The sequence below is a fragment of the Litoreibacter ponti genome, assembly GCF_003054285.1.
In the GTDB taxonomy this organism is placed as follows: Bacteria; Pseudomonadota; Alphaproteobacteria; order Rhodobacterales; family Rhodobacteraceae; genus Litoreibacter; species Litoreibacter ponti.
In genome coordinates this window covers 1,004,601-1,061,393 of the sequence record NZ_QBKS01000001.1, presented here as the reverse complement: position 1 = coordinate 1,061,393, position 56,793 = coordinate 1,004,601, and the positions used below count along the sequence as shown (strand labels likewise).

Sequence of the window (56,793 nt, the reverse complement as noted above, 5' to 3'; positions counted from 1 at the left end):
TCCAACTTGGTCACCTAACGATCCTCTTGGCCGCGGCCTTTGGTGGAAATCCCGGTGGCAAGCTGTCTCATGGCTGCATGAAGGCGATCGAGGGGGCGGAGCCGGTCATCTTCAAGGATAGGTGGATGGACTAGCTTTTTTCAGCCGAGGCCGTGAAGGCATCTGTGAAATCCATCTGTGATTGATGCAAAATGGATGACGTCTCGCGATGGAAGACCGAACCCGCTGGAAACAAAAACAAGCTCAAGAGCTGCTTGATTGGCCCTGCTACGGGATGCGCCCGCAGAGATTCAAGTCGATGGCCAAGGCCCGGTATTGGCCGCCTAACTTCGTCCACCTGAGGCCAGGTTGGCCGAGGTTCGTGTGGTTTTCAAAGTCGGGAATTCGCCCTGAACTGGCCGTCCAAGCTGATCCCAAGTCGAACAAAGAAATTCCGCCCTGACGCGTAGAATGACGATGGCAAAGGATCGCAACTGTCATCACAACACTCCGAGACCACACGAAGTGTCCCGTCAGCGGGGTCGACTGCGACACACCGCTTGCATAGGCTTAATCCATCGCCAAGGTCAGAACCGGTGTCGAAATGGTCAGAGTTGCCGTCCTGGGGGTCCACCTCGAAAGTAATCGGTTCGCCCCGGTCACGACCCGTTCCGATTTCGACCTTCGGACCTGGCTCGAGGGCGAGGCGATCCTGACCGACGCCAAAAGCGCAGCGCCGCGGCAGGGCGCAGAGATCCCCGCATTTCTGGAGGAGATTCAACGCCATCTCGACGCCGAGATACTCCCAATACTCGTGGCGGCGGCGGAACCGGGTGGGCCTTTGGATGAGGCTGTCTTTCAAACCATCCAGGATACCGTGCGAGCCAAGTTGACGGATCACGCTCCCATCGACGCGGTCTATGTCGCCAGCCATGGTGCCATGGTCGGGGTCGAAACACTTGATCCTGACGGCGCGCTGTTGCAGACGGTTCGGGACGTCGTTGGGCCAAAGGTTCCGATTGTCGCGACGCTGGACCTGCATGCCAACCTCTCCGACCGGATGGCGGATGCCGCCGATTGTCTTGTCGGCTATCGCACCAACCCGCATGTCGATCAGGCCGATGTCGCCCGGGAGGCCGCGATCATCCTCGCCCGCATGGTGAAGGGTTCGGAGTTTCACATGGCCCATCTTCGCCTGCCACTTACGCCTGCCAGCGTGACTTTGCTGACCCATGAGCCGGGCGCGTATGCCGATCGCGTGGAGGATGCGGCCCGGCTGACAGACCCTCACGGTGCGCTCGTGAATGCGACCGTGCTTGGCGGTTTTGTCTACAGCGACACGCCAGACAACGGGATCGCTGCGATTGTGACAGCGTCCGATCGCATCGTGGCGGAGCGGGAAGCGGCCCGCCTTGCGGGTACGCTCTGGGCCGATCGCCATCGCTTCGTCCGTACGCTGACGTCGATCGCCGATGCCGTTCGCGCTGTCACGGCAGATGATGGATTGCGGTGGATCCTGTCTGATGCGGGCGACAATCCCGGCGGAGGGGGGCGGGGGACGTCAACTGACCTGTTGCGTGCGCTGATCGACGCAAAAGCCGCGCGCGTTCTTTGCGGTCTATTCATCGATCCCGACCTCGCGGAAGACGCCGCTGCGGCCGGTGTCGGCGCGAAGATCACGGCGCGCTTTCTGCGCCGAGGGTTCGATGGCTTTGGCGAGCCCTTCACCGCGCGGGCAGAGGTTCTTGCACTGAGCGATGGTCACGTGGTGGGGCGGCGCGGACTGGTGGCCGGACGCCGTGTGGACCTTGGAACCACCGCGGCCCTCGGGATCCGAGGGTTGACGGTGATTGTGGCGAGCAATCGCAAGCAATGCGCCGATCCCGTCTACTTCGAGCACCTTGGGCTTGATCCCGGCCAGTATCGGGCAGTGGTGGTGAAAAGCCGGGGTCATTTTCGCGCGGGTTTCGATGAATTCTTCGATCAAGATCAAGTGCTGGAAGTTGATACCAAGGGGCTGACAAGTCCGATCCTGAGCAATTTCGAATTCCGTGGATTGCCGCGACCGGTCTATCCCCTGGACACTGACGCGGTCTGGACACCGCCTGATTGGGCAATCCCGCATCTCAAGGCTTTGAACTTGTTGCCATGACGTATCGAATTGCCCTTGCCGGATTGCACATGGAGTGCGCGACCTTTCTACCGCAACTCACCCTCAGGGACGTCTTCGAGGCAGGAACGGTTCGCGGGGCGGATGTCATCCGCAAGTTCCGGGGCTCCAACACGGTCATGGGCGGTTTTCTGGGCGTCATCGATGATGCAGGGGCCGAAGCCATCCCGCTATTGCATTCCGATGGAGGTGCCGCCGGTCTGGCCGATCAAGCCGCCGTCATGTCCTACAGGCAGGAGATCGTCGAACATCTGACGGAACTGGATGGTGGGATCGACGGGCTGCTTTTGCACTTGCACGGCGCGATGGTGACCCAGGATGATCTGGACCCTGATGCAACGACGCTGGAGGCGATCCGATCCGCTGTCGGGCCGGACCTGCCGATCATGATAGCGCTGGATTATCACGCAAATCTCGATCTCGCTTCGATCGCCGGGGCGACTGCCGCGTTCGGGTATCGGTACTCTCCGCATATCGACATGGGCGCCACCGGCGCACGCGCCGCGCGCTGTCTTCTGAAGACGCTGGCAGGGGACATCCGCCCGGCCATGGCGATTGCGCGCCCGGGTCTTATCCTGCCTTCAATTTTCTCGGCAACCAGTCTTGAGCCGTTGAAGGACCTCGTCGACGAGGCCGCGCGGCTATCTGAGGACAGCGACGCGTATCGCGATGTCTCGCTTTTTGCCGGGTTCGCTTATGCCGACGTGCCCAACTGCGGCGCGTCGGTCGTGGCGGTGGTGGACGGGACACCGGCGCAGGCGGCGGCGTTGTCGACCAGACTGTCTGACAAAATCGCGCGCGCGCGTGCGGCCTTGTCTACGCCAGCGCCGGTGTATGATCTAGAGCAGGGCATTCGTCGCGCGCTCGCCGTCTCTCAAAGCTCCGATCGCCCTGTTGTCATTTTGGAACATGCAGACCGGGCCAATGACAGCACCCACGGCCTGCGCGCGTTATTGCCCTTGGCGGATCGTGCGCGCATTGCGGTGCCGTTTCTCTGGGACCCAGCTGCGGTGGCTATGGCAATGGCGGCGGGGGAGGGGGCTGAGGTCTCGCTTGACCTCGGAGGTCATTCCGCGCCGCGCGCCGGAGGTCCCGTTCCCGTTCTGGCCAAGGTGGATGCCGTGCGGCCGGATTTCACCTATCGCGGAACCGGCGAGATGCGGGCGGGGGCCGAAGTACGGCTTGGCGACACCGCGCTTCTGGACGTCGGCGGCCTGAAGATCAGTGTCACCAGCCGGTCCGAGAGTGCGATTGATTTCGATCCGTTCTTTCAGCTCGATCTGGACCCCGTCGATTACGATATCGTTCTCTTGCGCTCCAAAACGCATTTTCGAGCGGCGTGGGAGGGGTTCGCCGCCGAGATCATCATCGTCGACACGCCGGATTACGGGCCGGCTGACATCTCCACGCTCGCCTACCAGCACGCTCGACCGTGAGCCGCGCGCCTATCGGCTGGCATATTCGATCAACGCGTCGATGAACGCCTCGCAGGCCGCAAGCTCATCGCGGGTGATGAATTCGTTGGCCTTATGCGCCCGGTCGATATCACCGGGCCCGCACACGACGGTCGGTATGTTGCCTGTCTTGCTGAAAAGCCCTCCCTCGGTGCCGTAGGCCACTTTGCGATGATCGTTTCGCCCGGCAAGCCGCTTGGCCACGACAACAATGTCCTCTTCGGGGGCGGTTTCCAGACCGGGATAGGCGATCGTGTTTTCAAGACGAAAATCTGCCTCTGAGCTTACGTCCTTCATGCGTGGCAGCAACTCCGTGTCCACGAAGCGTTGTATATGATCTGCCATGGCGTCGACATCTTCGTTCGGCAAGGCACGCAATTCAAACTCAAGGTGGCAGTGTTCGGGCACGATATTCAGCGCCTCGCCGCCCTCGATCAGGCCGATATGGGTGGTCGTGAAAGGCACATCGAATAGGGGGTCGCGGGGTCCACAGGCCTCGATCTCGCGCCCAAACCGGCGCAGTTCGACCACGAATTCCGCCGCGAAATCAACAGCGTTGACGAAATGCGGCGCGCGGGAGGAATGGCCCGGTGTTCCGGTGACAAAGGCGCGAAAGGCACGTTTGGCCTTGTGGCTGGTCACGATGTCCATCGACGTCGGCTCACCGACGATGCAGCCCCGCGGTGGCACCTTCCATTCACCCAAACGCCCGATAAGGCTGCGAACGCCTAGGCAGCCCACCTCCTCGTCGTAGGAAAAGGCAAGATGCAGCGGTATCTTCAGCGGGGCCGCGGCCATTCTGGGCGCTCTGGTAAGGCAGCAGGCCAGAAAGCCTTTCATATCGGCAGAGCCGCGCGCGTAGAGTTTTCCATCGCGTTCCGTCAGCTCGAACGGATCGGACGCCCAGGCCTGTCCGTCCACCGGCACGACGTCGGTGTGGCCCGACAGGATGTATCCGGGCACGTCGTCGGGCCCGAAGCTTGCGATCAGGTTGGCCTTTTCTCCGGTGTCGTTCGGGATGCGTTCCAGTCGTGCGCCAAGTGGTGCCAGCGTGTCCTCGAGGTAATCGAGCAAGACAAGGTTGGAGCGATCGCTGATCGTGTCGAATCCCACCAACTTTCGAAGATGCTCGACGCTGGTTGGCTGATCTGGCGTCGTCATGGCTGGCTTCTCCGGTGTGGTGGCAGGACGAGTGCGGAATGCGCATATGGCCCGATGATCCTTGCGCCGTGCGGTCTGGCGCACATGTCCAAGCGCGCCGGTCTTCCTTTTGCCGCAGGACACACGCGTAACAAACGAAAAAACGCTTCCCAGATCGACAAGTGTGCGACTAACCTTTTCCTTAGCTGGTGAGTGAAGCCCGAAAGATTGGCTCCTTCCAAGCTATAAAAGGTCTTAATGGGGAGTACATTCAATGTGGAAATCGCTGTCTGCCGCGACATTCGCGGTAGGGTTGGTCATGGGCGCTGCAGCCCAGGCGGAGGACATCACCATCGCGGTGGCCTCCGAAGTCACGGCCATGGACCCGCACTACCATAACACCGGCAACAACAACCAAATCGTCGGCCTGATCTACGACCGGATGCTGCATCAGGACAGCAACCAGCAGCTTCAGCCCGGTCTCGCCGTCGAATGGGGGCCGATTGCGGATGACGTCTGGCAGTTCAAGCTGCGCGAAGGGGTGAAATTCCACGATGGCTCCGATCTGACTGCCGAAGACATCGTGTTCAGCTACGAGCGCGTGCCGAACGTGCCCAACAGCCCGTCCTCTTTTGCAACATACACCGCGGGTATTGCGGAGATTACCGTCGTTGATGACTACACCATGCAGATACGGACGAACGGCCCATACCCGCTGCTGCCGATCGATCTGTCGACGATCCAGATCGTCAGCTCGGAGAACCCCGATGCAACGACCGAGGACTACAATGCAGGCACCGCAAGCATCGGCAGTGGTCCCTACAAGTTCGTAAGCTACACGCCGGGCGAAAGCATCGTTCTCGAGGCCAATCAGGACTACTGGGGCGGTGCGCCGCAGTTCGACACCGTTACCTACCGGCCAATCAGCTCGGATGCCGCACGTGTCGCGGCGCTTCTGGCGGGCGACGTTGACGTGATTTCGGGCGTGCCGACATCCGACATCTCGACGTTGGAGGGCAACCCCGACATCGTCCTGAGCCAAGGTGTCTCCAACCGCGTGATCTACCTTCATGTCGACAGCCGCCGGGTCTATTCGCCCTTCGTGACCGACAATGAAGGCAACGAGATCTTCAACCCCCTGCAGGACGTCAACGTGCGCAAAGCCATCTCGATGGCGATTGACCGTGACACCATCGTGGAAGAGGTGATGGAAGGCATTGCGATCCCGGCCGGCCAGGTGCTGCCCGAAGGCTTCTTCGGCGTCTCCGACAACATCGAAGTGTTGGAATACGATCCCGAGGGCGCAAAACAGTTGCTGGCCGAGGCGGGCTACCCCGACGGCTTCAAGCTGACGATCCACGGCCCCAATGACCGCTACATCAACGATGAACAGATCGCGCAGGCCATCGCGCAGATGCTCACCCGCGTTGGCATCGAGACGGCGGTCGAAACCATGCCGCGGTCGGTCTATTTCGGTCGTGCGACGGGGGACGAGAACGGCTCCGAGTTCTCGCTGATGCTCGTTGGCTGGGGATCGGGCACGGGCGAGGCGTCTTCACCGCTCCGCGCGCTTCTGGCGACGCGCAATGACGAGACGGGCCTTGGCCGGACGAACCGGGGCCGCTACTCCAGCGCACCGTTCGATGCGACACTCCAGATGGCGCTCAACACCGTGGATGACGACATGCGCGCCGCGCTGCTCGCCCGCGCCACGGAAATCGCGATGCGCGAAGTTGGCCTGATCCCGACGCATTTCCAGGTCAACACCTGGGGCACGCGCAAGGGTCTGAGCTATACGCCGCGCACGGATGAGTACACCCGCCCCACCAACGTGGTGATCGAGTAAGCTCGCATGGAGCGGACCGGCCGCATGGGCTGGTCCGCTTCTTTCATTCTGCAGCCGTCCGGGAACATCGTTTTCGGGCGGTCAGTGCGTAAGGCGGGTCCCCGGTCATGACGGTCTTCATCATTCGCAGGCTTCTTCAAAGCGTGATCGTCGTCGCGGTGATGACGGTGCTGGTATTTGCCGGGGTCTACGCCATCGGCAACCCGGTCGAGATCCTGATCAGTCAGGACGCGACCGAGGCGGAACGCGCAGCGGCAATCGCGCGGCTTGGTCTCGACAAGAGTTTGCCGCAGCAATACCTCGCCTTCCTCGGCAATCTTCTCAAGGGCGATCTGGGCACCAGCTTCGTCTTCGGCGAGCCTGCGTTGAAGCTTGTGCTGGACCGCTTCCCGGCGACGATGGAGTTGGCAATCTGCGCCATGATCATCGCGATTTTCATCGGTGTCCCCTTGGGCCTTTACGCTGGTCTGCGTCCCGACAGCTGGGGCGGCCGGACCATCATGACCGGGTCCATTTTCGGCTTTTCACTGCCCAATTTCTGGCAAGGGCTGATGCTGATCATGCTGTTTGCCGTGATCTTGCAATGGTTGCCCGCCGGTGGCCGAGGCGAGCGCGGCGAATTTTTGGGCATCGAAAGCAGTTTCTTTTCTTGGGACGGGCTCAGCCATCTGATCCTGCCCGCAATCAATCTTGCGCTTTTCAAGACCAGTCTCGTGATCCGTCTGACCCGCGCTTCTGTGCGTGAGACGATCAATCTGGACTACGTGAAGTTCGCGCGCGCCAAGGGGCTGAAGCCCAGCCGTGTCATCGGTTTGCACGTCTTGAAAAACATCATGATCCCGTTGGTCACGATCATCGGGCTTGAGTTCGGATCGGTCATCGCCTTTGCCGTCGTGACCGAGACAGTGTTTGCGTGGCCCGGCATGGGCAAGCTCATTATCGACAGCATCTTCCAGCTCGATCGTCCGGTGATCGTCGCCTATCTGATCGTGATTGTGTTTCTGTTCATCACGATCAACCTCATCGTCGACATCCTCTACGCCATTCTGGACCCACGCGTCCGGCTTTCGGATCAAAAGGCATGAGCAGCTTGGATCCCGCATCCCAAAGCATCCCGCTTTCCGAGCCGAAGGCCGCAAAGCCCGTGCCGCCCGCCGTCCGGATTGCGAAGGACTTCATCGAAAGTCCGCTCGCGGTACTGGGTCTGGCGATTTTGTCCTTCATCATTCTGGTCGCGGTTTTCGCACCGTTGATCGCGCCGCAGAACCCCTATGACCTGTCCGAGATACGGCTGGAGGATAGCCGGCAGCCCCCTGGCTCCCAGCGGACTACCGATCCGTGGGAGGCCGATCTGGCCCTTGCCATAGATCCCAATGTCGAGGGCCGTACCGAGATCACCTTTGCTGAGGAAGCGCCGGTCGACAGCGCGGTCCTGTCCTGGACGCCGCTTGCGGATGAGGCGACGGTAGCTATCGGGTTAACATTCGATCCACCCCTTGATGGTATCCCGCTTGAGCCGCTCCGGCTCGATGACCTGCCGCGGGGTGCGGAGCTCAATATCGGCGAGAAACACAGCTTTCGCTCTTTCTGGACCGTTGACGCTGCGGAGCTCGAAGACTTCACGCTGACATCCCGCCGCGCTCTGGATCGCCCGTTCGAACTGGAATTGGTCGTCAAGGCGACCGAGGGCGAGGCGCTGATGACCTATTGGCTGGGCACGGATGGCCAGGGCCGCGACATGCTCTCGGCCATCATGTACGGCCTTCGCACCAGTTTGGCGGTTGGCGTGGTCAGCTGCTTCTTCGCGATGTTGATTGGCCTTAGCCTCGGCATGATTGCAGCCTTCTTCGGCGGGCGGATCGAGACCGTCATCATGCGGATCGTCGACCTGCAACTCAGCTTTCCGACCATTCTGGTGGCGCTGATGCTGCTTGCGATCCTCGGATCGGGCGTCGAGAAGGTGATGCTTGCGCTTATTATCGTGCAATGGGCATATTTTGCCCGAACGGCCCGATCCGTGGCGCTGGTCGAGCGCGGCAAGGAATATATGGAAGCCGCACAATGCCTTGCACTTTCCAAAGCGCGGGTCATCTTCCGTCATCTGCTGCCAAACTGCCTGCCACCGATCATCGTGGTCGCAACGGTTCAGGTGGCAAATGCCATTGCGCTGGAAGCAACGCTGTCCTTTCTGGGCATCGGCCTGCCTGTCACCGAGCCGAGCCTTGGCTTGCTGATCTCGAACGGGTTCGAGTTCATGCTGTCGGGGCGGTATTGGATCAGCATGTATCCGGGCATCGCGCTACTTTTGACCATCATCGCAATCAACCTCGTGGGCGACCGGCTGCGCGATGTTCTGAACCCGAGGCTGAACCGATGAGCCTGCTCAGCATCGAAAACCTTCGGACGCATTTCTTCACCAAGGCGGGGGTGGTGAAGTCGGTCGATGGCGTCTCCTTCGACCTTCAGCGCGGCGAAATTCTTGGAATCGTCGGCGAAAGCGGGTCGGGGAAGTCTGTGACCGGCTTTTCCATCATGGGGTTGATCGATCACCCCGGTCGGATCGTTGAAGGCGCGATCCAGTTCGATGGCCGCGACCTTGTCGGGATGCCCGAGCCCCAGATGCGTGACCTGCGCGGGCGGCGGATTGCGATGATCTTCCAGGACCCGATGATGACGCTGAACCCGGTTTTGCGCGTCGACACGCAGATGATCGAGGCGCTTCGGGCACATGGCAAGTGGACGGACGAAGACGCACGGCAGCGCTGCCGCGATGTGCTGGGCCAGGTGGGCATTCCAAGCCCCGACGAGCGCCTCAAGAGCTATCCCCACCAATTCTCCGGCGGTATGCGACAGCGGGTTGCCATCGCCATCGCGCTTTTGCACCAGCCGGACCTGATCATTGCGGACGAGCCGACCACGGCGCTCGACGTGACGATCCAGGCGCAGATCCTCTTTGAGGTGCAGAAGCTCGTGGCCGAGCACAACACGGCAATGATCTGGGTGACGCACGACCTTGCGGTGGTGGCCGGGCTCGCAGATCGGGTTGCGGTGATGTATGCGGGCCGGATCGTCGAGATGGGCACGACCGATCAGGTTGTGAACAGGCCGTTGCATCCATACACCGCCGGGCTCATCGGGTCCGCCCCGTCGCGCAACGCGCGTGGCACCCGTTTGACCCAGATCCGGGGTATGGCGCCGTTGCCGATGAACCTGCCGACTGGTTGCGCTTTTCAGCCAAGATGTGACCGGGCTGGCCCCGCCTGTGCTGCCGTCCCCGACCCGACAACGCCGGACGCGGGACACTTGGTGCGGTGCCACCATCCCTTGCTCGATGATCACGATCGGGGGACCGCCGCATGACATCCGCGATCATGGAACTCGAAGCCGTCTCCAAACGGTTCACCAAGAAACTCGACATCGCCGAAAAGTTCGCGCGCCGTCTGGGTGCCAATGTCCAGGAGCACACCGTGCACGCAGTCGACAAGGTCGACATGTCCATCGCGCCGGGTGAGGTCGTCGGGCTGGTGGGCGAAAGTGGCTGCGGCAAGAGCACGCTCGGCCGCTGTGTCGCGGGTGTTCACCAACCATCAGAGGGCACAATCCGGTACCGCGGGAAGGATGTGACCAAACTCCGTGGCAAGGACTCGCTCGAGAGCCGCCTGAACGTTCAGATGATCTTTCAGGACCCGATGAGCAGTCTCAATCCCCGCCTGAAAGTGTCCCAGATCATCAGCGAAGCGCCGCTGTTTCATGGGCTGATCGACCGCAACGAGGTCGATGAGTACGTGGCGATGACGATGCAACGGGTGGGGCTCGATCCCTCCTACCACCAGCGGTATCCGCACCAGTTCTCCGGCGGGCAACGGCAGCGCATCGGCATTGCGCGAGCCTTGGCGGTAAAGCCGGATTTCATCGTCTGCGACGAGGCCGTGGCGGCGCTGGATGTCTCCATCCAGGCGCAGGTGTTGAACCTTTTCATGGACCTGCGCGAGGATCTGGGTCTCACGTATCTTTTCATAAGCCATGATTTGGGTGTCGTGGAGCATCTGAGCGACCGGGTGGTGATCATGTATCTCGGGCGGATCGTGGAGACGGCCCCGACCGATGATCTGTTCCGGGACCCAAACCATCCCTACACGCAGGCGCTTCTGGCCGAGGCGCCGCGGCTTGAGACGGATCGCAGGATTTATGCGCCGATCAAGGGAGAGATCCCATCCCCCCTGCATCCACCCATGGGGTGCCATTTTCACCCGCGCTGTCCGCACGCAACGGAGCGATGCCGGACGGAGATACCGAAGCTGAAAGAGATCGCGCCGGGCCGGGTCAGCGCCTGTCATCTCAACGACGGCTGATACGCGAGGTCTCAGGCAATATTTCAGTCGGCCCAGCGGCCAAGGCGCACGGCAGTCGCGCCCGGGGTCAGCCGCCTGCTTGGCATGATCAGAACGCAGCCATCATGCGGCGCGCGGATTTCGGTGCCGCCGTCGATGCCGATCAGCTCCCCCTCTTTGAGGGTCTCCAGGCCGGTAAATGGCTGCGCGAATTCGAACTTGTCGGTCTCGACCGTGACAGCGGCCTCGACCTTTACGACCCGTTGCGCGGGCGGGAGGGGAAGCAGGTGCGGCCCGGCCTCAGCTTCGTCGATCATGTCGTGGATCAGCAGCCAGCGATACACGCTGTCAATGGCGATCGGAGCGGCGGCGGCTTCCCAGTGTTGGCCGCACTCGATCAGAACGGCCGTCTTGTCGCTGCCGGGTTCGCCGAACCCGCCATAGTCGCGCAGACGGCGCCCGGCGGCATGGCCCGTATCGGCGACGATGATCTCAGGTGTGCCAAGCCGCTTTGACAACGCCACGCTTCTCTCCAGTGGCCCGGCGACAATGACGGGGTCGGTCTTGTGCTGCATGGAATGCACGTCGAACAGGAGATCAACGGTGTCGATCAGCGGGCGCATCTGCCGCGCACGCTCAAGCTCGCTCGACTTGCGGTCGCCTTCGAGTGTTTCGATATCCCAGACCCGGTTCATGTCTTCGTCGACGAACCGACTGGCCATCGGATCGCCGGGATCAAAGGCCTGATACGCCGCGACATTCGAAAAACCCAGTGTCAGCTTGCCTCTCTTTGGTTGGATGCCCGCCTCGAAAAGCCGCTCAAGCGCGATGACGCCACATACTTCGTTGCCGTGGACAAGAGCATTGATCAGGACGTGCGGCCCGGCAGCGCCGCTGTCGAAGCTCGTGTAGTAGTCGACGCCGGTATTTCCCTCGCGGTAACGCGCAATATCTGGGAACGGAAGCTCGATCGGGTATTTGTTCGGGTCGGTCGCGCTCACGATGCAGCCTGTTTGACAATCGGCGGCTCAACACCGTCGGGCAGGGGGCAGACATAGGGCGATTTTGCGAGATAGGCGTCGTGCTGTTCGCGGGCCTTCGCGCGAAGTGCGGGGTCCTCGATCAGGCGCTTCGCGGTCGCTGCCATGACCTTCGCCGCATATACCATTCCCTTATGCGCCGCGGGAGCCTTGCCTTGCGCAACGGTCTGCCAGGTGTGAAACGGGGTACCCACCGCACAGGTCGCGACCCGGGCCTGCACCGTGGGGACGGCCCAGCTGACATCGCCCACATCGGTTGATCCTTCGCCCCCGTCGCCTTTCAGATCCAGCGGGGCCACAAAATCGCACAGCGCCAGATCCTCGTCAGGCGGCGGCATGCCACTGCGTCGGAAGGAAACAGCGATATCGTCTTTAGTAAGTGTTTTCTGAATTTCCTTGGCAAAGACCTGATCATCGGCGTCGAAGTCGACCGGGCCCAGCCTTTCGAGTTCGGTTTGCATCGCCTCTTCCAAGGGGCGGTTGCCGATCAGGTTGGAGACGCCGGTGAAGACATTCGCCTCGACCCGTGTCTCGGTCATCAGCGCCGCACCCTCCGCGATCTTCTTGACCCGCTCGATAAGGGATCGCAGGGTTTGAAGGTCGCTGGCGCGCACCAGTTGGCGAACGGTGGCCTTGTGCTGCACGACATTGGGGGCTACGCCACCGGCGTCGAGATAGGCGTAATGGATGCGTGCATCATCGGGCATGTGTTCGCGCATGTAGTTGACCCCGACATTCATCAGTTCCACCGCGTCAAGCGCGCTTCGGCCAAGCTCGGGCGCCCCGGCGGCATGGGCGGCCTTGCCGAAGAACGTGAAATCAATGCGGGTATTCGCCAGCGAGTTGGCCTTGTTGACGGCGGTGAATGTGGCCGGGTGCCAGGAGATCGCGGCATCGACATCGTCGAAAAGGCCCTCGCGCACCATGAAGGCTTTTGCGGCTCCGCCTTCTTCGGCGGGACAGCCGTAGTACCGGACGCGCGCCTTGATGCTGTTCTCTTCCAGCCAGTCTTTCACCGCGGTTGCCGCAAGAAGGGCGGCGGCGCCGAGCAGGTTGTGCCCGCAGCCATGGCCGTTGCCGCCGGTTTCGAGCGGGCGCGGTTCGGCCACGCCGGGCTCCTGGCTGAGATAGGGCAGGGCGTCGAACTCGCCGAGGATCGCGATGACGGGCCCCTCGTCACCCGCTTCGCCGAGAATGGCGGTCGGAATACCCGCGGCGTTTTCGGTGATCTTGAAGCCTTTCTCGGCGAGGACCGCCTTGTGTTCGGCCACGGACCTGTACTCGTTGTAGAGCGTTTCGGGCATGTCGAAAACGCGATCCGACAGCCCGATCAAATCCGACTTGTGACGATCAACGTTCTCCCAGATCACATCTGAATTCTGCATCTTTGACCTCCCCTTTGAACCCGTTGGAAAGGTTCCCATGCTGAATTGCACTTGGCAAGCGAGCAACGGCCTTCGACCTGCTGGAACGGCCATTTCAATGCGATCGGACCGCCGGACGTGCGCGGCGCGCAGCCAAGTCGCTCTCCGTCGTCTTTGGCCAGCCTAAGTCTAAGACGCCTTTGGGCAATCGCCTTCGCCGATATCCCAGAACAGACCAGCCATCAGCCCAAGCGCGTCGCGGCACACGGGCTTCAGGACATGTTCGTTCGGAGCGTGTTGAGAACAGCCTCGATATGAGTGCGGGACCCAAACTGTCGGCAGGCCAAGGATATCCGAGAACACCTCGTTCGGCAGGGAGCCCGCAAGGTTTGGAAGGATATGAGGTGTCCGGCCACAGGTGGTTTCGAGCGACCGCGATACGAACTGGACCCAAGGGTGGTACGGGCTCAATCGTGTCGCGTTGAAGAAACCGCGATCGTGCGGGATGATCTTAACGTTCTCGAACCCATGCGCATCGAGATGCCGACGCAGCGCCGGCAGGATATCCTTCTGATCGGTTCCCACGACGAAGCGAAGCTGGCAGGACGCCCTCGCATGAGACGAGATTGCGTTCACGGGCGCCTCGGGTACGCCGCTCTTCATGGCGAGGATCGCGAAACTGTTCCAGCCGTAGACCCGTTCGGCAGGGGTCAGGCTTTCTTCACCCCAGTCCTCGTCTATCGACGGTCCGTCGCTGCCCGCTATGGGAAGCCCTTTCAGCGCGCGTCGCACATCGTCGGTCAGGCTGTCAGGTCGCCATTCCGGGATGCGGATTTGCCCGCGGGCATCCGTGATCGTCGCCAGTGCCTGAGCGAGGATCATTGCCGGATCGGCCAGCAATCCGCCCCAGTTTCCCGAATGGTGCGCGCCGTCTCGCAGGTCCACCGACAGGTCGAAGGACACGCCCCCCCTCGATCCCATGAACACCGTCGGCGTGTCGGGTTGCAGGCGGGGTCCGTCGGAGGCAATCAGCACATCTGCGCGGAGGGCGTCTTTGTGCATCCGAAAGAAGTCCGCCAGTCCGGGGGATCCCATCTCTTCGCCTGTTTCAATGACGATCTTGCAGTTGAAGCCAAGCTTGCCGCGCACCTGCAGGACAGCCTCGAGCGCGGCCAGATTGATCAGGTGCTGACCCTTGTTGTCCGCGGTGCCACGGCCATAGAGCCGGTCGCCCTCTTCAACCAGACGAAACGGGTGAAGGCCGTCGCGCCACTGCTCGGTCTGAGCGCGGATGACGTCGCCATGCCCATATGTCAGAACGGTCGGCAGGTCTTCACCTTCAACACGCTGCGCCAGCAGGATGGGACCCGCCCCGGCAATCGGGTTCGCGTGGACCTCATATGCGAAGCCCAAAGCTGTCAGCCGCTTGGCCATTGCCTCATCGAGATATCGTACAAGCTCGCTAGCCCCGGCCGGATCCTGGCTTTCGGTCTCAAAGGCGACGAGGTCGCCCAAATCGCGCCGAAAGTTCCCCTGATCGAAGTAGGATGTAACCCTGTTGATGGCTGAAGCCCGCGTCACAATTTACCTCTCTGGGAAAGCTGGAAGGTGTGTCTGCTCTGAAGTCCATCATCACGACCAGATCGCCGCCGGACAAGCGTCTTATGGCCATTCTTTCCCGCCAGTGCGACACGGTCCAAGGTCGGGCCCCTTCGATTGCAGCAACATCCGGTAGACGTTTCACCAGAGACGCTTGCACGTATGGAAAGGTGGCGACGCCGGTCCCAGACGCCATGTGCCAGAGTATGCAAAGGGGCTTTAATTCTAAGTGGGATGGCTGCACTCTCGAAAAACCGGATGACCCTATCGAAAGAGATCGAAGCATGGACGTTGCATTCAGCCTTGGCACGTCGCGCCTCTCGGTGACGATCCACTCTGTTATCGTCGCCGGTTGGACGGGGCGCAACAACGACGCCGTGCAGCACCATATCGACGAATTGGCAGCTTTGGGCATCGCGCCGCCAAGTCAGGTTCCCCTCCATTACCGGGTTTCCAATGAGCTGTTGACCCAGTCCGATACCATCGAAGTTTTGGGGGAAGGCTCGTCGGGCGAGGTCGAGCCCTTGCTGGTTCAGGCCGATGGCAAGCTGTATTTTGGCCTCGCGTCCGATCACACGGACCGCGATCTGGAACGACATTCCGTTGCGGCCTCCAAGCAGGCCTGTGCCAAACCCATCGCCGATACGCTGTGGGACTTCGATGAGATCAAGGATCACCTCGATGACATGACACTGAAGTGCTGGATCGAAGAGGGCGGCCGCGAGGTTCTGTATCAGGATGGCACTCTGGCCAGCATCCGCCCGCTGACAGAGCTTTATGACGGGGCCGAAATGGTCGACGGGTCGGCCATGCTATGCGGCACGTTGCCGGCCATTGGCGGCGTCCGTCCTGCGCAGAAATACCGCATGGAGGTCGGTGACCCCACCAGCGGCAAAACGATTGCGATGACTTACGATGTCAGGACGCTGCCGATCATCGCCTAGCGCTGAAATGGGTGCTTCGGGAACCACGCGTCGTCCGAGGCTGTATTTGATCTCGAGTCGTCTGGGCCCCGAGACCTACTGCAACGCGTTTGGCAGGAAGAGCGCAATGCCGGGGAACGCGATCAGCAGGAAGGCCATGGCCAACATGGTCAGGCAATAGGGCAGCGCGCCCAGCATCACCTCGTTCAGGCTCCCCGATTTGCGCGCCCCTTGCACGACATAAAGGTTCAGACCCACAGGCGGAGTAATCAGGGCCATTTCGATCAGTACGATCATCAAGATGCCGAACCAGATCACGTCGTAGCCCTGCACCAGCACCATCGGAACGATGATCGGGATCGTGACCACCATCAGCGACAGCGTCTCGATGAAGAACCCAAGCACGATGTAGAGCACGACCACCACGAGGATGAAGCCCAGCGGCGACAGGCCGAGGCCTTCCATGAAGGCCGTCAATTCCCGACCCAGCCCCGCAGAGGCCAGCGTGAAGTTCAGGAAGGACGCGCCGATCACGATCAGCATGATCATCGACGTGATCTTGACCGTGCCCGTCAGGCTCTGATTGAGCATATCCCATGACACCCCGCCAAAGGCGAGCGCGATCAAAAACGCCCCGGCGACGCCTACGGCGGCAGCCTCGGTCGGAGTGGCCCAGCCCCGATAGATTGACCCGACGATGAGGCCGAACAGGATCAGGATCGGGATGAGGTCGATCAGCGCCCGCATCATCTGGGCGAACGGGAACGTCCTGCGCACGCCGCCCAGGTTCGGTCGAACAAGGCAGATGATCGCGGTCACCACCATGAACGCGAGCGCTAGCGCGATGCCGGGCACGAGGCCCGCGAGAAACAGCTGCGGGATCGAGGACTGGGTCAGGAAGCCGTAGACGATCAGGTTGATCGAGGGCGGGATCATGATGCCAAGCGTGCCCCCCGCGGCAATCGCACCTGAAAACAGCTTGGGATCGTAGCCCAGCCGTTCCGCCTGAGGCATGGCGACCGTGGCGACCGTTGCCGCCGTTGCCACCGATGACCCGGAGGTCGCGGAGAACATGGTGGCTGTGGCGATATTTGCGTGGACCAGCCCGCCGGGCAGCCACGACACCCAGCGGTCCAGCGCGGCGTAGGTGCGTGTGGCCACGCCGCTGCGCACCAAGATTTCGCCCAGCAGGACGAAGAACGGGATCGCGATCAGCGTCGCGGAGTTCGACGAGGACCAGACCATATTCCCCAGTCCGCGTGTGAGCGGGAAGCTGGAAAAGAACGTATCAATCCCGAAGCCCAGCAGAAACAGCACGATGCCGACCGGGATGGACAAGGCCAGCAGGCCCAGGAGCCCGACTGAAACATAGCCGATCACTGCAATGTCTCCTGCTCGGCAAAGGCACCGATAATGGCTTCGGTCTCTTCATGGCGGCGCTTTAGCAGAAGGCTTAGCGCTGCGAGGGTCGTGAGGGTCGACATGATCGCAAACCAGACCCAGCCGGCGAACCACGGCAGCTGTACCCACGCCAGCGGGGTCTCGAGCGGGGTATTGGCCCGCGATCCGTTGGCGAGGGACCGCTCCAGCACCGGCCACGCCTTGATGGCGATGGTGATGATGACCCCGGACATGACGATCATCGAGAAGACGTCGAACAGGGCGCGCGGGAAGCTCTGAAATCTGGACCGCAGCAGATCGATCCGCACATGGCCCAGTTCCAGCAGGGTATAGGACATGCCCCAAGAGGTCGCGAGCGCCATGGCATAGCCCGCGATCTCTTCGGTGCCACCAAGGGACGTACCGATCTGGCGCATGATGATATCGGTCAGCACGAAGGCCGCGCAAAGCAGCAGGCCGAAGCCGATGATCAGCGCCACCCCTCTGTTGAGTGCCCGCAGGCTTGCTATCATCTTGAGTTCCATTGGTGGTACGCCCCTTGGTGCGGTCAGGTCAGTTGATCGTGACACCGACGACCTTGCCGACGCTCTCATTCCAGCGCTGCGCCCAGTCACCGCCTGCGCGCTCGGCCCATTCGGGCAGCACTTCGGTGGTCAGGATCTCGCGGGCACGCTCGAAATCCGCATCGCTGACGTCGACAAGGGTCATCGAACGCGCATCGCCGGAAGGGCAATTGCCGTTGCCGGTCAGGCAGGCGATGTCGTTGACCAGTGCATCCTGTGCGCTTGCCCAGGCGCGGTCCTCAAAGCCGGTCTTGATCTCGCTGGTGATCAGAGCCTGCGTGTCGGCGCTCAGCCCGCTCCACTTGTCCATATTGATAGCGGTGACAACTGAATCCCACCCGCCCAATGGAATGGGCAGCAAATGCGTGGAGACTTCCCACCAGCCCGCGCTGTAGCCCGAACCGGCCCCGGTCACGGCGCAATCGACGACCCCATTTTGCAAGGCGCCCGGCACTTCGGCAAAGGACACATTGATCCCCTCTGCGCCCAAGGCTTCGAGCAGTTTCGCCGTCATGCGGCCGGAGGCGCGGACCTTGAGGCCCTCAAGGTCGGCTAGGCCCTTGATCTCGTGGTTGCAAAAGACGACCTGTGGCGGGTAGGGGGCAATGGCCAGAACATGGGCGTTGAAGCGGTCCCGATAGATGTCGGCCACCATCGGCCGGGCGGCATCCACCATGGCGCGGGCCTCATCTGCCGACAAGGCCACCAGCGGCACGTCCAAGCCTTCAAGCTCCGGCGCATCGGCGACCGCGTAATCTGCAACGGTCATGGCCACATCGTAAACGCCCTGTCCAAGAAGCGGATAGATATCTCCCAGCCCGAGGCTCATCTGGTTGTGGGTGGTCAGCTCGACGGTGATGTCGCCGCCAGAGGCCTCCGGCAGGGTCGTGCTCCAGAACGGCGCCTCATATTCATTGTGCAGCGGCAAGCTGGACCAGCTGCCCACAACCGCCAGGTTTTCCGCCACGGCGGGCGCGGCAAGTGCTGTGCTTGCGACGAGAATGGCAAATGTCTTTTTCATTGAGTGGATCTCCTTGTTGGTCGTTTCAGGTGTCGGTGAGAATTGTTGTTTCAGCGTCTTCCGCCACGTCACTGATCAGCATGTGTCCGGGCGAATGGGTGATGCAGATCGGCAGCGCTGCATCCAGAAGAACATTCTGGGGGGTGACCCCGCAGGCCCAATAGACGGGAACGTCACCGGGATTGAGCGCGACCGCATCGCCCCAATCGGGGCTCGCCAGATCAGAAATGCCGATTTGGGCGGGATCGCCCGACGCAATCGGGGCGCCGTGGGCTTGCGGAAAGCGGCGGCTGATGTCGCGGGCCTGTTCCACTTGCGCCTCGGGGATCGGGCGCATGGTCACGACCATCTTGCCACCAAAGCGTCCGGCCGGAACCAGGTCGATATCGGTGCGAAACATCGGCACGTTCAAGCCCTTTTCGATATGGCGCACCGGGATGCCGTTGCGCAGCAGAGCATTCTCGAAGGTGAAGGAGCAGCCAAGCGCCACGGTCACGAGGTCGTCGGTCCACACGTCGGTGATATCGGTGACCTCATCGCTCAACGTGCCCTCGCGGAAGACCCGATATTTCGGCACGTCCGTGCGGATATCGATATCGCGTCCCAGCGTCGGCAGCATTGGATCGCCAGTATCGCCGACCCCCACGATCGGGCAGGGCTTGGGGTTGCGCTGGCAGAAGCGCAGGAAATCCAGCGCATCCGCCTCGGGCAAGATCGCCAGATTGCATTGCAGCTTTCCCGCAGCCAGCCCCGCCGTATGTCCAGCGTAGAAGCCGTTGCGAATGGACGCGCGGATCGCCGCTGCCGGAGTGTCCAACAGATCAGAATGTGACGTCGCTGCAGGTGTCATTTGGCCCCCCAAATCCCGCAGGAAGCTTCGCATGCAACGGCGCTATCAACCAAATTATCAATTTATATCGTTGGTGATAGAATTTTTGAATTCACATTGGATGCGTCTTGGTCCAGGCCTCCGCCACGTCGCGGGCAATCTCTGCGCTGTTTTCAACCAGAAAGCTGCGCGGCTCAGAGATGTAGGAGGCCGTGAACGACAGCGGACGAGGCTGAAATCCTGCGTCAAATTCCACAATTTGACCCGCCTTGAGGAAGTCATTGGCAATCGCGCGGGGGTAAGGCCCAACCGCGATCCCCGCTGCGATCATCTTCAGGCTGGCCGACAGGGAGGCAGAGGAATAAAGCCGCAGCTTGGGCCCGATCCTGCGCGACAGCTCCGACATCAGCTCCCGGTAAGGCCGGGTCTTGCTCGAATAGGAAATAACCGGGATGCGGCTCAGATCCGTCTCGGTATTCGTGGCCGACCGATACCAGTGCAAATCGAAATGCGGCAAAGCGACGTTTTCGACCGTGAATTCCGAGACGGGGCCCATCAGCAGTGCCAGATCAAGCTTTCGCTCCAGCAGTTCCGTGCGCAGGTTTAGCGAGATATCGACCGTCAGATCGACACTGACCCGTGGATATTGTTCGCTAAATGCTGTAAGAAAGTCCGGCAGCCACGCTTGCGCGATCGTCTCCGAGGCCCCGACGCGAAAAAGCCCCTCCGCCTCGGAAGGGTTTGCGACGCGCTGCTGTATCTCCTCTTTCACGAACAGAATTTGCTCGGCATAGGACAGCAGAAGCGTGCCGTGCTTGGTCAGGACAAGCTCGCCCGGACCACGCTCGAACAGGGACACGCGCAACTCCTGTTCAAGGTTGGCGATACGGGTCGAGACGGCCGGCTGAGATAGATTGAGCCGGTCCGCTGCTTTGCGAAAGCCGCCAAGGCGGGCGACCCACAGGAATGTCTTGATCTGGTCAAATGTCATGACCCAATCCATATTCTGGATCGGCTTGGATACAAATCCATAAATCTCGCCGCAATCCCGAACCCATCAAAACCCGACCTCAAAGAGCCGCGTCGGACGTGATGCCAAACGTCACTCCGGCGATGCGCAGAAAGCAGATAGGTCTGCGGGCGCATTCACCGTCGGAACCGCCCGGCTTGGCCGGCACATAGCAATCAATGCATCAAGGAATGATCGCTGATATTCGAACTATTGCGTAGAAACACGCGCCCAGAGAGCCAGAGCAGGCTGCGAAGCCCGTGCCTCAGCCGACGTGGAACAGCGTGTTGAACAGCTTGGGGTCCAGGCTGTCGGACGCGAAGGTCTCGCCCTCGGTCAGAACCGACACGGCGTCGTGGCTGTGCAGGCTCTCCTGATGCGAGGCCACGACCCGGAAGTCCTTGATCCGCTCATCAGCCAGCAGCACGGCGCAGAAGCTGCGGGCGGCGTCCTCGACGAAAATCGGGTTGGCGGCGTTGAGCTCGGCGAAGGCCTGTTCGTCCTCGCGCTTGACCATGACTTGCGTCTCGGTCGGCACGGCGTCGCGGCACATTTCGATCAGGTCCTCGAACCAAAGGCAGTCTGCGTCGCAATCGACCTCGACCGACACGCGGGCGACCGAGCGCTGCGAATGCGGCGTCGCAAGCTGGCCGCGGAACTGGCGGGCATGCTCTGACAGCTCCAGCGAGCAGGGGCAGGTGGAGGAATAGACGTAGTCGAGATGCAGGATCTTCTTGCGCTCACCTGCGGTGTCCACGACCTCCAGCGCGATATCGTAATACTGGTAGCCCTCCAGCCCGGAGCGCAGGGACTGAACCTTCATCGGGAATGAGAAGCGCATCTGGATGCGGGCATCAAAGCTTTCCAGGTCGGTCTTGTAGGCGTCGAGCGTCTTCTCGATCACCTCGAAGCTGAAGGTCTCGTCGGCCTGTTTGTAGAAGCTGCGCATGATGCGCGACATGTTGATGCCCTTCTTCTCGGCCTCAAGGCTGACCGTGCCGGTGACGCTGGTCTCCAGCGTCAGATCGCCGTTGTCGCGGGTGTGGAAGCGGATCGGCAGCCGGAAGTTCGATATCCCCACATGCTGGATTTGCTGCTTCGCGCCGCGGATCAGCGAGGACGGCCCGTTCTGCAGGTCCGGCATCGTCGCCTTGTAGGCGTCGTCCACGGCGAAATCTTCCGGATAGGCGCGGGCCAGTGCGGGGTAGTTCGCCACCTCCTGTCCCGGGATCAGGCGCGAGACCAGCGGGTCGAGATCTGCCACCTCGATATCCGTGACGGAGCCCGCCCACTGGCGCAAAAGCGCCAGGGCGCGCTCGGCATCCGCGCGCGTCGGTTCGCGTTCAAGATCGGGAGTGTGCAGGTTCATGGGAGCGTCCCCCTTCAAGGGCATCTCTGACTGTCTGAGAGCCATATATGGGGCGGGGCCGCGCTGTTTCAAAGAAAAACCTGTCTCGCTGGCATTACACTGCCGTGAGCGCGTGCGTGATATCGCGCAGCAGATCGTCGGTATCCTCAAGCCCCACCGAAAGCCGGATCAACCCCGTGGTGATGCCAAGGGCGGCGCGCTGATCCTCGGTCAGACGCTGGTGCGTCGTGGTCGTGGGGTGGGTCGCGATGCTTTTGGCGTCGCCCAGATTGTTGGAAATGGTGACGATCTCCAGCGCATTGAGGAAGCGGAACGCGGCCTCTTGCCCGCCTTTGATATCAAGCGCGATAACGGTGCCGCCTTTGTCCATTTGTGATTTGGCCACAGTGGCTTGCGGGTGAGAGTTCAAGTGTGGATAAAGCGTGCGGGTGAGCTTGTCGTGCCCGTCAAGCGCTTCGGCGATCTTCAGCGCGCTGTCGGCCTGCGCATTCACCCGCAGGTGCATCGTCTCCAGCCCCTTCAAGAGCACCCAGGCGTTAAACGGCGAGAGCGCGCCGCCGGTGTGCTTCAGATACGGCTCGGCGGTCTTGCGGATGAACTCGCGTGTGCTGCAGATCACCCCGCCCAGAACCCGGCCCTGACCGTCGATGTGCTTGGTGGCGGAGTAGATGATGACATCCGCGCCTTGATCCACCGCCCGCGAAAAAACCGGCGTGGCGAAGACGTTGTCGACCACGACCAGCGCGCCCTTGGCGTGCGCGATCTCGGACACGGCGGTCAGATCGATGACTTCCAGCGTGGGGTTCGAAATGGTTTCGAGAAACACCGCTTTCGTGTCATCGCGCACCGCGGCGCGCCAGGCATCCAGATCGGTGCCCTCGACAAAGGTCACCTCGACCCCGTAGCGGGTCAGGATGTTTTCGAGAATATAAAGACAAGAGCCGAACAGCGCCTTGGCCGACACGACATGGTCGCCCGCCTGCAGCATTGAGGTCAGCGCGGCTGATACGGCGGCCATGCCGGAGGCTGTGGCAAAGGCGTCTTCGGTGCCTTCCAGCGTTGCGATCCGCTCTTCGAACATTGCCACGGTGGGGTTGCCGTAGCGGCCGTAGATGTACTCGTCCGGGCCGCTTTCGATGAAGCGGGCTTCGGCCTGCTCGGGCGTGTCGTATTTGAACCCTTGGGTCAGGAACATCGCCTCCGACAGCTCGCCATATTGCGAGCGGCGCGTGCCGGCGTGGACGGATTGGGTGCGGGGGGACCAGTCTTTGCTCATGTGTTGTCCTTGGTTGGGCATCGCCCAAAATAAAAGCCTCCACCGGGAAAAGGGGGAGGCTCATACGATCTTCCATCCTCTTTAGCGGCATATTTAACGTGGCCCGCAATCCGGTAACAAATCGCCACGGATTTCGGGATACGCCTGTGTGGCCTTTAGGTCAAGGCCCGGTCCGTGCGCGTCGCGTTCACGTTTTGATAACTGGTTTCGGATGGTCGGCTATGGTTAATCTCGCGCCATGAGCACCACCACCGCGATCCGCCCCGCCACGCCCAAGGATTTCAAGGCCATCGCCGATCTGCATGTGCGCAGCTGGCGCAAGGCCTATGATGGCGAGTTTCCGGGGCAGGGGCTTCCGCGGGAGGTCACCGAGGCGCTTCATGCCAGCTGGACCGCCCACGAGGCCAAGGACAGCGACGTGGTTCTCGTGGTCGAGAAGGACCGCACCGTTGTGGGCTTCGCGGCGGTCTGGTGCGCGCCGGAGCCATATCTGGACAATCTGCACATCATCGCCGAGGCAAGCGGTGCAGGCGCGGGCCGCGCGTTGGTGTCACGCCTCGTGGCGGAGCTGGTGGCCCGCGGCTTCAACTCGCTCTCGCTTACGGTCTTTGAGAGCAACCACGCCGCGCGGTCCTTCTACGCAAAGCTCGGCGGCGTGGAGGGTGCGCCGTTCACGGTCGGCATATTCGGCGATCAGGTGCGGTGCTTCACGGTGAAGTGGGACGACCTGAGTGCGCTGGCCTGAGCACTTGGGTGCCTTGACAGTTTGCCCCCCACGCCCCAACCCTAACCCCTATGTTTGACGTCCGCCCCGTGGCCTATGTGATCGGCCTTTTGACCGCCTGCTTCGGGGCCGCGATGGTGCTGCCGATGGCCTATGATCTATGGGCGGGCAATGGGCATTGGGCGGCCTTTGCCGAAAGCGCGGTGATCACGGCGGCAACCGGCGGGCTGATCGCCATGGCCTCGGCCAATGGGGTGGGGGATCGGCTGACGATCCAGCAGACCTTCCTGCTGACCACCGGCGTCTGGGTTGCCCTGCCGGTCTTCGGGGCCTTGCCCTTCTACCTCGGCGCGACCGAGGCGGCCTATGTGGACGCATTTTTCGAGGCCATGTCCGGCCTGACCACCACCGGCTCCACCGTGTTTACCGGCATTGAGGACATGCCGCAGGGGCTGAAGCTGTGGCGCGGGTTGATGCAATGGTTCGGCGGCATCGGGATCATTGTTGTGGCCATGGTGTTCCTGCCGGAGTTGAAGATCGGCGGCATGCAGATCTTCCGCTCCGAAGGGTTCGACACGATGGGCAAGATCCTGCCGCGCGCGGGCGAGATCGCCCGCTCGATCGCCAATATCTACCTTGGCCTGACGGCGGCCTGCGCGCTGGCCTATTACGCGGGCGGCATGGGGCGGGCGGATAGCGTGGTGCATGCCATGACGACGATTGCGACGGGCGGTTTCGCCAACTCCGACGCCTCGTTCTCGGCCTTCCCCCCTGCGGTGGAATACACCGCCTGCCTGTTCATGATCCTCGCGGCGCTGCCCTTCGTGCGCTACGTTCAAGTGGTCGCGGGTACGGCGCGGCCGCTTCTGAAAGACACTCAAATCCATGCTTTCCTTCTGACCGCGCTGGCGTTGGTGGCGGTGCTGACCGCGTGGCAGTTATTGGAGGTCACCGACGCGTTCGAGCCCGCCTTGCGCAAGTCGCTGTTTAACGTGGTCTCGATCCTGACCGGCACCGGTTATGCCAGCGCCGACTACACCTTGTGGGGGGCGTTCGCGGTGTCGGTCTTCTTCTTCATGGGGTTGATCGGGGGCTGCGCGGGCTCGACCGCCTGTTCGATCAAGGTCTTCCGCTACCAGCTGCTGTTCGCCTCGATCAAGGCGCAGATCCGCCGCATCCACGCGCCCCACGGCCTGTTCCAGCCGCGCTATCAGGGCAAGCCGGTGGGTGAGGACGTGCTGTCGTCGGTCATGTCGTTCTTTGTGCTCTTCACCGTGACGCTGGGCCTGCTGGCGGTGGCGTTGGGGATGACGGGGCTCGACTTCATCACCTCGCTGTCGGGCGCCGCGACCGCCTTGGGCAATATCGGTCCGGGGCTGGGCGCGCAGATTGGGCCTTCGGGCAATTTTGGCGGGCTCAACGACACCGCCAAGTGGCTGCTGGCCGCGGGCATGCTGATCGGACGGCTGGAGCTGCTGGCCGTCTACGCCATCTTTACTGTGCGCTTCTGGAGAGCCTGAGATGACCGAGCGAGCCCTTGGTGCGCAGCTGTCGCACATGCTGAAATCCCGCGGCGTGCAGACGATCTTCGGTATCCCCGGCGTGCATAATCAGGAGCTTTACCGCGGGATCGAGGAGGCCGGGATCACCCACATCCTCGCCCGCAACGAGCAAGGCGCGGGCTTCATGGCCGATGGCTATGCGCGGGCAACAGGACGACCGGGGGTGGCCTATGTGATCACGGGCCCGGGCCTGTGCAACATATTGAACCCGGTGGGGCAGGCGTATTCGGATTCGGTGCCACTGCTGGTGATTGCGTCCTGTCTGGACGACACGGCCGGGCGGCGGGGGCAGTTGCACCAGATGCTTGATCAGCAAGGCGCGGGGGGGACCGTCGCCGAGTGGTCCGAGACCGCGCGCACGGCCGAGGCCGCCTACCAGCTGATCGACCGGGCGTTTGTGGAGTTTCAGACCTCGCGGCCCCGGCCAAAGGTTTTGAACGTGCCGATCTCGGTCCTGCAAGGCGCGGCGACACCCGCGCCTTCCGGGGATGTGAGGATCTCGTTTGATGCGCCGAGCCGCGCGCAGCTTGAGCGGATCGCGGCGATGCTGTCGGATGCGAAGTTGCCGGTGGTGATCCTCGGCGGCGGTGCCCGGCGCGCCGGGCCGCTGGGCGCGCAGGTTGCTGCTGCCTGCGGGGCCGCGACATTCACCACGAGTGCGGGGCGCGGGCTGGTCGCGGACGACGTGCCGCTTCATTTCGGCGGGCTGACGCGGCCCGGATCGGCAGAGGTTCTGGCCCGTGCCGACGTCGTGCTCGCCATCGGCACGGAGCTGTCGGAATGCGATCTGTGGCGCGACACGCTCGGCCACCGCTGCCCGCTGATCCGCGTCGATCTGGACCCGGAGGTGCTGGCAGACCGCCATCGCCCCACCGATCCGGTGCTGGCCGATGCGACCGTCTTTTGCGAGGCGTTGCTGGACATCCTGCCCGCAAGCGTCAGCGACTGGGACGCGGCAGAGATCGTGGCGACCCGCGCCAAGTGGCGCGCGGAAAGCGATGCGGAGCGGCCCGGTATCCTGCCTGTCGTTGAGGCGCTGCGCGCGGCGCTGCCGGATGACGCGATGATCTACTCGGATATGACGCAGTTCGCCTATGTCGCGCTTGATACGTATCAGATGACCCGGCTCGGCCATTGGCACCACCCGTCTGGTTTCGGCACGCTGGGCTACGCGCTTCCCGCAGCGATCGGCGGCAAGGTGGGGCGGCCCGATTTGCCGGTCGTCTCGATCAACGGGGACAGCGGATTTCAGTACAATATCCAAGAGCTCGCAACCGCAGTGGAGCTGGGCCTGCCGCTGCCGATCATCGTATGGGACAATGGCAAGCTGAAAGAGATCGAGGACAGCATGGTCGCAGCCCAGATCGCCCCCAACGCGGTGATCGCGCGCAACCCGGACTTCTGCGCGCTCGCACGGGCCTACGGCGCGCGGGCGGCGCGGCCCGAAAGTCTTGCGGCCTTCCAAGATGCCGTGCGGGACGCGTTGGCCGCCGATACGCCGACGCTAATCCATATGACGCCGGAGGCTGTAAAATAAGCCAAGGCCGGACGAGCATGGCGCTATGGCCACTGCATCGCTCGATTCATCTCAACTGACCCTGCGCGCGCCCCGCTGGCGCGATGCGCTTTTTTTTCGCGGGGCTTGCGGGAAATGCGGATATGCGGCGCTATCTCGCTGACGCCGCGACGGGGTGTCGACCGAGCTAGGACAGAGCTTGACCTGACGGAGGTTCTGGCCGAGACGTAAGTGCCGACCGCGCCGTCCTGCTGCATGCTTGGGGCGGCTCGGGATGCGGCGGCGGGAGACGCTGATGCGCTTCGGGGCGATGCAGGCGGTCTAAACGACCCGAACCTAGTCCCAGCAGCTCACCAGAACCGTCATGTCGGTACCGAGCACGGCGAGATCCTCTGGCGCAAGGCGCGGGCCACCTTCGGAGGCGGCCGCGACGACGCCGTTTTCGCTGAGGAAGGTCGCCAGCACGCTGGCCTTCAGCGCGAATTTCACGCCGCCGGGCAAGGCTCTGCCCTGTGCGTCGTGATCGGCGAGCATGCCGGAGACCGCGCCGGTCATGTCAAGCACCGGGCCGCCCACGTCGCCGGGCAGGGAGGCCAACTCGAGTCGCTTGAGCTCCTGCTCGCCGCCGAGGCCCTTGATGTCCTGCAACGTGCCATAGGTCAGGGTCGGGGCCTGCAACTGGCCCTCGTAGCTGTAGCCCGCCACCGCGACGGGCGAGCGCAGACGCCCGATGGAGGCCGCAAGACGCGCGTAGTTCAGGGGCACAAGGCTCGTGGTGGGCTCGAGCAGCGCAAGCCCGTCGCCGGTGGCGGTGACCGTGGCCTCGATGCTGTCATCGAGGGTCACGCGCCCGCAGCTCTCGACGGCGTCAGCTGTGGTCAGCACCCGGCCGCGCCCGTCGACATAGAAGCCCGAGCGCGCCTGCTTGGGCTGCCGCACGTCGAGGCCGGACAACAGGTCGACGCCCTGCGCCGCCTCGTCGGACAGATCGGGGGTCAGGGTGCCCTCGTTGATCACCAGCGTGTCCTGCATGATCTCGATCACGCGGGCCATCTCGTCGGCCCTTGCGGGCGGATAGACCAGGGTGAAGCCCTTGACGTATCCGCCTTCGGTGCGGGCGTAGGTGTAGCTGTGGATCTCGTCATTCTGCCCGGTCAGGGTGAACGACCGGCGCCCCTTCGAGCGCTCGCCCTCCAGAGGGACAATTTCCAGCGTTTGCATGATCTCGTAGAGGCCGAACAGCGTGTCGGCATCACCGGGCTGGGAGATCAACAGCGCCTCGATGCCAGAGCCGTCGCGCTCGCTGTACTGCACGAACGGGTACTCGTATCGGTCGAATTCCACGAGGCCGATGGGCATGGTGATCTCGATGCCCGCCTGTTCCTCGTCTACGACCCCAAGGCCGAGTTCCGCCAGCGCGCCTTGGTAGCTGTCCAGCAGCTCGCCGCGCTGCCTGGTCGTCAGGATGCCGGTGGCCGGGTAGCCATTGGCCTCTTGCCACTGCGCCATCGAGCCGCGCGTGCCGCGCCCGAAAGAGCCGTCGATGGCCGCTTTGTAGAAGCCGAACCACTGCATCGCGGTTTGCAGCTCCTTGCGCTGGTCGCGCGACAACAGCCCTTCTGAGGCGCGGGCCTGCCGGGGCGTCTCGTCAATCTCGGGCGCGGGCGTGGGGGCAGGGGCCTCGACCACGGCTGGCGCTTCCGGCTCTGGCTGCGGGGCGGGTGCGGTCACGGCGCCGCCGACGGGCCAGAATTGCTGCCCGTAGGGCCGTGTGTCTGACACATAGCTGTCGCGCGGGATGATCCCGGCGCGGCGCAGCTCCAGCAGTCGGGCGCGGGCTTGTGCTTCGTTGGCGAAGGGGCCGAGCGCGAGGGCGTACCACCCGGTCGACAGGCGGAAGCCGTTCACATTGCGCAGCTCGGAGCCATAGGCGCGGGCGCGCGCTTCCGCCTCGCGCAGGTTCGGCAAGGCCTCCACCTGCACGTAGGATTGTGCGAGCGCCGGGGCCAACAGGCCCGAAGAGCAAAGCAAGACTGCGGCCAAAATACTGCGCGACATACTCAATTCCCTAAAATACCCAACACTCGTTGTGGGCGATTTGCCTGCCGCCCCGAATCTTGGAGGGCAAGTTACCATCTGGGGCGGTATGTGCATCTGAAAAGGGCGTGAATTTCGGGGCTGTGGCGCAATTGACCCTCCCTGCGCGCGCCCCTATTGAGGGGCCAACGCAAGACAGGGCGCTTCCATGACCGAGACGACCGAAAAACCACGCTCCTTTCAGGAGATCATCATGCGGCTGCAGGCCTATTGGGCCGGGCAGGGTTGCGCCGTGTTGCAGCCTTACGACATGGAGGTTGGCGCAGGCACGTTTCACCCGGCCACGACCCTGCGCGCGCTGGGCTCGACGCCCTGGACCGCCGCCTATGTGCAGCCGTCCCGCCGCCCCACCGATGGGCGCTACGGCGACAGCCCGAACCGCTGGCAGCACTACTACCAGTACCAAGTGATCATCAAACCCTCACCGCCCGATCTGCAGGCGCTCTATCTCGGCTCGCTGGAGGCCATCGGCATCGACATGAAGATGCACGATATCCGCTTTGTCGAGGACGACTGGGAAAGCCCGACGCTGGGCGCATGGGGCCTGGGCTGGGAGGTCTGGTGTGATGGCATGGAGGTCTCGCAATTCACCTATTTCCAGCAGGTGGGCGGCCATGACTGCAAACCCGTCTCGGGCGAGCTGACCTATGGGCTGGAGCGCTTGGCGATGTACGTGCTGGGCTTTGACGATGGCAACGAGATGCCGTTCAACGACCCGGATGCACCGATCCCGCTGACCTATGGCGATGTCTTCCGCGAGGCGGAGGCGCAATATGCCCGCTGGAACTTCGACGTGGCCGATACCGACACGCTGCTGCAGCACTTCAAGGATGCGGAGGCCGAGTGCGCCCGCATTCTCGAACAGCCCGCCGAGGACCCGAAGACGGGCCGCCGCATCGTCATGGCGCAGCCCGCCTATGATCAGTGCATCAAGGCGTCCCATGTCTTTAACCTGCTCGACGCGCGCGGCGTGATCTCGGTCACGGAACGCCAAGCCTATATTGGTCGTGTGCGCAACCTCGCCAAAGCCTGTGCGGATGCGTTCGTGCAGACCCGCGCGGGCGGCTGGTCGGAAGAGAGCGCCGCATGAGCGGCAAGCTGGTTGGGATCGCCATCATGATTATTGCACTGACCGCGGGCGCATGGATGTATTACCTGCAGGTCTACGCCTTCTACGAGGAGGTGCAGACACCGGACCCGGTCGCGCTGACCTCTGTCGCCACCGGCGCGCCGGAAGACATCATCGCCGATGCCATCACCGCCATCGACGCGGACAGCTCCCCCATCCGCTACCGCGCCTGTTTCGAGACGCCGATGTCGCACGCACTGCTGACCGAGACCTACGAGCTGGCCGTGGGCGCGGAGCCGCTGGTGGCCCCCGACTGGTTCGACTGCTTCGACGCGCAAGAGATCGGCGAAGCGCTGCAGACCGGCGAGGCGCTGGCCTTCCTGGGCCAGGAAAACATCGAATACGGGGTGGACCGCATTGTGGCCATCTTCGAGGACGGGCGCGGCTACGTGTGGCAGCAGCTCAATGATTGCGGCCGCAAGGCCTATGACGGCACGCAGGTGGGCCCCGACTGCCCCGCCCGCGAGAATACCGGGAACTAACTGATATGCCTGATCTTCTGATCGAACTCTTCTCCGAGGAAATCCCCGCCCGCATGCAATCGCGCGCGGCCGACGACCTGAAGAAGCTGGTGACTGACGGGCTGGTCGAGGCGGGGCTGACCTATGCCTCTGCGGGGGCGTTCTCGACGCCGCGACGCCTGACCCTGTCGATCGAGGACCTGCTGGCGGCCTCGCCCGCGACCCGCGAAGAGCGCAAGGGCCCGAATGCCGCGGCACCCGAGAAGGCGTTGGAGGGCTTTTTGCGCTCCACCGGTCTGACCAAGGACCAGCTGGAGCTGCGCGACGACAAGAAGGGCCAGGTCTATTTCGCGGTGATCGACAAGCCGGGGCGGCCCGCGGCGGAGATCATCGCCGAGGTGCTGGAGAAAACTGTGCGCGGCTTCCCTTGGCCGAAGTCGATGCGCTGGGGCACGGGCAGCTTGCGCTGGGTGCGCCCGCTGCATCGCATCCTGTGCATCCTGTCCGACGAGGCAGGGACCGAGGTCGTGCCGCTGGAGGTCGACGGGATCGCATCGAGCGACGTGACCGAAGGCCACCGCTTCATGGCGCCGGAGCCGTTTTCTGTTGTGTCTTTCGAGGATTACACGGCGAAGCTGAAGCGCGCGAAAGTGGTGCTGGACGCAAGCGAGCGCGCCGATCACATCTGGTCGGACGCCACCAACGCGGCCTTCGCCCAAGGGCTTGAAGTCGTCGCGGATCGCGGCCTTCTGGCCGAGGTCGCGGGGCTGGTCGAGTGGCCCGTCGTGCTGATGGGTCGGATCGAAGAGCAGTTTCTAGACCTGCCGCCCGAGGTGCTAAAGACCTCGATGAAAGAGCACCAGAAGTTCTTCTCGGTGCGGAACCCAAAGACGGGCCGGATCGAGCAATATGTGACCGTTGCCAATATCGAGACCTCCGATGATGGCGCGACCATTCTGGCCGGCAACGGTCGGGTGCTGTCGGCGCGTTTGGCAGATGCGAAGTTCTTCTGGGAGAACGATCTGCGCACGGTGAAAACCGTGGGTCTGGAAGGCATGGCCAAGCCGCTTGCCGACGTGACCTTCCACAACAAGCTCGGCTCGCAGGCGGAGCGGATCGCGCGGATCGAGGCACTGGCCCGTGAGATCGCACCAATCGTGGGGGCGAAACCCGATCTGGCGGCCGAGGCCGCGCGGGTGGCGAAGGCCGATTTGTCGTCGGAGATGGTCTATGAATTCCCAGAACTTCAAGGGGTTATAGGGCGGTATTATGCCAAGGCGGCTGGGTTGCCCGAGGACGTGGCGCATGCCTGCGAAGAGCACTACTCGCCGCTTGGGCCTTCCGACGACGTCCCCACGGCGCCGGTCTCGGTGGCTGTGGCTTTGGCTGAAAAGATCGACTTGTTGGGTTGCTTCTGGGCGATTGACGAAAAACCCACAGGATCAAAGGACCCGTTCGCGCTGAGACGTGCGGCACTTGGAGTCATTCGGTTGGTTTTGGAAAATGGGGTTTTCTTGCCACTCGAAACGAGCATCAAGAAACACAACAGAATAATCGATGATCGGAGCTCAATCGTTCGTTTTCGCTTCGACAAACCTGATGGGATTTCTTTAGAAGAATTCATAAGGTCGGACCTCCTCTCCTTCTTCCACGACCGCCTCAAAGTATTCCTCAAAGACAAGGGCATCCGCCATGACATCATCGACGCCTGCATCGCGATGCCGGGCAATGACGACCTGACCTTGCTCGTCAAACGGGCCGAAGCGCTGTCGGAGACGCTCAAGACCGACGATGGCGAGAACATGATCCAGGGGTTCAAGCGCGCCAACAACATCCTGACGCAGGCAGAAGAGAAGGACGGCGTCAGCTATGAGCTGGACCCGGACCCGAAGTTTGCCGAAAGCGACGAGGAAAAGGCCCTGTTTGCCGCCCTCGACGCCGCCGATGCGACCATCAAGCCCGCCATGGAAGCGGAGGACTTCACCACCGCCATGCACGCCATGGCCAAGCTGCGCGGGCCGGCGGATGACTTTTTCGAGGCGGTGCAGGTGAACTCGGACAACCAGATCGTGCGCCGCAACCGCCTGTGCCTGCTGCACAAAATCCGCACCATCTGCGGGGGCGTCGCGGATCTGACCAAGATCGAAGGATAATTGTTACAGTTGCGTGACATTGGCCTTTCGTCAGGCTTGATTGACACCTGAACCCCTCTATGCTGCGGCGCAGTATGTTGGACCGCCTAAACTTTGAGCGCATTACGCCCACCGCCGCCATTCAGCGGCGCCTCCATGGCACACGGGCGAAATGTCTGCAGCGCCTGATCCGGCTCGGCATGCCCGTGCCGGACACGGTGGCGCTGTCGATCCCGCTGGTGCGCTCCATCGCCGCCGGGCAACAGCCTGATATGAAGGCGCTGCTGGAGCATTTCGGCAGCTGGCCGGTGCTGTCCGTGCGTGCCTCCACGGTGGAGCAGGACTGGGGCGGGCCGAGCACGGTGCTCAACATCGGGATGAACCGCACCAACGAGGCGTTCTTCGCCTCGCGGCTGGGCGCGGATGCGGCCAAGGCGCTACACCTGAAATTTATCAAATCCTACGCCGTGGACGTGGCGCGGCTGGATGACGAGATTTTCGACATCGAGGACCTGACCGTCGCCAAGGCGCTGGACGCCTACGAGATGGAGACTGACGAGGCCTTCCCGGAAGATATCGAGATCCAGCTGGCGCAGGTGCTGAAATCCATGGCGCGGGCGTGGGAGGGGACTTCGGCCCGGCTACTGCGCATGTCCAAGGGCGCGCCGGAAGATGCCGGTCTGGGCCTTGTGGTGCAGCGCATGGCGTTTGGCATGGGCAAGGGCGAGAGCGGCGCGGGGGTGATCCAGTTCGTCAACTCCGACACCGGCAAGCCGCAGGAAGTGGGCCGCTACAAGCGCCAGAGCCAGGGGCGCGACGCGCTGAGCTCGGGCGAGGGCGATGCGCTCTACCTAACCCGCGACAAGCGCGGGCCGTCCCTGCAAGACAGCCAGCCGGAGGTCTTTGATGCTTTGTGCGAGCTGGGCGCGGTCGCGCGCAAGGGGCTGCGCGAAGAGATGCAGATCGAGTTCACCGTCGAAGGCGGCACGCTGCACATCCTTGATGCCGTCGCGGCCCCGCGCTCGGCGCGCGCGGAGGTGCGTATCGCGACCGACCTGGCCAAGGACGGGGTGATCAGCCGCGAAGATGCGGTGATGCGGATCGAGCCGCGCGCCATTGGCGAGCTGCTGCACCCGCAGGTCGCAGGCAGCGCCAAACGCGACGTGTTCGCACGCGGGATCGCCGCGAGCCCGGGGGCCGCGACGGGCAAGCTGGTGTTTGACGCGATGGCCGCCCAGACCTCGGCCTCCCAGGGCGAAGCCTGCATTCTGGTGCGGCGCGAGACCAGCCCGGAAGATGTGCGCGGCATGCACGCCGCCAAGGCGATCCTGACCGAACGGGGCGGGGCCAACGGGCATGCCGCCGTGATCGCGCGCGGCCTTGGCCTGCCTTGCGTGACGGGGGCGACCAGCATCGATGTGGACACCAAGAAGCGCACCGTGACGTCCGAGGATGGCCGCGTGCTGAGCGAAGGGGACGTCGTGACGCTGGATGGCTCGTCGGGGCAGGTGCTTGCGGGCAGTGTCCCGCTGGTCGAGGCGGGCATCGGCGGCGCCTTTCGGGAGCTATTGGGCTGGGCCGACGCAGTGCGCGACATCGGCGTGCGCGCCAACGCCGACACGCCCGAGGATGCCAACGTCGCCGAGATGTTTAACGCCGAAGGCATCGGGCTGTGCCGCACGGAGCACATGTTCTTCGGGGAGGACCGCCTGACGGTGCTGCGCGAGGCGGTGTTTGCCGAGGACGACACCGACCGGGCGGCGGCGCTGTCGCGTCTGTTGCCGATGCAGCGGGCGGATTTCCTGGCGATGTTTTTGATCATGGCGCCGCGCCCGGTCTGCCTGCGTCTGTTCGACCCGCCCTTGCATGAATTCCTGCCCTCGACCCGCGAGGGCATCCTGCAGCTGGCCGACGCGCTCGACATGAGCGCGCGGGAAGTGCAGGCCCGGATCGAAGATCTGTCCGAGCAAAACCCGATGCTGGGCCTGCGCGGGGTCCGGCTGGGCATCACCATGCCGGAAATCTACGAAATGCAGGCGCGTGCCATCTTCGAGGCCGCGATCGAGGCTTCCGTGGGCGGGGTCGCCGTGGTGCCCGAGATCATGATCCCGCTGGTCTCTGCCAAGCGAGAGGTCGAGCTGGTCAAATCCCGCATCGATGCGGTGGCGGCGGACGTGATGTCGGAGACCGGCAAGACCGTGGAATTCCGCCTGGGCGTGATGGTGGAAACCCCGCGCGCAGCCCTGCGGGCGGGCGACATCGCCACCCATGCGAGCTTCCTGAGCTTTGGCACCAACGACATGACCCAGATGACCTACGGGCTGTCGCGCGACGACGCGGGGCGCTTCATGTCGGACTATGTCAATCAGGGCGTTTTCCCGGAGGACCCGTTCCTGGCGCTCGACCAGGACGGGGTGGGGGAGCTTCTGGCGCTCGCCTCGGAGCGGGGGCGCATCGTGCGCGAGAAGCTGACCTTGTCGGTCTGTGGCGAGCACGGCGGCGATCCCGAGAGCATCGCGTTCTGCCGCTCGCTGGGCATGGATTACGTATCCTGCTCGCCGTACCGGGTGCCCATCGCGCGGCTGGCCGCGGCGCAACTGGCGATTCGCGAGCCGGGCGGCGACGACGACCGCTTCGAATTCCCAGAAGACTGACCTCTTGGGGCAGGCAATTGCCACACCGCAAGATGTTGAACGGTTAACCAAATATTAAGACGAAATGACGCGGTAGGCAGGGCCGGGGTGGATTCCCGCGGCCGTGCGGCCTAAATGCCGCGCTGACGGTGTGATACGCGCGCCGCCAGTTGGGGATGTATCCGAGGCAGATGTGATGAGTATTTTTTCCGTGACCAAGGGCGTTTTCGCCGCGCTGGCCGCCGCCGCGATTTGTGCGACCGCCGCTTTGGCCGAGGGGCCGCTGGCCAAATCCACAGGCTTCAACCCGGCGCTTCTGGCCGCCGAGAGCCTGCAACGCCAGCAGATGGCGAGCCTGTCACCTGAACGCCTGACGCGCATTTCCACGCCCATGTCGCGCTCTGGCGGGACCCCGGGTCGGCTGGTGACCTCCGCCGCCGGGATCAACGCATTGCCGAAAGCCACGGGCGGGCCGCAATGGCAGTGCCTGACCGAGGCGCTCTATTTCGAGGCCCGCGGCGAGACGGTCAAAGGCCAGATCGCTGTGGCCGAGGTGATCCTGAACCGTGTCAGCTCGCCGCGCTTCCCCGATACGGTCTGCGGCGTGATCAATCAGGGCACCGGGCGCAAATACGCGTGCCAGTTCACCTATACCTGCGACGGCAACCCCGAGACGATCCACGAGCCACGTGCCTATGAGCGGGTGGGCAAGATCGCCCGGATGATGCTCGACGGCGCGCCTCGCACCCTGTCGGGCGGGGCCACCTTCTACCACACCACCGCCGTCAGCCCGAGCTGGGCGCGCAAGTTCCGCCGCACGGCACGGCACGGGGTGCATTTGTTCTACGCGCGCTCCTGAGGTCTCAGGCGTCGGTTTTGGGCATGTGGGCAGGGGCGTCTTGCCTGCTACAAGGCGCGTAAGATGACCTTGGCGCGGGGATGCCCTGATGAGTTCTGACATTCGACTGGCCTTCGCGCATCCGTCCGAGCGGGCGGAGGCGACCGCCGGCGAGCTGCGCGACCGCATCTCCCTGCGCGACCACATCCGCGAGGTCGAGATCGGCGCATTCCAGCAGGAACGCGGCACGCTGCAGCGGGTCTGCTTCAATGTTGTGGTCGAGGTCCGCCTGCCGGAGCTGACCGGTGCGGGCGGCGTTGACGACGATGTCGACAAGATCCTGTCCTACGACACCATCACCGAGGCCATCGACCGCGGGCTGGCCGCCGAGCGGCTGAACTTGCTGGAGACGCTGGCGGCGCTGGTGGCCGAAGACATCCTGACCGATCCGCGCGCAGCGCGGGTCTTTGTGCGGATCGAGAAGCTCGACCGCGGCCCCGGTGCGCTCGGCGTCGAGATCGTGCGCGACCGCACGATGATCACGCCCGTGGAAGAGGCGAGCGCGGATGTAATCCCGCTCGTGGTTCTGCTGGGCAATTCCGTGATCGGATCACAGAGGCTCGGCGCGGTGCTGGATCAGCTGGAGGCGCGCGGCGCGCCGGTGATCCTGTGCGTGCCTGCGGGTGCGGCGAAGGCGCCGGAGGCCGCGCATCCCGCCGCGCAGCGCCGGATCGACCTCTTGGCGATGGAGCAGAACGCCTGGGTGCTCGCCGCGCGCGACAAACGCTGCGTGGTGGTCGGAACGCGAACAGAGCTCGACTGGGCGATCAAGCAGGGGCAGATGAGCGTCTGGGCCCCGTCGAAAATGGTGCTGGATGCGACCGATGCGCCCGCGGGCGATGCGCCAGAGGCGCTGGCCGATTGGCTGGCACGCGCGTTTTCCGCCGATGCGGTGCTGAACCTGCCCGATCTGGCCGCGTGCGAGGCGCTTTCGGCGTGATCTTGAGTTCGGACCTGCGCTGTCTATAACGCCCGGTATGGCCCTCTTTTTCCGCCCGATCCTGGAGCATGATCCCTACCGCCCCGCCAGCGCCCTGTCGCTGCCGGGCACGCCCTTGTGGTTCGACCGGGTCGAGCCGATCGAGCGTGGGGTGCGGCACAGCCCGGTCCCCGTCGCCGATCTTCCCCCGCAGGCCGTGGAGCCGATTATCGCGCCGCGCGCGCCGTTGATGGGGTTGCCGATGGACCGGCCGTGGCTGATGGGGGTGCTCAACGTCACGCCGGACAGCTTCTCGGATGGCGGCAAGCACAACGCGCCGGAGGATGCCGCGGCGCGCGCGCGGCAAATGGTGGCCGAAGGTGCGGATATCCTTGATATAGGGGGCGAGAGTACACGGCCCGGCGCAGAACTGGTGCCCGTTGAAGAAGAGATTGCCCGCACCGTTCCGGTGATCCGCGCGCTGCGCGCGGGCGGCGTGACCACACCGATCTCGATTGATACGCGCAAGGCTCAGGTCGCCCGGGCGGCGCTGGAGGCGGGCGCGAGCATGCTCAACGACGTCTCCGCGCTAAGCTTCGATCCCGCCATGGCCGACGTGGCGGCGTCAAGCGGCGTGCCGATTTGCCTGATGCACGCGCAAGGCGATCCCAAGACCATGCAGGCCGCGCCGACCTATGACGATGTCGTGCTCGACGTGTTCGAGCATCTGCACGCGCGCATTGCGGTGGCCCGCGATGCCGGGATCGCGCCCGGGAACATCATCGTCGATCCCGGCATCGGCTTTGGCAAGACGCAGGAGCACAACCTCGCCCTGATGCGGGGCCTGGGCCTGTTTCACAGCCTTGGCTGCCGCATCCTGCTGGGGGTCTCACGAAAGCGTTTCATCGGTAACATTGCGGGAGTGGATCGGGCGGAAGACCGCGCAGCCGGGTCGGTGGCCTTGGCGCTCGAGGGGCTCAGGCAGGGTGTTCAGATTATCCGCGCCCATGATATAGAGGCCCACAGGCAGGCCTTCGCCCTTTGGCGGGCCGTGCACGTCTGACCCAATTACAACCGCGCGACAGCAGGCGCGGGACCCGAGCGGAGGCTGACAGATGGCGCGAAAATTCTTTGGAACCGACGGTGTGCGGGGGCGCGCGAACGCCTACCCGATGACCGCAGAGATGGCCATGAAACTGGGGGCGGCCGCGGGCCGCTACTTCCGCAAGGACCAAAAGCGCCACCGGGTGGTGATCGGCAAGGACACGCGCCTGTCGGGCTACATGTTCGAGAATGCGCTGACGGCAGGCTTCACCTCGACGGGGATGGATGTCTTGCTGCTGTCGCCGGTCCCGACCCCTGCGGTGGGGATGCTGACGACCTCGATGCGGGCGGATGTGGGGGTGATGATCTCGGCCTCGCACAATCCGCATTACGACAATGGCATCAAGTTCTTCGGCCCTGACGGATTCAAGCTGAGCGACGAGGACGAGCTGGCCATCGAGGCGCTGCTCGACACCGAGATCGAGCCTGCTCAAAGCCACAATATCGGCCGCGCCAAGCATATCTATGACGGTCGCTACCGCTACGGCGAGCGGGTCAAATCGACCCTGCCGCCCGGCATGACGCTGAACGGGCTCAAGGTGGTGATCGACTGCGCCAATGGTGCGGCTTACAAGACCGCCCCGGAAATCCTTTGGGAGCTCGGCGCGGAAGTGGTGCCTGTGGGCGTGTCGCCCAACGGCTTCAACATCAACGAAGGCTGCGGGTCGACCGATGTGACCACCGCTGCGGAGGCCGTTGTGGCCCACGGGGCCGATGTGGGGCTGTGCCTTGATGGCGATGCCGACCGGATCATGGTGCTCGACGAGACCGGCGCGGTGGCCGATGGTGATCAGCTGATGGCGCTGCTCGCGACCTCCTGGGCGGAGGCGGATCGGCTGAAGGGCGGCGCTTTGGTGGCAACCGTGATGAGCAATCTCGGGCTGGAGCGACATCTTGATGCCCACGGCCTGCGGCTGGAGCGCACCGGCGTCGGCGACCGCTACGTGGTCGAGCGGATGCGCGCGGGCGGCTTCAACCTGGGCGGCGAGCAGTCGGGCCATATCGTCATGACCGATTACGCCACGACGGGCGACGGCCTGCTGGCAGGGCTGCAATTCCTGGCGGCGATGAAGAAATCCGGCAAGCCTGCCAGCGCGCTGGTGCGCCAGTTCGAGCGGGTGCCGCAGATGCTGCAAAACGTGCGGTTCGAGGCGGGGCAGATGCCGCTGGAAGATGCGACGGTCAAGGCCGCGATCTCTGACGCCGAAGGGCGGCTTGAGGGGCGCGGGCGTCTGCTGATCCGCAAATCCGGTACCGAGCCGCTGATCCGCGTCATGGCCGAGAGCGAAGATGAAGGCTTGCTCACGCAGGTGGTGGGCGACGTGGTCGCCTCTGTCGAGGCGGCTACCGCCTGAGCATCGCCGCCAGCGCGCGGTATTGGCTGAGGCCGATGCCCGCGAGGATGATGGCGAGCGCGAGGAACAGCTGCGGAGGCAACTGCTCCCCCATCAGCGTGACGCCAAGGATCACCGACCAGACCGGCACCTGATAACTCGTCAGACTCATGAACAGCGACCCGGCCGTGGTGATCACCCGCACGCGGATCACTGCCGCCAGAGCGGTGGGGAACAGGGCGGCATAGATCAGCGCCAATGTGGGCGAGACCGGGAAGCGCGCGGGCCAGCCTTCGATCAGAAGCGCGACGGGCACCAAGATCACGGCAGCGACCAGCATCGACGCGGTGGCAAAGGCGATGGGCGGCATCTTCGGCGCGCGGCGGGTGATGACCGATCCGCAGGCGTAGCAAGCCGCCGCAGCCAGACAGGCAAGACGCCCGAGCCATTCGTTCTCCTCGCCCGTGCGCGCCACCGCGCCCGGGCCGATCAGGATGTAGAGGCCGACAAAGCCCAAGATCATGCCAAGGATGCGGCGGGGGCCGATGCCCTCCTCGGGCGAAAACAGGTAGACCAATGGCAGCACCAGCAGCGGCACGGCCCCCATCGCCACGCCCGCGAAGGCGGAGGGGACGAATTGCTGCCCCCAACTTAGCAACACGAAGGGCAAGGCGATCGCGCCCGCGCCGATTACGGCGCTGTAGCTCCAGCCGCGTACATTGCCGACCTTGTGCGGACCTTGGCCCAGCAGCGTTCCAATCACCGCAAGGGCCGCCGCACCGAGCATAGTGCGCCCGGCCGCCACGGTCCACGGCCCGAACCCATCCAGTGACAGGCGCACCGACATGAACGCACCGCCCCAGATCAACCCCAGCAGTATGATCAGCGCCCAGTTCAGGGCTCCGGGATGTTCGGGGGAGGGAGAGGTCATGGCGCCCTTCCTAGCGGATGCGACAAATGTGCGCGAGCCAAGACTTGCCCGGAACAATGATGCAGCGGCGGTGTTTGGGTCGGTAACCTGCCACAAGGAGAATTGAGATGTTTGTAGAGACCTTTTTGCCCCTGTTGTCCTTCGGGACGATGCTGGCCGTGATCGTTTTCGCGATTATGAGCCAAAACAAGGTTCTGGCGCGGATGGACAACCCCGACGCCCCGAAATCGACCCTGGCGTCGGACAAAAGTAGCCACGGCAAACCAGCCGACGTGTAACGGAAAAAAGGCGGGCCACACCGGGCCCGCCTATGGTTTGTGCCCTGTCGCGGCGACTTAGTTCTTCGCCTTGTCGACCATCTTGCCAGCCGAAATCCAGGGCATCATGCCACGCAGGGTTTCGCCGGTGGCCTCGATCTGGTGCTCATCGTTGATGCGGCGCGTGCCTTTGAAGAAGGGCTGGCCGACGGCATTTTCCTGCATGAAGTCACGCACAAATTTCCCGGTTTGGATGTCGGTCAGGATCGCCTTCATCCGCGCCTTGGTCTCGTCATAGGGCAGGACGCGCGGGCCGGAGACATATTCACCATACTCGGCGGTGTTTGAGATCGAGTAATTCATGTTGGCAATGCCGCCCTCATAGATCAGGTCCACGATCAGCTTCACCTCGTGTAGGCACTCGAAATAGGCCATTTCGGGGGCGTAGCCAGCCTCGACCAGGGTCTCAAAGCCCATGCGGATCAGCTCGACCAAGCCGCCGCATAGCACGGCCTGCTCGCCGAAAAGGTCGGTCTCGCACTCTTCGCGGAAGTTCGTTTCGATGATGCCGGAGCGGCCACCACCGATCGCGGAGCAATAGCTCAGACCGATCTCCAGCGCCTTGCCGGACGCATCATTGTCCACCGCGACCAGGCAGGGCACGCCGCCGCCCTTGGTGAATTCGCCGCGCACGGTGTGGCCGGGGCCTTTCGGGGCCATCATGATGACGTCGATGCCTTCTTTCGGCTCGATCAGGCCGAAATGCACGTTCAGGCCGTGGGCGAAGGCGATGGCTGCGCCCGGCTTGATGTTGTCGTGGACGTATTTCTTGTAGGTCTCGGCCTGAAGCTCGTCGGGCATGGTGAACATGATGACGTCGGCCCATGCGGCGGCTTCGGCGATTTCCATGACCTGCAGGCCTTCACCTTCGGCCTTGGCTTTCGACGGCGATCCCTCGCGGAGCGCCACGCACAGGTTTTTCGCGCCGCTGTCACGCAGGTTCAGCGCGTGGGCATGGCCTTGGCTGCCGTAGCCCAGAATGGCGACTTTCTTGTCCTTGATCAGGTTCACATCGCAATCGCGATCGTAGTAAACGCGCATATCGGGCGCTCCTTTGGTTTGTGTTGTCTTGCCGTGCAATTTACGTATTCGCGCGGCGGACAACAGATTAAATTCAGCAGTTATTTTTGTTTTTTGGAGGCTTTTATTCTTTATTCGAGCGAATTATGATGATTTAATGCTCGATGATGCCGACAGACGTTTACTGCGCCAGATGCAGGCCGACCCGGAAGCCCCCGTTTCCGAGCTTGCGGAGCGTTGCGCGATGCAACCCGGCACCGCGGCCCGAAGGCTGGAGCGTCTGCGCGAGAGCGGTGTACTCAAGGGGCAGCACGCGGTTATCGACTGGCAGCAACTGGGTTTCGCGGTGGAGGTGTCGTTGCGGTTCACGCTCGACAAGACCAACCCGCGCGCCTTTGACGAATTCCTTGAACAGGCGCGGCGCATCCCGGAAGTGATTGCGATCCAGACCTTCCTCGGTCGCGTCGATGTGCGCCTGTCGGTGATCGCTCGCGACATGGGGCATTACCAAAGCCTTTACCGCGACCAGATTTTGACCCTGCCGCATATCTCCGAACTGGAGGCTTTGATGCATGTGGCGACGATCAAAACCGCCGAACGGCTGCCGATATGAATTGGGACGCGACTGACTTCGCCATTTTACGCAGCTTGGCGGCGGATGCCGCGCAGTCCGCGGGGGCCGTAGGACGCCAGCTGGGCCTGTCGCAACCGGCGACTTGGCGGCGCATCCGCAAGTTGCAGGAGGCGGGCGTTTTGGCGGGCCGCCGCGTTGATCTCGATGCCGAGGCATTGGGCTTCGGCGTCACCGTGTTTCTTGGTGTCAAGCTGGCCACTAAGGGCCGGGTTTCGTTGGAAGATTTCGAACGCGCCGTGACTGCGATACCGGAGGTGCAGACGGTGCAGCACGTGCTCGGGCTCTATGATTATCGGCTGCGCGTCGTGGCGCGGGATCTGTCGGATTTCGAGCGCGTGTTGCGGCGACGGATCATGACGCTGCCGGGGGTGGGCGATGTCGAGGCGAATGTCTTGCTCAGCGAAGAGCGACTTCCCGGGCCGATTGGCTAAATTTTTCGGCAGCATCGAGTACGAGATTTACGTTTTCTTCGTGATTTCAGGCGATCCTCGTGGGGCATCAGACGGAGCCTCAGGAGTGCGGATCAAAAGCCGAATAGGAATAGCAAGCTTCGCCATCGCGATTGCGGCGGTGTCTGTTAGCTTTTCTGCACTCATGGTCCAGATCGTATTCCCACCTGAGCTGCATGAGTTCACGACGTGGCGCGCGGTGCTGATTACCGTGACTGTGACGATCCCCATTGCAATGTTCATCGGGGTGAAGATCTATGAGAATACGGCGCTCAGTCTCGAGCTGCAGCGGCTGGTGAACCGGGACCGCCTGACCGATGTGGCGACGCGGGACTTCTTTTTCAAAGTGATGGACCGCAACCCCGACGCCTATGGTGTCTCGTTGATGGTTGATATCGACAACTTCAAGGCAGTGAATGACAAGCACGGACATCTCGCGGGCGACGAGGTCATCAAAACGGTCAGTGATGTGCTGCGCAAGGAATGCCGGTCGCGTGACATTGTGTGCCGTTTTGGGGGCGAAGAATTCATCGTCTTTCTTCATCAAGCAAGTGCGGAGCAGGGGGCCGAAGTGGCCGAACGCATCCGAAAAGCGGTCGAGCAGGAACCGACCATGTCCGACGACGCCAAACTTTGCGTTACAGTATCTATTGGCGGCTCGCTGAAGGAGGCGGCAGATGACATCACGCAATCGATCAAACGTGCGGATGATGCGCTCTACCGTGCCAAGGAAAACGGACGAAACCGAATTGTGATGGACCTTCGCAAGGCCGCGTGACGGCCGTGAATTCCCGCCAGCGCACCTGCGGTTTCGGATGGGAAACGCAAAAGGCGCGCCTCCGGGTGCAGTATACCGAGATAGGCCGTGCATCCCCCGTGCGCCTCCCGTAATTTGGCCGGGACACAAGGGAGGTAAACCCATGACCGCATTGCTCAAAACCGTAGACCCGGATGGTCTGCGCGAATTCTCGGTGGTGTTCACCGACCGCTCGCTGAACCACATGTCCAAAACATTTCAAAAGGTGATGACGGATATCTCCTCCATGCTCAAAGAGGTGTATCACGCCGACAGCGTCGCGCTGATCCCCGGCGGCGGCACTTTCGCGATGGAGGCCGTCGCGCGGCAGTTTGCCTCCGGCAAGAAGGCACTCGTGGTGCGCAACGGTTGGTTCTCTTACCGCTGGTCCCAAATCATGGAAGCCGGTGGCTTGCCATCGGAGACCACCGTGATGAAGGCACGGCAGACCGGCAATGACACCCGCGCGCCCTTTGCGCCGTGCCCGATCGAGGATGTGACTGCGCGCATCCGCGACGAACGCCCGGCGGTCGTCTTCGCCCCGCATGTGGAGACCTCGGCAGGGGTGATCCTGCCCGACGACTACATCAAACAGCTGGCCGACGCCGCCCACGAGGTCGGCGCCTTGATGGTGCTGGACTGCATCGCCTCGGGCTGCGCCTGGGTCGATATGGCCGCGACCGGCGTCGATGTCCTGATCTCCGCGCCGCAAAAGGGCTGGTCTGCGACCCCCTGCGCAGGGCTGGTCATGATGTCGGCGCGGGCGCGCGAAGTAATCGACACGACCACCTCCGACAGCTTCGCCATCGACCTGAAGAAATGGCTGGCGATCATGGAAACCTACGAGAATGGCGGCCATGCGTACCACGCCACGATGCCTACGGACGGGCTGCGCGCATTCCGGGATACGATGCTGGAGACGCGCGAATACGGCTTTGAGCGGCTGCGAGAGGCGCAATGGCGTCTCGGCAATGGCGTGCGCGAGTTGATGCGAGATAAAGGGGTGACCTCGGTCGCAGCGGATGGCTTCGGTGCACCCGGCGTGGTGGTCTGCTACACCGACGATGCCGACATCTCGAACGGGTCGAAATTCGCCAAGCTCGGCACGCAGATCGCGGCGGGTGTGCCGCTGGAATGCGACGAGCCGGAGGATTTTCGCACGTTCCGGATCGGGCTGTTCGGCTTGGACAAGCTCTACGACACCGACGCCACGCTTGCTGCTTTGAAGGACGTCGCGGACCAGGTCCTTTAGCGCGCGCCAAGCCCCAGTTTCATAAGTGTTTTCCGGATCGGCGTCGCGTCATGGATCGCGCCGATCCCGACGCTGCGAAGGTCGCGCAGCCACTGGGACTCGCTCATGGATGTGCGGTTCAGAATGCCGATCCCGGCAACGCGAGCACGCACATCGGGCCGTCGCTTACGGTCGTAGGCGTCGAGCATCGGCTTGCTCCCCAGCTCATGGTGTTGGGTCAGCGTCAACAGTGTGTCCAGATCGGCTAGTGACATGTTCAAACCCTGGGCGCCAATCGGAGGCACGACATGCGCGGCTTCGGCGACAAGCGCTGTTCGCTCCGCACTGAACCGCGCTGCGATCTGGCTGATGATGGGCCAGATCGTGCGGCGCGAGGCAAGGGTGAGCGGGCCAAACAGGTGGCACGAGCGCTCTGACATTTCCGCGTTGAAGTCCGCCTCGTCCATTTCGAACAGCTCGACCGCGCGCGCGCCGCCCTCCATCCAGACCACGGCAGAGCTGGGAAGTCCGCCGTAATCAGGCAAGGGCACAAGCGTAAAGGGTCCCCCGGTGCGGTGGATCTCTGTCGAGACGTTGCCATGCGGGATCGGATGCGTCACGGCAAAGGCCAGCGCCTTTTGGCCGTAACGCGTTGTTTTCACGTCAATCCCTGCGGCCTCTCGGATCATCGAGCCGCGACCGTCCGCGGCGATAACCAAGGCCGCCTCGCGTGTCGTGCCGTCGCTCAGCCACGCCTTCGCCCCATGGGTACGCGTGAACACACGGGTACAGGCCGTGCCCGGCAGAAATTCGACATTGGGTCGCTCGGCGGCCCGCGCGACCAGCTCGCGTCGGATGAGCCAGTTCGGCAGGTTCCACCCGAACGGCATCTCTGAGATGTCGGAGGCGTTGAAGTCGCGGCTGGCGCGCGGCTCTGGCGCGTCGCCGCCGGCATCAACGATGCGCATCGTCTCAAGCCCCATCGCATGGGGTGCCAGCCGGGTCCAGACGCCCGCCTTCTCCAGAACGGCGACAGAAGGTTGGAGGAACGCGGTCGAGCGTAAATCAGCGCCTTCGGCATCCCGGTCGGTGACGGGCGGGGCGGGGTCGACACAGGTGACCGCGTAACCCGCGCTGCCGAAAAGGCAGGCGGCCGTCAGCCCTGCCACGCCGCCGCCGGAGATGAAAATATCACGCCTCATAGCTGAGAAGATAAAGGCGCAGAGTCAGGGCGCAACTGGGTCAGAAAGCCGCGCAGATCGCTGGTATGGTGATGAATGTGATCGGCAGGCGCAGGCTCCGGAGCGACATGGACGGTTCCCATTCCAAGCGCGTGTGGCACGGCGAGATTGCGCGGATCATCTTCGAACATCACCGCGCGCTCTGGCGAGAGGCCGTCCAGCGTGAAGACCCGATCAAACGCGGCAGAGTCCGGTTTCGGGTGATAGTCCGCATGTTCTATCCCGTAAATCGCATCAAAAAGGCCGGATAGGCCTCTGTTTTCAATCACGTTCTTGGCATAGGGGCGTGTGCCGTTCGTGTAGATGATCTTGCGCCCCGGCAGCGCCACGATCGCGTCGGCCAGCCCGGGCTCAGGCGACAGGATGGAAAAGTCGATGTCGTGCACATGGTCAAGATAGCCCTCTGGGTCCATGTCATGTTCGCGCATCAATCCCGCAAGCGTCGTGCCATGTTCGCGCCAGTACAGTGCGCGGAGCCGGTCGGCCTCGGCCTCGTCCACGTCGAGGGTTTGCATCACCCATGCGGTCATCCGGACCTCGATCTGGTCGAAAAGCCGCATATGCGGCGGGTAAAGCGTGTGGTCGAGGTCGAACACCCATGTGTCGACGTCATCAAATGTATCTATCTTCATCATCGGGACAGTAGCGTGCGGATGCCCGGGTGCAACGTCCCGCACCACAAATAGCGGTGTAAACCTTGTCTGACAGACGCGGCGCGGCTAGCTTGCCGGGAACAGGGGAACAGGGGACCTGCGATGCCGATCGAACTGCCAGCCGCCAATGATGCCTATGGGATGATCCTGCACGCGATCGATACGGGCATCTACAGCCCCGGATCACGGCTGGTCGAAAGCGAATTGGCGGAGCGGTTCGGGGTTTCGCGCACGCCCATTCGCGAGGCGTTGCAACGGCTGGAAACCCAGTCGATGCTGACCCGCGATGGGCGCTCGCTGATCGTGGCCTCGCTCGATCACAACCAGATGGCGGAGCTTTACGCGGTGCGGACCGCGTTGGAGGGGCTTGCGGCAGAGCTGGCCGCGCAGCATGCGGCGCCCGAAGAGATCAAAGTGCTCTACGATATGGTCGAGGAGGATCACGCATTTCTGGGCGAGCCGACGAAACTGTCTCAGGCCAACCGGCGATTCCACCGGCAAATCCATCTGGCGTCGCACAACCGCTACCTCGTTCAGCAGCTTGATCTGGTGTACCGCTCAATGGCGTTGCTGGCGTCCACATCGCTTGCGGCGGAGGGCCGGGGCGAGATCGCGCTGGCGGAACATCGCGCCATCGTCAAAGCAATCGAGGACCGCGATGCCGCGGCCGCGTCAAACGCGCTGCGCGACCACCTCTCGATCGCGTTCCAGACCCGGCTGAAGATCGACGCGGGCGCCGTTCACGGCGAGTGATCCCGCCTCGCTGCCGCCGAACATTCCGTGCTCGGTCTTGTCCCAGTAGAACGGATCAAAAAGAAGCTCAATCAAGCCCTTATAGGCCGCAATTGTTGCGAATATGAAGTAGGCAGGCAGGCTAAGAACCCACGCAACGCTGGGCCGCGGGCCCGCACGTCGCGCCGCGATCATGAAGACCGCTAAGGTGACCATTTCCGCCGCGACAAAGCCCGCGCCGAGGGCGCTGGCGACCGGAGCCTGCAGCGGATCGAAGATGGGGTTGGGCCATCCGAAGACATAGGTGGCGAGGCTCCACCACAATACCGGGGCGAGGAAGAACGATGCGAGCGTGGCGAGAAACAGGATCTGAAAGCCCATGAAGCGCCAAGCGCCCAGTTCCCGCCACAGCCGCGCGGGCCTGCGCATATGCACGCACCAAGTGACCGCGTAGCCCTTCAGCCAGCGCGAGCGTTGCTTGATCCAGGGCCAGACGCGGCTGTTGGCCTCTTCCTGTGTCACGGTGTCGATCATCTCGCAGCGATATCCGCGGCGCGCGAGGCGCATGCCCAGATCGGCGTCTTCGGTCACGTTATGGGCGTCCCATGCGCCTAGCCGCACCAGTACGTCACGGCGAAAGAACAGGGTCGTGCCGCCGAGCGGGATCGCGAAGCCCAAGCGTTGCAAACCGGGCAGCATCACCCGAAACCAGCCCGCATATTCGAAGAAAAAGCACCGCGATAGCCAGTTCGTGCGGGCGTTGTAGAAGCTGAGCACGCCTTGCAGGCAGGCCAGCCGGTCGTCACTTCCCGCAAAGCGCGCCGCAACCCGGTGCAGCTGGTCGGGCGCGGGCGCGTCCTCTGCGTCGTAGACGCCGATCAGGCTGCCGGAGGTGAAATCCAGCGCGTAGTTCAGCGCGCGCGGCTTGGTCTGCACCCCGCCTTCGGGCACCGTGACCACGCGCATCCATCCCGGCAGGCCGCCCTTGGTCAGGGCGGTCGCTGTAACGGTGTCGGTCGCTTCGACCACGAGGCAGACTTCCAGCAACTCGCGCGGATAGGTCAGGCGGCGCAGGCGGGTGACGAGTGCGCCCGCGATGTCGCGCTCCTTGAACAGGGGCACGAGGATCGAGATTTTTGGAAGTTTGCCCGTGGGATTTGCCGCAGACTCCGTCCCGGGTTTGCGGAAGGCCATCACAATGCAGGCCGCCTTCAGCGCCGTGTTTGCAAACAGCGCAAGGCTCGCCGCGCCAAAGAGCGTGTAGATCAAGGGGGCGGGCGCGAAGGCCATGCAGGCCACGATCGCCGCCACAAGCGCCGCCATCATCACCGTCGCGACCCCGGTGGACCAGCCGCGACAGCTGTCCTCGGTCGGGGTGCGCAGCTCGGCCGCTTGTGCGAGGCGGCCGCCCAGATGGATCTCGATCGCGCGCTGCAGATCGGCTTTGCCAGCTAGTACGTAGCGCGCATCCGACAACGCCGCGGGCAGCTTCAGGCGGATTTGCGAGATGCGGTCGGGATGGGCGGTAGCAATCACCGCGCGACCCTGCTCGCGCCGGCAGGGCAGGAAGCCCAGCCGCAGGCAGTCGGACGGATCGAGCCCCTCCAAGAGGCTCAGATCAATTGGCGTGGCCGCCAACAAAATGGTATCCAGCTGATGCTGCCTAGCCAGCGCTGTAAGCAACTGCTCTTCGGTGATCAGCCCTCGGGCATGGAGGATATCCCCTAAGGCCACGTTTTGGCGGGTCTGCAAGGCTAGCGCGGTGATCAGGTCGGACGCGCTGAGCAAGCCTTGCGCCACAAGGATATCACCCAGCCGCGCGCGCGGCGCGGGCGCGCGCAACAACGGTTTGGGGGACGCCAAGGGCAGGTTCATCTCGCAATGCTCCACACGGCAGGGGTGCCGCTGGGCATTTGTGGGTGAAACTGGTTAAGGGCGGGTTAAGCGGTGGCTTTCGCCCGCGCCTCCATCGCCTCTGCAAAGCGTTCGAACAGGTAGTAGCTGTCCTGCGGCCCCGGCGATGCCTCCGGGTGGTACTGGACCGAGAAGATCGGCTTGCCATCCACCTTGATGCCACAGTTCGAGCCGTCGAAGAGCGACACATGGGTTTCCAGCACGCCCTTGGGCAGGGTCTGGCTGTCGACCGTGAAGCCGTGGTTCATCGACGTGATCTCCACTTTGCCGGTGTCTAGGTCCTTGACCGGGTGGTTCGCGCCGTGATGGCCGTGGTTCATCTTGACCGTCTTGGCCCCGAGGGCCAGCGCCAGCATTTGGTGGCCGAGGCAGATGCCGAACACGGGGATATCGCGCGCCAGCACGCCCTGGATCATCGGCACGGCGTATGCGCCGGTGGCGGCGGGATCGCCGGGGCCGTTGGACAGGAACACGCCATCGGGATTGAGCGCCATCACGTCCTCTTCAGTGGCGGTGGCGGGCAGCACGGTCACATCGCAGCCCGCAGAGGCGAGGCAACGCAGGATGTTGCGCTTGGCGCCATAGTCAATCGCCACGACCTTGTGTCCGGGGCCTTCGCGCTTGGTGAAGCCTTCGGGCCAGGCCCAGCGTTGCTCGTCCCATGTGTAGCTTTGGGCGCAGGTCACTTCCTTTGCGAGGTCGAGCCCTTCGAGCCCGGCAAAGCCGCGTGCGGCCGCCACGAGCGCCTCGAGGTCGAAATTTCCGTTCGGGTCATGGGCCATGGCGACATGGGGGGCGCCTTGCGCGCGGATCGCGCGGGTCAGGCGGCGGGTGTCGACGCCGCCCATGGCGATGCGCCCGCGCCGGGCCAACCAATCGCCAAGCTCTGCGGTTGCGCGCCAGTTCGACGAAGCGGTCGGGTCCCATTTCACGACCATGCCCTCGGCCACCGGATCGGCGGTCTCGTCATCTTCCTCGTTCACGCCGGTATTGCCGATATGGGGGAAGGTGAAGGTCACGATCTGCCCCGCATAGGACGGGTCGGTCATGATTTCCTGGTAGCCGGTCATTGCGGTGTTGAAACACAGCTCCGCGGTGGTTCGACCCGTGGCGCCGAAGCCCTGGCCGTAGAAGACTGTGCCATCGGCGAGAACCAGACAGGCGGTCGGTTTGGCGGTCATGGCGGCACTCCTTGGGGGCGGGGATATGGGCAAACTTTTGGAGTTTTAGGCGGGCCGGAACGGGGCGTCAACTACGGAACGGGATGCTTGTGAACTAGGGGCAATTCGGGGTATGAGGCGCGCCTATTAAGGTTTCAGGGAAGGCACCTTAGCTATGAGCGACATGAGAACCCGGATCACGGACTCCCTCAAGGAGGCGATGAAGGCCAAGGATGCCGAGCGGCTTGGCACGCTGCGGCTGATCAACGCCGCGATCAAGGATCAGGACATCGCGCTGCGCGTCGAGGGCAAATCCGTGGGCGATCCGGAAATCCTCGCGATCCTCGGCAAGATGGTCAAGCAGCGCCAGGAAAGTGCGCGCGCCTATGAGGAGGGCGGCCGCCTTGAGCTGGCCGAACGCGAGCAGGCAGAGATCAAGGTGATCGAGGATTACCTGCCCGCGCAGCTAAGCGACGCCGAAACCGAGGCCGCCGTGGATGCCGCCATCGCCGAGACCGGCGCGGAGAGCATCCGCGACATGGGGCGCGTGATGGGCGTGCTCAAAGGCAAGTATACCGGCCAGATGGATTTTGGTGCGGTCGGCCCGATGGTGAAGGCGCGGCTCGGGTAGCCGCGATTTCTCAACCTGTGACCGCCAGCAGGCAGCTCACCGCGAGGTAGAGCGAGCCGAGCGAGCCGCAGGTGAAGCCCAGGATCCGGATGAACGGGATCCCGGTGTAGTAGAGCAGCACAAAGGCCGCGCGCCCGAACACGATGATCGCGGCGGCAAGCGCGGGGCCATCGCCGCTGATCCCCAGCATTGCGGAGCCGACCAGAACCGGCACGATATAAGCGGCGGATTCGACCTGATTTTGGTACGCCCGCTGGATGCGCAGGCCGAGCGCGCTTTTTTCCACGATCGGCCGGTTCGAAGAGAAACCGTAGCCGAAGCCTTGGGTCACATAGGCGTATACGATCTCGATCGTGAGCGCGGTCATGGTCACAAGGGCGAAGCCGATCAGGGCAGTCTCGAAGGTCATGTCAGGTGGTCTTTCAGCTGGTGTGTGAGATGGGAGTGGCAGCGCGCGCTATGCGGGCAGCCGGTCGATCCAGTCGCGCAGGGCGCGCCCGATGGCGGTGGGATGATCCTCTTGGACGAAATGCACGCCGGGGCCGAGGAAGACATCCTCGAGGTTGGAGGCGTTCGCTTTCACATATTCCACCACCGGGGGTGGCATCAGCGCCCCGGGCGCAACATGCAGCATCAGTTTCGGCATGTCGGTCGAATAGAGCCATTCGCCGTTCGCAGTGATGACCGCGCCGGTATCCGCGGGCTCGCCCGCGATGGGGATTTGGCGCGGCCAGACCAGCGTGGGCTTGCGGCTTTCCGGCGTCGGAAAGGGCTTGCGGTACTGCGCGAGCACCTCGTCTGACAGCGGGGTCGCGACGCCGAATTTGCCCAGCACCTCTTCGACGAAGAAGTTGTTTTGCAGTACGGCCTCGTCGCCCGCGGGCGAGCGGAGCATCGCGAAGAGCTCTGCGTTCTGCGGGCCCATCGCCTCGAGGCTCGGGGCGGGCAGAGCCGGGGGAATGCCGGCTTCCATGAAGGCGATGGCCTTCACGTTGCCCTCGTTAAGCCGGGCATAGCGCATCCCCAGCACCGAGCCCCAGTCGTGGATCACGAGGGTGATATCCTGCAGGTCGAGCGCCGCGATGAACCCGTCGAGATAGGCGGCGTGGTCCGCGAACGTGTAGCCGATATCCGGCTTGTCGCTGTCGCCCATACCGATCAGATCGACCGCGATGGCGCGGTGGTCCTCGGTAACGAAGGGGATGATGTTGCGCCACAGGTAGGACGAGGTCGGGTTGCCGTGCAGGAACAGCACCACGGGACCCTCGCCTTCGTCCACATAAGCCATTTTGGAGCCGTTCACCTCAACGAGGCGTTTCTCAAACGGCATTTCGGCGGAGGGGGCGTCGCCGTCCGCGAGGGCGGGCAGGGCCGCGCTCAGCAGGGTGGTGGCAGCGGTCAGGCGCAGAAGCGCGCGGCGCGTAAGGGTCGGGGTCATGTTCGTCTCCTTCGGGATGAGGCAGGTTTTAGTCGACACGGGTGCGCAGGAAATCGGCAAGGCCGGAGACCAGCGCGTCGGGCTCGTCCTCCTGCAGGTAGTGCCGGGCCTTGGCGAACTCGGTCACCTCGGCCTGGGGCAAGCGTTTTTTCCACGCCGCGAGGGCACCGATGGGGATGAGTGGGTCCTTGAGCCCCCAGAAGATGCGGGCTGGCCCCTTGAACTGGTCGATGAAGGGCGCGGTCTCTTCCAACAGGATCTTGGCCGCCGGGTGGCTCGTCCGGGTCGGGATCATGCGCGGGAAGGCCATGACGCCCGCGCGCTCGGCGGGCGAGCGGAAGATGCCGCGATAGGCGCGCTTGATGGCAGGCGTGGGTTTTGAGGCCGTGGCAAGGGACATCACTTGCCGCTCGAAAAAGCCCAGACGGCGCACCATGAAATCGCCCAGGCCCCGGGACCGCATCATAAGCAATGGGGGCGGCAGCTTCAGGCGCTCAGGGTCCATGCCCTCCACGGGCGGGTAGAAGCCAAACGTGTTCAGGATGACCAGCGCCTTGATCCGCTCCGGGTGGCGCGCGGCGACGCCCAGCCCGATGGGGCCACCCCAATCCTGCATCACGAGCGTGATATCGCGCAGGTCGAGGTGCAGGACGAGCGCCTCGAGATTGTCGATATGGGCTTTCAGCGTGTAGGCGCTTTCGTCGTCGGGCTTGTCGGACAGGCCGAAGCCGACGTGGTCCGGTACGACGACGCGCCGGTCGCGCGACAGCCCGATTGCGAACCGGCGATAAAGAAACGACCAGGTCGGATTTCCATGCAGTGCGAGCACCTGCGCGCCGCCGCTTTCCGCGCCTTCATCGAGGTAGTGCATCTGGCCCATCGGCGTGGAAATGAAGTGCGAGGCGAAAGGGTATTCGGACTCAAGGCCCAACTCCTTAATGCGCGGATGGACCTTCCCGGATATGGCGTTCATGGGTGATACCGAACCTGATTTGTGCTGTCACAACAGGAATATCACCGCAATTTCGCAGCAACACGGCGTATGTTTGCAGCGTCTTGGTGCGAATTTGCTACTCGCGCCCGGTGAGTTTTTGTTTGTTCGTGCGCAGCAGATCCTCGGCGAACCGCATGAAGGCGCGGACCCTCGCGGTGCGGCGCAGATCGTTATGGGTCAGCAGCCAGATGTCACGGCTCTTGACCGGAGCGCGCGTGCCCGCGCGTCTCAGACCCGGATCAGCATCGCCAAAAAGACACGGCAGGATCGAAAGGCCCAGCCCTTGCTGCGCGGCGGCCTGTTGGGCGGGTATCGTCGGGAAGAGGCCCCAAACCGGGACGTCCGGGTATTCCGACGATTGCACCCATTCCGGCGCGCCTTGCGTCGACGCGCCCCAGCCCAGCCAGCGATAGGCCTTTGGATCCTGTTCGAGGTATTCCGGCGTCGCATAGACGGCTTCGGTATAGGCGAACAGGCGTTTGCCGACGAGCGTGTCGGGCGGGTTATTGTCGAGCCGCACGGCGAAATCCGCCTCGCGCCGGGCCACGTCCCGGATCGTGAGCGAGGTGTCGAACCTCAACTCGATCGAGGGATGCGCGTCGACGAAATCCGGCAGCGCAGGCAGGAACAGCGCGACAAGCAGCGGCTCGGGCATCGTCACGGTCAAGGGCCCGGCGAGCTCTCCATCCAGCCCGGCGATGCTGCGCTCAACGTCGATCAAGGCATCGTCGAAGGTCTGGGCGACGGAGAACAGCCGCTCGCCCGCACTCGTCAGCATCAGCCCGTCAGGGGTGCGGTTGAACAGGTTGGTGCCAAGGCTGGCCTCCAGCGCCTCGATGCGGCGACCGATGGTGGTGTGATGAACGCCAAGCGCTTCGCCTGCGCGGCGCACCGTTTTGTAATGAACCACCGCGCGCAGGGTCTTGATGTCTTCCCAATCCACGGAAGCCTCGCATTTTTGCACCAACATCTGTTTACGAGGCTAGTGAGCTTTGCAGTGAGGCACCAGAAATTTACGAGAGCGCTGCGGCTTTGTCGCTAGCCGAGCCGCCGGATCTCCTGCTCCAGCTCTTGCTTCAGCTCCAACCGTTCTTCGGCGGACAGGAACGCCCCCAGCTCTACCTCGCGGGGCCCGCCACGCAGGGTCAGGTAGTTCTCGACAGGTTTGTCCTGGCTCACGACCTCGACCCAGTAGGGGTTGGCCTCCCATTCCTGCCGCCGTGTCTTGGCGGGGCCCATCGGGTTGACCCGCACAAGCGTCATGCGGTCGTCCCAGATTGACAGCTCCTCGACCGTTTGGCCGGAGCGATAGCTGCGCATGATGAAAAACCACAGCGCCCAGACCGTCGCGATCAGGAAGGGCAGCAGGACCCAGACAGCGCCGGTGCCCATCAGCGGCAGCAGTGGGATGGCCAGCAGGAAAGAGGTGATCGCAATGAAGAAGACGAAGCCCGAGACGGGCAGGGAGCGGTGGGGCCAGAGCAGCACCCGGTAGCACGGCGCCTCGCCCCCCCTGTAAGTGGAAAGGCCCTCGGGATAATCCGAGGCCCCTTCATCAAGGTGTATGTGCTGGATCGGCATGGCCGCTTAGTGGCTGTGGCTCTTGTCCCAGTCCGACTGCTTGGGCAACGTCTCGAACGTGTGCTCCGGCGGCGGGGAGGGCAGGGTCCACTCCAGCGTGTCTGCATACTCGTTCCACGGATTGGCCTCGGTCACACGGCGTCCGTACATCAGCGTGTAGACGATCACGCCGATGAAGAAGAGGAACGATGCGAAGGACAGGAAGGCACCCCAGCTCGACACGTAGTTCCAGTAGGCGAAGGCCTCCGGGTAGTCGATGTAGCGGCGCGGCATGCCTTGGCGGCCCAAAAAGTGCTGCGGGAAGAAGGTGATGTTCGCACCCACGAACATCAGCCAGAAGTGCAGCTTACCTGCCCATTCGGGATACATGCGGCCCGACATTTTCGGCAGGTAGAAGTAGATACCTGCGAAGATGCAGAACACGGCACCCAAAGACATCACGTAGTGGAAGTGCGCCACGACATAGTAGGTGTCATGGTAGGCCCGGTCGATGCCGGCCTGCGCCAGCACGATGCCGGTCACACCGCCCACGGTGAAGAGGAACAGGAAGCCAAACGCCCAGAGCATCGGCGTCTTGAACTCGATCGAGCCGCCCCACATCGTGGCGATCCAGGAGAAGATCTTGATGCCTGTCGGTACCGCGATCACCATCGTGGCCATCATGAAGTAAGACTGCTGCGACAGGCTCATGCCCACCGTGTACATGTGGTGCGCCCACACAACGAAGCCCAGCGCGCCAATGGCGACCATCGCGTAGACCATCGGCAGGTAGCCGAAGATCGGCTTGCGCGAGAAGGTTGCGATGATGTGGGAGATGATCCCGAAGCCCGGCACGATGATGATGTACACCTCGGGGTGACCGAAGAACCACAGCAGGTGCTGGTAGAGGATCGGGTCACCGCCGCCCGACGGGTCGAAGAAGGTCGTCCCGAAGTTCCGGTCGGTCAGCAGCATGGTGATGGCGCCAGCCAGCACCGGCAAGGCCAGAAGGATCAGCCATGCGGTCACGAAGATCGACCAGGCAAAAAGCGGCACCTTGTGCAGCGTCATGCCGGGTGTGCGCATGTTCAGGAACGTCGTGATCATGTTGATCGCGCCCAGGATGGACGACGCACCGGACATGTGAACCGCGAAGATCGCGAAGTCCATGGACATGCCTGCCTCGGACGTCGAGAGCGGCGCGTACAACACCCAGCCCACGCCGGAGCCCAGCTGGTCATTGCCACCGGGCGTCAGCAGGGAGGCCAC

Annotated in this window: 51 protein-coding genes and 1 riboswitch (2 of these 52 running past the window's edge); of the genes, 27 read left to right on the top strand and 24 right to left on the bottom strand. The window is 63.3% G+C overall.

The window, feature by feature from the left end:
- The 3 genes from C8N43_RS05280 to C8N43_RS05270 all read left to right on the top strand — a co-directional run.
- Positions 1-134, top strand: the 3' portion of a protein-coding gene (locus tag C8N43_RS05280) for a phosphogluconate dehydrogenase C-terminal domain-containing protein (RefSeq protein WP_158269916.1). It extends 97 nt beyond the left edge of the window; 134 of the gene's 231 nt are visible here — the last part of the coding sequence; its start codon lies off the left edge, out of view; the stop codon is at positions 132-134.
- Positions 135-583: 449 nt separating this feature from the next.
- Complete coding sequence (locus tag C8N43_RS05275) at positions 584-2,131, top strand: M81 family metallopeptidase (RefSeq protein WP_107844603.1); 1,548 nt, start codon at positions 584-586, stop codon at positions 2,129-2,131.
- Positions 2,128-3,585, top strand: coding sequence for a M81 family metallopeptidase (locus C8N43_RS05270; protein WP_107844602.1), 1,458 nt, complete (start codon positions 2,128-2,130; stop codon positions 3,583-3,585). Before C8N43_RS05275 ends, C8N43_RS05270 begins: the two co-directional genes overlap by 4 nt.
- Before the next feature lie 9 nt (positions 3,586-3,594).
- Here the strand turns inward: C8N43_RS05270 and argE are convergent, their stop codons facing one another.
- On the bottom strand, positions 3,595-4,764 hold the full coding sequence (gene argE / locus C8N43_RS05265) for an acetylornithine deacetylase (RefSeq protein ID WP_107844601.1): 1,170 nt from the start codon (positions 4,762-4,764) through the stop codon (positions 3,595-3,597).
- Between the two features lie 253 nt (positions 4,765-5,017).
- Between argE and C8N43_RS05260 the strand changes: the two genes are divergently transcribed.
- From C8N43_RS05260 to C8N43_RS05240, 5 genes are all read left to right on the top strand, one after another.
- The gene (locus tag C8N43_RS05260; protein WP_107844600.1) at positions 5,018-6,589 is read left to right on the top strand and encodes an ABC transporter substrate-binding protein; all 1,572 of its coding nucleotides are present in this window, start codon (positions 5,018-5,020) and stop codon (positions 6,587-6,589) included.
- A gap of 107 nt (positions 6,590-6,696) precedes the next feature.
- A complete protein-coding gene (locus C8N43_RS05255) occupies positions 6,697-7,674 on the top strand; it encodes an ABC transporter permease (protein ID WP_107844599.1) in 978 nt (325 codons plus the stop codon).
- A complete protein-coding gene (locus tag C8N43_RS19920) occupies positions 7,671-8,966 on the top strand; it encodes an ABC transporter permease (protein ID WP_107844598.1) in 1,296 nt (431 codons plus the stop codon). The genes C8N43_RS05255 and C8N43_RS19920 overlap by 4 nt, the downstream gene beginning before the upstream one ends.
- Entirely contained in the window at positions 8,963-9,949 is a 987-nt protein-coding gene (locus C8N43_RS05245; protein WP_107844597.1) for an ABC transporter ATP-binding protein, read from the top strand. Before C8N43_RS19920 ends, C8N43_RS05245 begins: the two co-directional genes overlap by 4 nt.
- Entirely contained in the window at positions 9,946-10,941 is a 996-nt protein-coding gene (locus tag C8N43_RS05240) for an ABC transporter ATP-binding protein (RefSeq protein WP_107844596.1), read from the top strand. The genes C8N43_RS05245 and C8N43_RS05240 overlap by 4 nt, the downstream gene beginning before the upstream one ends.
- Positions 10,942-10,964: 23 nt before the next feature.
- Here C8N43_RS05240 and C8N43_RS05235 read toward each other — a convergent pair whose 3' ends face one another.
- The 3 genes from C8N43_RS05235 to C8N43_RS05225 all read right to left on the bottom strand — a co-directional run bounded on the left by C8N43_RS05235 (position 10,965) and on the right by C8N43_RS05225 (position 14,905).
- Positions 10,965-11,921: a M14 family metallopeptidase gene (locus tag C8N43_RS05235; protein WP_107844595.1), complete on the bottom strand. Its 957-nt coding sequence runs from the start codon at positions 11,919-11,921 to the stop codon at positions 10,965-10,967.
- Positions 11,918-13,345 carry an amidohydrolase gene (locus C8N43_RS05230; RefSeq protein WP_107844594.1) on the bottom strand — a complete coding sequence of 476 codons (1,428 nt, stop codon included), beginning with the start codon at positions 13,343-13,345 and terminating at the stop codon, positions 11,918-11,920. The genes C8N43_RS05235 and C8N43_RS05230 overlap by 4 nt, the downstream gene beginning before the upstream one ends.
- 168 nt (positions 13,346-13,513) lie before the next feature.
- Positions 13,514-14,905, bottom strand: a complete 1,392-nt coding sequence (locus C8N43_RS05225; RefSeq protein ID WP_107844593.1) for a M20 family metallopeptidase — start codon at positions 14,903-14,905, stop codon at positions 13,514-13,516.
- Between the two features lie 302 nt (positions 14,906-15,207).
- Here C8N43_RS05225 and C8N43_RS05220 point away from each other — a divergent pair, with 302 nt between their 5' ends.
- Positions 15,208-15,867 carry a DUF2848 domain-containing protein gene (locus C8N43_RS05220; protein WP_107844592.1) on the top strand — a complete coding sequence of 220 codons (660 nt, stop codon included), beginning with the start codon at positions 15,208-15,210 and terminating at the stop codon, positions 15,865-15,867.
- A 75-nt stretch (positions 15,868-15,942) separates the two neighbouring features.
- On the opposite strand, the gene C8N43_RS05215 is transcribed toward C8N43_RS05220, so the two are convergent.
- The 7 genes from C8N43_RS05215 to metZ all read right to left on the bottom strand — a co-directional run bounded on the left by C8N43_RS05215 (position 15,943) and on the right by metZ (position 23,314).
- Complete coding sequence (locus C8N43_RS05215) at positions 15,943-17,226, bottom strand: TRAP transporter large permease (protein ID WP_107844591.1); 1,284 nt, start codon at positions 17,224-17,226, stop codon at positions 15,943-15,945.
- Positions 17,223-17,771 (bottom strand): TRAP transporter small permease subunit, encoded by a 549-nt coding sequence (locus tag C8N43_RS05210; protein WP_107844590.1) that lies wholly within the window; start codon positions 17,769-17,771, stop codon positions 17,223-17,225. Before C8N43_RS05210 ends, C8N43_RS05215 begins: the two co-directional genes overlap by 4 nt.
- Before the next feature lie 28 nt (positions 17,772-17,799).
- Entirely contained in the window at positions 17,800-18,831 is a 1,032-nt protein-coding gene (locus tag C8N43_RS05205; protein WP_107844589.1) for a TRAP transporter substrate-binding protein, read from the bottom strand.
- A 25-nt stretch (positions 18,832-18,856) separates the two neighbouring features.
- Positions 18,857-19,681 (bottom strand): putative hydro-lyase, encoded by an 825-nt coding sequence (locus C8N43_RS05200; RefSeq protein ID WP_107844588.1) that lies wholly within the window; start codon positions 19,679-19,681, stop codon positions 18,857-18,859.
- 91 nt (positions 19,682-19,772) lie between these two features.
- Positions 19,773-20,651: a LysR family transcriptional regulator gene (locus tag C8N43_RS05195; protein WP_107846246.1), complete on the bottom strand. Its 879-nt coding sequence runs from the start codon at positions 20,649-20,651 to the stop codon at positions 19,773-19,775.
- Between the two features lie 283 nt (positions 20,652-20,934).
- Complete coding sequence (gene folE2, locus C8N43_RS05190; RefSeq protein WP_107844587.1) at positions 20,935-22,038, bottom strand: GTP cyclohydrolase FolE2; 1,104 nt, start codon at positions 22,036-22,038, stop codon at positions 20,935-20,937.
- A 94-nt stretch (positions 22,039-22,132) separates the two neighbouring features.
- Positions 22,133-23,314: an O-succinylhomoserine sulfhydrylase gene (metZ, locus tag C8N43_RS05185; protein WP_107844586.1), complete on the bottom strand. Its 1,182-nt coding sequence runs from the start codon at positions 23,312-23,314 to the stop codon at positions 22,133-22,135.
- Between the two features lie 60 nt (positions 23,315-23,374).
- Positions 23,375-23,452: riboswitch (SAM riboswitch) on the bottom strand.
- Positions 23,453-23,552: 100 nt separating this feature from the next.
- On the opposite strand from metZ, the gene C8N43_RS05180 reads away from it, so the two are divergent.
- From C8N43_RS05180 to C8N43_RS05170, 3 genes are read left to right on the top strand one after another with little or no spacing between them, the layout of a single operon-like run.
- The gene (locus C8N43_RS05180; RefSeq protein ID WP_107844585.1) at positions 23,553-24,059 is read left to right on the top strand and encodes a GNAT family N-acetyltransferase; all 507 of its coding nucleotides are present in this window, start codon (positions 23,553-23,555) and stop codon (positions 24,057-24,059) included.
- A gap of 50 nt (positions 24,060-24,109) precedes the next feature.
- Positions 24,110-25,558 (top strand): TrkH family potassium uptake protein, encoded by a 1,449-nt coding sequence (locus tag C8N43_RS05175; RefSeq protein WP_107844584.1) that lies wholly within the window; start codon positions 24,110-24,112, stop codon positions 25,556-25,558.
- A 1-nt stretch (position 25,559) separates the two neighbouring features.
- Complete coding sequence (locus tag C8N43_RS05170; protein WP_107844583.1) at positions 25,560-27,137, top strand: thiamine pyrophosphate-binding protein; 1,578 nt, start codon at positions 25,560-25,562, stop codon at positions 27,135-27,137.
- Between the two features lie 315 nt (positions 27,138-27,452).
- Here C8N43_RS05170 and C8N43_RS05165 read toward each other — a convergent pair whose 3' ends face one another.
- Positions 27,453-29,174, bottom strand: coding sequence for a peptidoglycan-binding protein (locus C8N43_RS05165; protein WP_107844582.1), 1,722 nt, complete (start codon positions 29,172-29,174; stop codon positions 27,453-27,455).
- A gap of 187 nt (positions 29,175-29,361) precedes the next feature.
- Between C8N43_RS05165 and C8N43_RS05160 the strand changes: the two genes are divergently transcribed.
- The 8 genes from C8N43_RS05160 (at position 29,362) to glmM (ending at position 39,844) form a co-directional block, all read left to right on the top strand.
- Positions 29,362-30,303 (top strand): glycine--tRNA ligase subunit alpha, encoded by a 942-nt coding sequence (locus C8N43_RS05160; protein WP_107844581.1) that lies wholly within the window; start codon positions 29,362-29,364, stop codon positions 30,301-30,303.
- Positions 30,300-30,824, top strand: a complete 525-nt coding sequence (locus C8N43_RS05155; RefSeq protein ID WP_107844580.1) for a DUF6446 family protein — start codon at positions 30,300-30,302, stop codon at positions 30,822-30,824. The genes C8N43_RS05160 and C8N43_RS05155 overlap by 4 nt, the downstream gene beginning before the upstream one ends.
- A gap of 5 nt (positions 30,825-30,829) precedes the next feature.
- Entirely contained in the window at positions 30,830-32,956 is a 2,127-nt protein-coding gene (gene glyS, locus C8N43_RS05150) for a glycine--tRNA ligase subunit beta (RefSeq protein WP_107844579.1), read from the top strand.
- Between the two features lie 74 nt (positions 32,957-33,030).
- Positions 33,031-35,589: a putative PEP-binding protein gene (locus C8N43_RS05145; RefSeq protein WP_211308561.1), complete on the top strand. Its 2,559-nt coding sequence runs from the start codon at positions 33,031-33,033 to the stop codon at positions 35,587-35,589.
- A gap of 175 nt (positions 35,590-35,764) precedes the next feature.
- Positions 35,765-36,427: a cell wall hydrolase gene (locus tag C8N43_RS05140; RefSeq protein WP_107844577.1), complete on the top strand. Its 663-nt coding sequence runs from the start codon at positions 35,765-35,767 to the stop codon at positions 36,425-36,427.
- A gap of 88 nt (positions 36,428-36,515) precedes the next feature.
- Positions 36,516-37,406, top strand: coding sequence for a dihydroneopterin aldolase (locus tag C8N43_RS05135; protein ID WP_107844576.1), 891 nt, complete (start codon positions 36,516-36,518; stop codon positions 37,404-37,406).
- A gap of 37 nt (positions 37,407-37,443) precedes the next feature.
- The gene (folP, locus tag C8N43_RS05130; RefSeq protein ID WP_107844575.1) at positions 37,444-38,448 is read left to right on the top strand and encodes a dihydropteroate synthase; all 1,005 of its coding nucleotides are present in this window, start codon (positions 37,444-37,446) and stop codon (positions 38,446-38,448) included.
- A gap of 52 nt (positions 38,449-38,500) precedes the next feature.
- Positions 38,501-39,844: a phosphoglucosamine mutase gene (glmM, locus tag C8N43_RS05125; protein WP_107844574.1), complete on the top strand. Its 1,344-nt coding sequence runs from the start codon at positions 38,501-38,503 to the stop codon at positions 39,842-39,844.
- Here glmM and C8N43_RS05120 read toward each other — a convergent pair.
- On the bottom strand, positions 39,834-40,754 hold the full coding sequence (locus C8N43_RS05120) for a DMT family transporter (RefSeq protein WP_107844573.1): 921 nt from the start codon (positions 40,752-40,754) through the stop codon (positions 39,834-39,836). The genes glmM and C8N43_RS05120 overlap by 11 nt on opposite strands.
- A gap of 107 nt (positions 40,755-40,861) precedes the next feature.
- On the opposite strand from C8N43_RS05120, the gene C8N43_RS19705 reads away from it, so the two are divergent.
- Entirely contained in the window at positions 40,862-41,032 is a 171-nt protein-coding gene (locus tag C8N43_RS19705) for a hypothetical protein (protein ID WP_170114409.1), read from the top strand.
- Between the two features lie 57 nt (positions 41,033-41,089).
- Here C8N43_RS19705 and ilvC read toward each other — a convergent pair whose 3' ends face one another.
- Positions 41,090-42,112 (bottom strand): ketol-acid reductoisomerase, encoded by a 1,023-nt coding sequence (gene ilvC, locus C8N43_RS05115; RefSeq protein ID WP_107844572.1) that lies wholly within the window; start codon positions 42,110-42,112, stop codon positions 41,090-41,092.
- Between the two features lie 136 nt (positions 42,113-42,248).
- On the opposite strand from ilvC, the gene C8N43_RS05110 reads away from it, so the two are divergent.
- From C8N43_RS05110 to C8N43_RS05095, 4 genes are all read left to right on the top strand, one after another.
- Positions 42,249-42,704 (top strand): Lrp/AsnC family transcriptional regulator, encoded by a 456-nt coding sequence (locus tag C8N43_RS05110; RefSeq protein ID WP_107844571.1) that lies wholly within the window; start codon positions 42,249-42,251, stop codon positions 42,702-42,704.
- The gene (locus C8N43_RS05105) at positions 42,701-43,156 is read left to right on the top strand and encodes an Lrp/AsnC family transcriptional regulator (RefSeq protein ID WP_107844570.1); all 456 of its coding nucleotides are present in this window, start codon (positions 42,701-42,703) and stop codon (positions 43,154-43,156) included. The genes C8N43_RS05110 and C8N43_RS05105 overlap by 4 nt, the downstream gene beginning before the upstream one ends.
- On the top strand, positions 43,149-43,952 hold the full coding sequence (locus C8N43_RS05100) for a GGDEF domain-containing protein (RefSeq protein WP_158269915.1): 804 nt from the start codon (positions 43,149-43,151) through the stop codon (positions 43,950-43,952). Before C8N43_RS05105 ends, C8N43_RS05100 begins: the two co-directional genes overlap by 8 nt.
- A gap of 142 nt (positions 43,953-44,094) precedes the next feature.
- Complete coding sequence (locus C8N43_RS05095; protein ID WP_107844568.1) at positions 44,095-45,222, top strand: aminotransferase class V-fold PLP-dependent enzyme; 1,128 nt, start codon at positions 44,095-44,097, stop codon at positions 45,220-45,222.
- Here C8N43_RS05095 and C8N43_RS05090 read toward each other — a convergent pair.
- Complete coding sequence (locus C8N43_RS05090; RefSeq protein ID WP_107844567.1) at positions 45,219-46,403, bottom strand: UbiH/UbiF family hydroxylase; 1,185 nt, start codon at positions 46,401-46,403, stop codon at positions 45,219-45,221. The two genes, C8N43_RS05095 and C8N43_RS05090, sit on opposite strands and share 4 nt — an antisense overlap.
- Complete coding sequence (locus C8N43_RS05085; protein WP_425437075.1) at positions 46,400-47,074, bottom strand: pyrimidine 5'-nucleotidase; 675 nt, start codon at positions 47,072-47,074, stop codon at positions 46,400-46,402. The genes C8N43_RS05090 and C8N43_RS05085 overlap by 4 nt, the downstream gene beginning before the upstream one ends.
- A 123-nt stretch (positions 47,075-47,197) precedes the next feature.
- On the opposite strand from C8N43_RS05085, the gene C8N43_RS05080 reads away from it, so the two are divergent.
- Entirely contained in the window at positions 47,198-47,848 is a 651-nt protein-coding gene (locus C8N43_RS05080; protein ID WP_107844565.1) for a GntR family transcriptional regulator, read from the top strand.
- Here the strand turns inward: C8N43_RS05080 and C8N43_RS05075 are convergent.
- On the bottom strand, positions 47,768-49,702 hold the full coding sequence (locus tag C8N43_RS05075; protein ID WP_107844564.1) for a glycosyltransferase: 1,935 nt from the start codon (positions 49,700-49,702) through the stop codon (positions 47,768-47,770). The genes C8N43_RS05080 and C8N43_RS05075 overlap by 81 nt on opposite strands.
- 65 nt (positions 49,703-49,767) lie before the next feature.
- Complete coding sequence (gene carA / locus C8N43_RS05070) at positions 49,768-50,922, bottom strand: glutamine-hydrolyzing carbamoyl-phosphate synthase small subunit (protein ID WP_107844563.1); 1,155 nt, start codon at positions 50,920-50,922, stop codon at positions 49,768-49,770.
- Between the two features lie 163 nt (positions 50,923-51,085).
- On the opposite strand from carA, the gene C8N43_RS05065 reads away from it, so the two are divergent.
- Positions 51,086-51,532 carry a GatB/YqeY domain-containing protein gene (locus tag C8N43_RS05065; RefSeq protein WP_107846245.1) on the top strand — a complete coding sequence of 149 codons (447 nt, stop codon included), beginning with the start codon at positions 51,086-51,088 and terminating at the stop codon, positions 51,530-51,532.
- 10 nt (positions 51,533-51,542) lie between these two features.
- On the opposite strand, the gene C8N43_RS05060 is transcribed toward C8N43_RS05065, so the two are convergent.
- The 6 genes from C8N43_RS05060 to ctaD form a co-directional block, all read right to left on the bottom strand.
- On the bottom strand, positions 51,543-51,941 hold the full coding sequence (locus C8N43_RS05060) for an MAPEG family protein (RefSeq protein ID WP_107844562.1): 399 nt from the start codon (positions 51,939-51,941) through the stop codon (positions 51,543-51,545).
- A gap of 48 nt (positions 51,942-51,989) precedes the next feature.
- Positions 51,990-52,970, bottom strand: a complete 981-nt coding sequence (locus tag C8N43_RS05055; RefSeq protein WP_211308560.1) for a haloalkane dehalogenase — start codon at positions 52,968-52,970, stop codon at positions 51,990-51,992.
- Between the two features lie 28 nt (positions 52,971-52,998).
- Positions 52,999-53,943 (bottom strand): alpha/beta fold hydrolase, encoded by a 945-nt coding sequence (locus tag C8N43_RS05050; RefSeq protein WP_107844561.1) that lies wholly within the window; start codon positions 53,941-53,943, stop codon positions 52,999-53,001.
- Positions 53,944-54,040: 97 nt separating this feature from the next.
- Positions 54,041-54,907 (bottom strand): LysR family transcriptional regulator, encoded by an 867-nt coding sequence (locus C8N43_RS05045; RefSeq protein ID WP_158269914.1) that lies wholly within the window; start codon positions 54,905-54,907, stop codon positions 54,041-54,043.
- A 95-nt stretch (positions 54,908-55,002) separates the two neighbouring features.
- Entirely contained in the window at positions 55,003-55,545 is a 543-nt protein-coding gene (locus C8N43_RS05040) for a DUF2244 domain-containing protein (RefSeq protein WP_107844559.1), read from the bottom strand.
- 6 nt (positions 55,546-55,551) lie between these two features.
- A protein-coding gene (gene ctaD, locus C8N43_RS05035) for a cytochrome c oxidase subunit I (RefSeq protein WP_107844558.1) crosses the window boundary here: on the bottom strand, positions 55,552-56,793 show its 3' portion. 429 nt of this gene lie beyond the right edge of the window; only the last 1,242 of its 1,671 coding nucleotides appear in the window; the start codon falls outside the window, past its right edge; its stop codon occupies positions 55,552-55,554.

What these genes read in the sequence shown, in the direction of transcription:
- C8N43_RS05275 (WP_107844603.1), top strand. Translation starts at nt 584, where the DNA reads ATGGTCAGAGTTGCCGTCCTGGGGGTCCACCTCGAAAGTAATCGGTTC.
- C8N43_RS05270 (WP_107844602.1), top strand. Translation starts at nt 2,128, where the DNA reads ATGACGTATCGAATTGCCCTTGCCGGATTGCACATGGAGTGCGCGACC.
- argE (WP_107844601.1), bottom strand. Translation starts at nt 4,764, where the DNA reads ATGACGACGCCAGATCAGCCAACCAGCGTCGAGCATCTTCGAAAGTTG.
- C8N43_RS05260 (WP_107844600.1), top strand. Translation starts at nt 5,018, where the DNA reads ATGTGGAAATCGCTGTCTGCCGCGACATTCGCGGTAGGGTTGGTCATG.
- C8N43_RS05255 (WP_107844599.1), top strand. Translation starts at nt 6,697, where the DNA reads ATGACGGTCTTCATCATTCGCAGGCTTCTTCAAAGCGTGATCGTCGTC.
- C8N43_RS19920 (WP_107844598.1), top strand. Translation starts at nt 7,671, where the DNA reads ATGAGCAGCTTGGATCCCGCATCCCAAAGCATCCCGCTTTCCGAGCCG.
- C8N43_RS05245 (WP_107844597.1), top strand. Translation starts at nt 8,963, where the DNA reads ATGAGCCTGCTCAGCATCGAAAACCTTCGGACGCATTTCTTCACCAAG.
- C8N43_RS05240 (WP_107844596.1), top strand. Translation starts at nt 9,946, where the DNA reads ATGACATCCGCGATCATGGAACTCGAAGCCGTCTCCAAACGGTTCACC.
- C8N43_RS05230 (WP_107844594.1), bottom strand. Translation starts at nt 13,345, where the DNA reads ATGCAGAATTCAGATGTGATCTGGGAGAACGTTGATCGTCACAAGTCG.
- C8N43_RS05220 (WP_107844592.1), top strand. Translation starts at nt 15,208, where the DNA reads ATGGACGTTGCATTCAGCCTTGGCACGTCGCGCCTCTCGGTGACGATC.
- C8N43_RS05210 (WP_107844590.1), bottom strand. Translation starts at nt 17,771, where the DNA reads ATGGAACTCAAGATGATAGCAAGCCTGCGGGCACTCAACAGAGGGGTG.
- C8N43_RS05205 (WP_107844589.1), bottom strand. Translation starts at nt 18,831, where the DNA reads ATGAAAAAGACATTTGCCATTCTCGTCGCAAGCACAGCACTTGCCGCG.
- C8N43_RS05200 (WP_107844588.1), bottom strand. Translation starts at nt 19,681, where the DNA reads ATGACACCTGCAGCGACGTCACATTCTGATCTGTTGGACACTCCGGCA.
- C8N43_RS05195 (WP_107846246.1), bottom strand. Translation starts at nt 20,651, where the DNA reads ATGACATTTGACCAGATCAAGACATTCCTGTGGGTCGCCCGCCTTGGC.
- folE2 (WP_107844587.1), bottom strand. Translation starts at nt 22,038, where the DNA reads ATGAACCTGCACACTCCCGATCTTGAACGCGAACCGACGCGCGCGGAT.
- metZ (WP_107844586.1), bottom strand. Translation starts at nt 23,314, where the DNA reads ATGAGCAAAGACTGGTCCCCCCGCACCCAATCCGTCCACGCCGGCACG.
- C8N43_RS05180 (WP_107844585.1), top strand. Translation starts at nt 23,553, where the DNA reads ATGAGCACCACCACCGCGATCCGCCCCGCCACGCCCAAGGATTTCAAG.
- C8N43_RS05175 (WP_107844584.1), top strand. Translation starts at nt 24,110, where the DNA reads ATGTTTGACGTCCGCCCCGTGGCCTATGTGATCGGCCTTTTGACCGCC.
- C8N43_RS05170 (WP_107844583.1), top strand. Translation starts at nt 25,560, where the DNA reads ATGACCGAGCGAGCCCTTGGTGCGCAGCTGTCGCACATGCTGAAATCC.
- C8N43_RS05165 (WP_107844582.1), bottom strand. Translation starts at nt 29,174, where the DNA reads ATGTCGCGCAGTATTTTGGCCGCAGTCTTGCTTTGCTCTTCGGGCCTG.
- C8N43_RS05160 (WP_107844581.1), top strand. Translation starts at nt 29,362, where the DNA reads ATGACCGAGACGACCGAAAAACCACGCTCCTTTCAGGAGATCATCATG.
- C8N43_RS05155 (WP_107844580.1), top strand. Translation starts at nt 30,300, where the DNA reads ATGAGCGGCAAGCTGGTTGGGATCGCCATCATGATTATTGCACTGACC.
- glyS (WP_107844579.1), top strand. Translation starts at nt 30,830, where the DNA reads ATGCCTGATCTTCTGATCGAACTCTTCTCCGAGGAAATCCCCGCCCGC.
- C8N43_RS05145 (WP_211308561.1), top strand. Translation starts at nt 33,031, where the DNA reads ATGTTGGACCGCCTAAACTTTGAGCGCATTACGCCCACCGCCGCCATT.
- C8N43_RS05140 (WP_107844577.1), top strand. Translation starts at nt 35,765, where the DNA reads ATGAGTATTTTTTCCGTGACCAAGGGCGTTTTCGCCGCGCTGGCCGCC.
- C8N43_RS05135 (WP_107844576.1), top strand. Translation starts at nt 36,516, where the DNA reads ATGAGTTCTGACATTCGACTGGCCTTCGCGCATCCGTCCGAGCGGGCG.
- folP (WP_107844575.1), top strand. Translation starts at nt 37,444, where the DNA reads ATGGCCCTCTTTTTCCGCCCGATCCTGGAGCATGATCCCTACCGCCCC.
- glmM (WP_107844574.1), top strand. Translation starts at nt 38,501, where the DNA reads ATGGCGCGAAAATTCTTTGGAACCGACGGTGTGCGGGGGCGCGCGAAC.
- C8N43_RS05120 (WP_107844573.1), bottom strand. Translation starts at nt 40,754, where the DNA reads ATGACCTCTCCCTCCCCCGAACATCCCGGAGCCCTGAACTGGGCGCTG.
- C8N43_RS19705 (WP_170114409.1), top strand. Translation starts at nt 40,862, where the DNA reads ATGTTTGTAGAGACCTTTTTGCCCCTGTTGTCCTTCGGGACGATGCTG.
- ilvC (WP_107844572.1), bottom strand. Translation starts at nt 42,112, where the DNA reads ATGCGCGTTTACTACGATCGCGATTGCGATGTGAACCTGATCAAGGAC.
- C8N43_RS05110 (WP_107844571.1), top strand. Translation starts at nt 42,249, where the DNA reads ATGCTCGATGATGCCGACAGACGTTTACTGCGCCAGATGCAGGCCGAC.
- C8N43_RS05105 (WP_107844570.1), top strand. Translation starts at nt 42,701, where the DNA reads ATGAATTGGGACGCGACTGACTTCGCCATTTTACGCAGCTTGGCGGCG.
- C8N43_RS05095 (WP_107844568.1), top strand. Translation starts at nt 44,095, where the DNA reads ATGACCGCATTGCTCAAAACCGTAGACCCGGATGGTCTGCGCGAATTC.
- C8N43_RS05090 (WP_107844567.1), bottom strand. Translation starts at nt 46,403, where the DNA reads ATGAGGCGTGATATTTTCATCTCCGGCGGCGGCGTGGCAGGGCTGACG.
- C8N43_RS05085 (WP_425437075.1), bottom strand. Translation starts at nt 47,074, where the DNA reads ATGAAGATAGATACATTTGATGACGTCGACACATGGGTGTTCGACCTC.
- C8N43_RS05080 (WP_107844565.1), top strand. Translation starts at nt 47,198, where the DNA reads ATGCCGATCGAACTGCCAGCCGCCAATGATGCCTATGGGATGATCCTG.
- C8N43_RS05075 (WP_107844564.1), bottom strand. Translation starts at nt 49,702, where the DNA reads ATGAACCTGCCCTTGGCGTCCCCCAAACCGTTGTTGCGCGCGCCCGCG.
- carA (WP_107844563.1), bottom strand. Translation starts at nt 50,922, where the DNA reads ATGACCGCCAAACCGACCGCCTGTCTGGTTCTCGCCGATGGCACAGTC.
- C8N43_RS05065 (WP_107846245.1), top strand. Translation starts at nt 51,086, where the DNA reads ATGAGAACCCGGATCACGGACTCCCTCAAGGAGGCGATGAAGGCCAAG.
- C8N43_RS05060 (WP_107844562.1), bottom strand. Translation starts at nt 51,941, where the DNA reads ATGACCTTCGAGACTGCCCTGATCGGCTTCGCCCTTGTGACCATGACC.
- C8N43_RS05055 (WP_211308560.1), bottom strand. Translation starts at nt 52,970, where the DNA reads ATGACCCCGACCCTTACGCGCCGCGCGCTTCTGCGCCTGACCGCTGCC.
- C8N43_RS05050 (WP_107844561.1), bottom strand. Translation starts at nt 53,943, where the DNA reads ATGAACGCCATATCCGGGAAGGTCCATCCGCGCATTAAGGAGTTGGGC.
- C8N43_RS05040 (WP_107844559.1), bottom strand. Translation starts at nt 55,545, where the DNA reads ATGCCGATCCAGCACATACACCTTGATGAAGGGGCCTCGGATTATCCC.